The 57,274-nt window shown below is 71.5% G+C and carries 47 protein-coding genes (1 of these 47 only partly in view); 8 read left to right on the forward strand and 39 right to left on the reverse strand.

What is annotated here, in order from left to right:
- Positions 1-52: 52 nt before the first annotated feature.
- The 15 genes from IM697_RS30735 to IM697_RS30805 all read right to left on the reverse strand — a co-directional run bounded on the left by IM697_RS30735 (position 53) and on the right by IM697_RS30805 (position 16,091).
- The gene (locus tag IM697_RS30735) at positions 53-862 is read right to left on the reverse strand and encodes an SAM-dependent methyltransferase (RefSeq protein ID WP_228044240.1); all 810 of its coding nucleotides are present in this window, start codon (positions 860-862) and stop codon (positions 53-55) included.
- Between the two features lie 285 nt (positions 863-1,147).
- Entirely contained in the window at positions 1,148-1,876 is a 729-nt protein-coding gene (gene fabG, locus IM697_RS30740) for a 3-oxoacyl-ACP reductase FabG (protein WP_194039350.1), read from the reverse strand.
- A gap of 1 nt (position 1,877) precedes the next feature.
- Entirely contained in the window at positions 1,878-3,491 is a 1,614-nt protein-coding gene (locus IM697_RS30745; protein WP_194039351.1) for an MFS transporter, read from the reverse strand.
- Positions 3,488-4,942 carry a nitrosuccinate lyase gene (locus tag IM697_RS30750; RefSeq protein WP_194039352.1) on the reverse strand — a complete coding sequence of 485 codons (1,455 nt, stop codon included), beginning with the start codon at positions 4,940-4,942 and terminating at the stop codon, positions 3,488-3,490. The genes IM697_RS30745 and IM697_RS30750 overlap by 4 nt, the downstream gene beginning before the upstream one ends.
- Complete coding sequence (locus tag IM697_RS30755; RefSeq protein WP_194039353.1) at positions 4,939-6,855, reverse strand: FAD/NAD(P)-binding protein; 1,917 nt, start codon at positions 6,853-6,855, stop codon at positions 4,939-4,941. Before IM697_RS30755 ends, IM697_RS30750 begins: the two co-directional genes overlap by 4 nt.
- Positions 6,852-7,766, reverse strand: coding sequence for an NAD-dependent epimerase/dehydratase family protein (locus tag IM697_RS30760; protein ID WP_194039354.1), 915 nt, complete (start codon positions 7,764-7,766; stop codon positions 6,852-6,854). Before IM697_RS30760 ends, IM697_RS30755 begins: the two co-directional genes overlap by 4 nt.
- Before the next feature lie 3 nt (positions 7,767-7,769).
- The gene (locus tag IM697_RS30765) at positions 7,770-8,327 is read right to left on the reverse strand and encodes a hypothetical protein (protein ID WP_194039355.1); all 558 of its coding nucleotides are present in this window, start codon (positions 8,325-8,327) and stop codon (positions 7,770-7,772) included.
- Entirely contained in the window at positions 8,324-9,988 is a 1,665-nt protein-coding gene (locus IM697_RS30770) for a class I adenylate-forming enzyme family protein (protein ID WP_194039356.1), read from the reverse strand. The genes IM697_RS30765 and IM697_RS30770 overlap by 4 nt, the downstream gene beginning before the upstream one ends.
- Entirely contained in the window at positions 9,975-10,769 is a 795-nt protein-coding gene (locus IM697_RS30775; protein ID WP_194049954.1) for a beta-ketoacyl-[acyl-carrier-protein] synthase family protein, read from the reverse strand. Before IM697_RS30775 ends, IM697_RS30770 begins: the two co-directional genes overlap by 14 nt.
- A gap of 5 nt (positions 10,770-10,774) precedes the next feature.
- Complete coding sequence (locus IM697_RS30780; RefSeq protein ID WP_194039357.1) at positions 10,775-11,956, reverse strand: beta-ketoacyl-[acyl-carrier-protein] synthase family protein; 1,182 nt, start codon at positions 11,954-11,956, stop codon at positions 10,775-10,777.
- Positions 11,946-12,209: an acyl carrier protein gene (locus tag IM697_RS30785; RefSeq protein ID WP_194039358.1), complete on the reverse strand. Its 264-nt coding sequence runs from the start codon at positions 12,207-12,209 to the stop codon at positions 11,946-11,948. Before IM697_RS30785 ends, IM697_RS30780 begins: the two co-directional genes overlap by 11 nt.
- On the reverse strand, positions 12,206-12,481 hold the full coding sequence (locus IM697_RS30790) for an acyl carrier protein (RefSeq protein WP_194039359.1): 276 nt from the start codon (positions 12,479-12,481) through the stop codon (positions 12,206-12,208). The genes IM697_RS30785 and IM697_RS30790 overlap by 4 nt, the downstream gene beginning before the upstream one ends.
- 94 nt (positions 12,482-12,575) lie before the next feature.
- On the reverse strand, positions 12,576-14,006 hold the full coding sequence (locus tag IM697_RS30795) for a class I adenylate-forming enzyme family protein (protein WP_194039360.1): 1,431 nt from the start codon (positions 14,004-14,006) through the stop codon (positions 12,576-12,578).
- A 4-nt stretch (positions 14,007-14,010) separates the two neighbouring features.
- Positions 14,011-15,249: a 3-dehydroquinate synthase II family protein gene (locus IM697_RS30800; protein WP_194039361.1), complete on the reverse strand. Its 1,239-nt coding sequence runs from the start codon at positions 15,247-15,249 to the stop codon at positions 14,011-14,013.
- Entirely contained in the window at positions 15,246-16,091 is an 846-nt protein-coding gene (locus tag IM697_RS30805) for a 2-amino-3,7-dideoxy-D-threo-hept-6-ulosonate synthase (RefSeq protein WP_194039362.1), read from the reverse strand. Before IM697_RS30805 ends, IM697_RS30800 begins: the two co-directional genes overlap by 4 nt.
- A 419-nt stretch (positions 16,092-16,510) precedes the next feature.
- Between IM697_RS30805 and IM697_RS30810 the strand changes: the two genes are divergently transcribed.
- Complete coding sequence (locus IM697_RS30810) at positions 16,511-17,878, forward strand: MFS transporter (RefSeq protein WP_194039363.1); 1,368 nt, start codon at positions 16,511-16,513, stop codon at positions 17,876-17,878.
- Between the two features lie 34 nt (positions 17,879-17,912).
- On the opposite strand, the gene IM697_RS30815 is transcribed toward IM697_RS30810, so the two are convergent.
- Positions 17,913-18,305 (reverse strand): nuclear transport factor 2 family protein, encoded by a 393-nt coding sequence (locus tag IM697_RS30815; protein ID WP_194039364.1) that lies wholly within the window; start codon positions 18,303-18,305, stop codon positions 17,913-17,915.
- A 70-nt stretch (positions 18,306-18,375) separates the two neighbouring features.
- On the opposite strand from IM697_RS30815, the gene IM697_RS30820 reads away from it, so the two are divergent.
- On the forward strand, positions 18,376-19,251 hold the full coding sequence (locus IM697_RS30820) for a LysR family transcriptional regulator (RefSeq protein ID WP_194039365.1): 876 nt from the start codon (positions 18,376-18,378) through the stop codon (positions 19,249-19,251).
- A 68-nt stretch (positions 19,252-19,319) separates the two neighbouring features.
- On the opposite strand, the gene IM697_RS30825 is transcribed toward IM697_RS30820, so the two are convergent.
- The 11 genes from IM697_RS30825 to IM697_RS30875 all read right to left on the reverse strand — a co-directional run bounded on the left by IM697_RS30825 (position 19,320) and on the right by IM697_RS30875 (position 31,766).
- A complete protein-coding gene (locus IM697_RS30825; protein ID WP_194039366.1) occupies positions 19,320-19,829 on the reverse strand; it encodes an O-acetyl-ADP-ribose deacetylase in 510 nt (169 codons plus the stop codon).
- A gap of 38 nt (positions 19,830-19,867) precedes the next feature.
- Positions 19,868-21,055 carry a cytochrome P450 gene (locus tag IM697_RS30830; RefSeq protein ID WP_194039367.1) on the reverse strand — a complete coding sequence of 396 codons (1,188 nt, stop codon included), beginning with the start codon at positions 21,053-21,055 and terminating at the stop codon, positions 19,868-19,870.
- Positions 21,056-21,092: 37 nt separating this feature from the next.
- Complete coding sequence (locus IM697_RS30835) at positions 21,093-22,481, reverse strand: alkaline phosphatase family protein (RefSeq protein WP_194039368.1); 1,389 nt, start codon at positions 22,479-22,481, stop codon at positions 21,093-21,095.
- The gene (gene eboE / locus IM697_RS30840) at positions 22,478-23,635 is read right to left on the reverse strand and encodes a metabolite traffic protein EboE (RefSeq protein ID WP_194039369.1); all 1,158 of its coding nucleotides are present in this window, start codon (positions 23,633-23,635) and stop codon (positions 22,478-22,480) included. The genes IM697_RS30835 and eboE overlap by 4 nt, the downstream gene beginning before the upstream one ends.
- A 7-nt stretch (positions 23,636-23,642) precedes the next feature.
- Complete coding sequence (locus IM697_RS30845) at positions 23,643-24,497, reverse strand: TatD family hydrolase (protein WP_194039370.1); 855 nt, start codon at positions 24,495-24,497, stop codon at positions 23,643-23,645.
- Between the two features lie 2 nt (positions 24,498-24,499).
- Entirely contained in the window at positions 24,500-25,183 is a 684-nt protein-coding gene (locus tag IM697_RS30850; protein ID WP_194039371.1) for an EboA domain-containing protein, read from the reverse strand.
- 58 nt (positions 25,184-25,241) lie between these two features.
- Positions 25,242-26,099 carry a sugar phosphate isomerase/epimerase family protein gene (locus tag IM697_RS30855; protein WP_194039372.1) on the reverse strand — a complete coding sequence of 286 codons (858 nt, stop codon included), beginning with the start codon at positions 26,097-26,099 and terminating at the stop codon, positions 25,242-25,244.
- A gap of 117 nt (positions 26,100-26,216) precedes the next feature.
- Complete coding sequence (locus IM697_RS30860) at positions 26,217-27,248, reverse strand: SCO3242 family prenyltransferase (protein ID WP_194039373.1); 1,032 nt, start codon at positions 27,246-27,248, stop codon at positions 26,217-26,219.
- Positions 27,249-27,379: 131 nt separating this feature from the next.
- A complete protein-coding gene (locus IM697_RS30865; RefSeq protein ID WP_194049955.1) occupies positions 27,380-28,792 on the reverse strand; it encodes a phytoene desaturase family protein in 1,413 nt (470 codons plus the stop codon).
- A gap of 193 nt (positions 28,793-28,985) precedes the next feature.
- Positions 28,986-29,834 (reverse strand): inositol monophosphatase family protein, encoded by an 849-nt coding sequence (locus IM697_RS30870; protein WP_194039374.1) that lies wholly within the window; start codon positions 29,832-29,834, stop codon positions 28,986-28,988.
- Between the two features lie 105 nt (positions 29,835-29,939).
- Positions 29,940-31,766, reverse strand: a complete 1,827-nt coding sequence (locus tag IM697_RS30875; RefSeq protein ID WP_194039375.1) for a gamma-glutamyltransferase family protein — start codon at positions 31,764-31,766, stop codon at positions 29,940-29,942.
- Between the two features lie 242 nt (positions 31,767-32,008).
- Here IM697_RS30875 and IM697_RS30880 point away from each other — a divergent pair, with 242 nt between their 5' ends.
- The 4 genes from IM697_RS30880 (at position 32,009) to IM697_RS30895 (ending at position 34,741) form a co-directional block, all read left to right on the forward strand.
- On the forward strand, positions 32,009-32,653 hold the full coding sequence (locus IM697_RS30880) for a TetR/AcrR family transcriptional regulator (protein WP_194039376.1): 645 nt from the start codon (positions 32,009-32,011) through the stop codon (positions 32,651-32,653).
- Positions 32,654-32,662: 9 nt separating this feature from the next.
- The gene (locus IM697_RS30885) at positions 32,663-33,322 is read left to right on the forward strand and encodes an ABC transporter ATP-binding protein (protein WP_194039377.1); all 660 of its coding nucleotides are present in this window, start codon (positions 32,663-32,665) and stop codon (positions 33,320-33,322) included.
- Positions 33,309-34,142 carry a hypothetical protein gene (locus tag IM697_RS30890; protein ID WP_194039378.1) on the forward strand — a complete coding sequence of 278 codons (834 nt, stop codon included), beginning with the start codon at positions 33,309-33,311 and terminating at the stop codon, positions 34,140-34,142. The genes IM697_RS30885 and IM697_RS30890 overlap by 14 nt, the downstream gene beginning before the upstream one ends.
- Positions 34,143-34,234: 92 nt before the next feature.
- Complete coding sequence (locus IM697_RS30895) at positions 34,235-34,741, forward strand: nitroreductase family deazaflavin-dependent oxidoreductase (RefSeq protein WP_194039379.1); 507 nt, start codon at positions 34,235-34,237, stop codon at positions 34,739-34,741.
- Here the strand turns inward: IM697_RS30895 and IM697_RS30900 are convergent.
- The 12 genes from IM697_RS30900 to IM697_RS30955 form a co-directional block, all read right to left on the reverse strand.
- Positions 34,733-35,653, reverse strand: a complete 921-nt coding sequence (locus IM697_RS30900) for a lysophospholipid acyltransferase family protein (protein WP_407699557.1) — start codon at positions 35,651-35,653, stop codon at positions 34,733-34,735. The two genes, IM697_RS30895 and IM697_RS30900, sit on opposite strands and share 9 nt — an antisense overlap.
- A gap of 120 nt (positions 35,654-35,773) precedes the next feature.
- Positions 35,774-36,454 (reverse strand): DUF1295 domain-containing protein, encoded by a 681-nt coding sequence (locus IM697_RS30905; protein ID WP_194039380.1) that lies wholly within the window; start codon positions 36,452-36,454, stop codon positions 35,774-35,776.
- Between the two features lie 65 nt (positions 36,455-36,519).
- Entirely contained in the window at positions 36,520-37,689 is a 1,170-nt protein-coding gene (locus IM697_RS30910) for an aromatic ring-hydroxylating oxygenase subunit alpha (protein WP_194039381.1), read from the reverse strand.
- Between the two features lie 73 nt (positions 37,690-37,762).
- Entirely contained in the window at positions 37,763-40,489 is a 2,727-nt protein-coding gene (gene redH / locus IM697_RS30915) for an undecylprodigiosin ligase RedH (RefSeq protein ID WP_194039382.1), read from the reverse strand.
- A 19-nt stretch (positions 40,490-40,508) separates the two neighbouring features.
- The gene (locus IM697_RS30920; RefSeq protein WP_194039383.1) at positions 40,509-41,600 is read right to left on the reverse strand and encodes an SAM-dependent methyltransferase; all 1,092 of its coding nucleotides are present in this window, start codon (positions 41,598-41,600) and stop codon (positions 40,509-40,511) included.
- Entirely contained in the window at positions 41,588-42,466 is an 879-nt protein-coding gene (locus IM697_RS30925) for a thioesterase II family protein (RefSeq protein WP_194039384.1), read from the reverse strand. Before IM697_RS30925 ends, IM697_RS30920 begins: the two co-directional genes overlap by 13 nt.
- Before the next feature lie 55 nt (positions 42,467-42,521).
- Positions 42,522-50,339, reverse strand: coding sequence for a type I polyketide synthase (locus tag IM697_RS30930; RefSeq protein ID WP_194039385.1), 7,818 nt, complete (start codon positions 50,337-50,339; stop codon positions 42,522-42,524).
- An 11-nt stretch (positions 50,340-50,350) separates the two neighbouring features.
- Positions 50,351-51,982 (reverse strand): D-alanine--poly(phosphoribitol) ligase, encoded by a 1,632-nt coding sequence (locus tag IM697_RS30935; RefSeq protein ID WP_194039386.1) that lies wholly within the window; start codon positions 51,980-51,982, stop codon positions 50,351-50,353.
- A 22-nt stretch (positions 51,983-52,004) separates the two neighbouring features.
- Entirely contained in the window at positions 52,005-53,894 is a 1,890-nt protein-coding gene (locus IM697_RS30940; RefSeq protein WP_194039387.1) for an aminotransferase class I/II-fold pyridoxal phosphate-dependent enzyme, read from the reverse strand.
- Positions 53,891-54,151: an acyl carrier protein gene (locus tag IM697_RS30945; RefSeq protein ID WP_194039388.1), complete on the reverse strand. Its 261-nt coding sequence runs from the start codon at positions 54,149-54,151 to the stop codon at positions 53,891-53,893. The genes IM697_RS30940 and IM697_RS30945 overlap by 4 nt, the downstream gene beginning before the upstream one ends.
- Before the next feature lie 83 nt (positions 54,152-54,234).
- The gene (locus IM697_RS30950) at positions 54,235-54,483 is read right to left on the reverse strand and encodes an acyl carrier protein (protein ID WP_194039389.1); all 249 of its coding nucleotides are present in this window, start codon (positions 54,481-54,483) and stop codon (positions 54,235-54,237) included.
- Between the two features lie 51 nt (positions 54,484-54,534).
- A complete protein-coding gene (locus tag IM697_RS30955) occupies positions 54,535-55,536 on the reverse strand; it encodes a beta-ketoacyl-ACP synthase III (protein WP_228044241.1) in 1,002 nt (333 codons plus the stop codon).
- Between the two features lie 372 nt (positions 55,537-55,908).
- Here IM697_RS30955 and IM697_RS30960 point away from each other — a divergent pair, with 372 nt between their 5' ends.
- A complete protein-coding gene (locus tag IM697_RS30960) occupies positions 55,909-56,157 on the forward strand; it encodes an acyl carrier protein (protein ID WP_194039389.1) in 249 nt (82 codons plus the stop codon).
- Positions 56,154-57,274: the 5' portion of a beta-ketoacyl-[acyl-carrier-protein] synthase family protein gene (locus IM697_RS30965; protein ID WP_194039390.1), read on the forward strand. The gene runs 112 nt beyond the window's last position; the window shows 1,121 of its 1,233 coding nt (coding positions 1-1,121); its start codon is at positions 56,154-56,156; its stop codon lies beyond the right edge, outside the window. Before IM697_RS30960 ends, IM697_RS30965 begins: the two co-directional genes overlap by 4 nt.

Here is a 57,274-nt window from a genome sequence, read left to right on the forward strand (position 1 = left end):
TGCGATCCGGGCGGTGGTGCGGCGGATATGCCTCTGCCGGAGGCGCACGGCGTCAGGGCTTTCGGGCGACACCTCCCAGGGCGATCACCTCTCCAGGAGAACGGCCGGGTTCGGGGCGCCACTCGTTGAGGGGTACGACTCCGGGTTCCAGCAGTTCCAGGCCGTCGAAGAAGCCGGCGAGCTGCTCGGGGCTGCGCAGGTGGTAGGGGGCCGCCCCGCTCTCGTTGTAGAGGCGGGTGGCCTCGGCGTTGGCCTGGTTGGTGTCGACGCTGTCGTTGAACGCGAAGTAGCTGCCGGACGGCAGGGCGCCCATCAGTGAGCCGATGATCGAGCGCGCCTGCTGGTAGTCGGCGATGTGTCCGCTGACCTGCATCATGGTGAGCGCGACCGGCTGGGTGAAGTCCAGCGTCCGGGACGCTTCCCGCAGGACGGTCTCCGGATCGTACAGGTCGGCGTCGACGTAGTCGGTGACCCCCTCGGGCGTGCTGGTCAGCAGCGCGTGGGCGTGGGCCAGGACCAGGGGGTCGTTGTCGATATAGACGATGCGCGCCTCGGGGTTTATTCGCTGGGCGATCTCGTGGGTGTTGTCGGCTGTGGGCAGGCCGGTGCCGATGTCGAGGAACTGGCGTATCCCGGCCTCTTTGGCCAGGTGCCCCACGGCGCGGCCGAGGAAGGCCCGCGAGTCACGGGCAAGATCGGTGATGCCGGGGAAGATCTGACGGAAGGCATCGCCCGCCTCCTCGTCGACGGGGTAGTTGTCCTTACCGCCGAGCCAGTAGTTCCAGATCCGGGCCGAGTGCGGCACCGCAGAATCGATCTTCGAAAACGCTGCGGTGTCGGCCGCGGACGGGTCCTGCGACACGGGCAACCTCCTTAGAACAAACCGTCGTTGACCTTCAACAGCACACCGTAGAACCATCGACCCGGGTTTGGGGAGCGCCTTCGTGCCGCCGGGATGATCCGGACCCCGGCCGCGGCCAACAGGGCCCTACGCCATGATCTGCGTGCCGTTCCGTCTCGAGCCCTCTGCCTGCTCAGCCGCTACGACGGCCGCCGCCTCGGCGAGTATCGCGGCTGCCCGCACACCGAACACCGTCCTCAGCGGAGAGTCGCAATCGTCCGATCGGTTCGGGTGAGGCACCGCGCTTCAGTGGCCCAGTCCGGCGCCGCCGTCGACCGGGATCACGGCGCCGCGCACATAGCCGGCACGGGCCAGGAACTCCACCGCGTCCGCGACTTCGTCGGGGTGGGCAGGGCGGCCCGCCGGGGTGTTGCTGAGCAGGTGCTGCCGCTGTTCCTCGGTGAGGGCTCGGCTCATGTCCGTCTCGGTCAGGCCGGGAGCCACCACGTTGCAGGTGATGTCGCGGGGGCCGAGTTCGTGGGTCAGCGATCGGGCGAACCCGACCAGTCCCGCCTTCGCCGCCGCGTAGTTGGTCTGGCCGGCGGCGCCGTGCAGTGCCGCCGTGGAGGAGACCAGCACGATACGGCCGTGACCCCGCGCGAGCATCCCGCGCACCGCGCGGCGGGCGACCCGGAAGGCCCCCGTGAGGTTGGTGTCGATGACGGAGGTGAAGTCCTCCTCGCTCATCCGCACGAGCAGCCGGTCGTGGGTGACACCGGCGTTCGCGACCAGGACGGTGACCGGACCGTGGGCGGTTTCCGCCTCCTTGAAGGCCTGGTCCACCTGCTGTCCGTCCGTCACGTCGCACCGTACGGCGAGGAGGTTCTCGTCGGTGGGCGGCCTGTCACCGCGAAAGGTCACCGCGACCCGGTCTCCCGCCGCCGCGAAGCGGCGGGCTATGGCCAGCCCGATCCCCCTGTTCCCTCCGGTCACGAAGACCGACCGAGCCTCGTCCCGTTCTCCGGTTCCCGCCATGTCAGTCCTTCCTCCCCAGTCCTGTCCTGCCTTGTTCTCTCTTGCCTTGTTCTCCCAAGCCCTGTTCTCTCTTGCTCTCGGCGCCTTGTGTGCGCAGCCCCACGACGGCTACGACAAACCCGGCGAAGGCCAGTACGGCGGTCCAGAACGTGGCCGCGTACATCGCGTCCAGGAAGGCGCGGTCGGCCGCGGCCGCCAGCTCCGGCAGTCGCAGTGAACCGGCCAGCGAGCGGGCGCTCTCGGCCGAGGTGCGGGCCTGCGCCGCCGTGTCCGCCGACAGTCCCTGCGGACCGACGGGCAGGACGGTGTCCGCCATGCGGTCCCGGTAGACGGCGGAGAGGATCGAGCCCGTCATCGCCACCCCGAGCGTGCCGCCGACCTGCCGCGTGACGCTGTTGACGGCCGACCCGGCGCCCGCGAGCCGCGGCGGCACCCCGCGCATCATCACGGCCGTGACCGGTGTGCCGACCAGACCCATGCCGAAGCCCTGCACCCACAGCAGGGCGGCGACGACGGTGATGGGGGTCCGTCCGTCGAACCACAGATAGCCGGCGTACGTGGCCGCCGTGGCCAGGACGCCGGCCGCGATCGTCCAGCGGGCCGATAACAGTCTGCTCATCGCCGGGGACGCCTGGCTGCCCAGGACGATGCCGACCGCGGCGGCGACCATGACCGTTCCGGCCTCGGCGGGGGAGAGTCCGCGGGGTCCCTGGAGGTAGAAGGCCGCGTAGAACAGATGCCCGGCCAGCGCCATGAACGCGATCAGCAGCACCACGCTCCCGGCCGTGAACCCGGGTTGCCGGAAGAGCCGCAGGTCCAGGCTGGGCGCCGGGGATCTGCGCTGACCGGCGACGAAGGCGGCCAGCAGGGCGCCGCCCAGGAGGAGCGGCAGGAGGACGTGTGCGCCGTACCAGGTTCGGCCGTTGCCGAGTTCGATGACGCCGTAGACCACACCGCCGAGGCCGAGCACCGACAGGGCGAGGCCGGGCAGGTCGAGCACCCTGCGCCCGGGACCCTTCAGCGCGGGCACCACGGCCGCCACCCCGGCCAGACACAGGGCCACGATCGGCACGTTGGCCAGGAACACCGAACCCCACCAGAAGTGGTCGAGCAGCATCCCGCCCACGACCGGACCGACCGCCACCCCGAGGCCGCTGGACGAGCTCCAGATCGCGATGGCCCGGGTGCGTTTCTCCTCCGGGGTGCTCTGCACGATGACCGACAGGGTCGCGGGCATCAGCAGCGCACTGCCCGCGCCCATGAAGGCCCGCGCCACGATCAGCCAGGCCGGGCTCGGGGCGAAGGCGCCGGCGGCGGAGGCGGCGCCGAACAGGGCCAGACCGGCGAGGAGGGTGGCTCGGGGGCCGAAGCGGTCCGCGAGCGCGCCGCCCGCGAAGAGGGCGCCGGCGAAGACCAGGGTGTAGGCGCTCGCCACCCACTCCAGTTCGGCGGGGGTCGCGCCCAGGCCTTCGGCCGGGTCGGCCAGCGTGGAGACCGCGACGTTGAGGATCGAGGTGTCCAGCCAGATCAGCATCTGGGCGCAGACGACGACCAGGAGGACGGGCCAGGAGCGGGTGGGTGACGCCCGTTTCTCGGTCCTGCTTGCGGTGGTCATCGCATGCCTTCCTCGTCAGGGGTGACGCCCGGGTCGCCGTACCTGCGCAGCGCCCGGTCGACGAGCGCGTCGGCCGCGCCCGTGTAGCCGGTCGGGTCGAGGAGTTCCGCCAGGCGGGCGGGGGTGAACCGGGCCGACAGTTCGGGGTGCTCGGACAGCAACTCGGCGAGCGGGCGCCCGGTGTCCGCCGCCTCGGCCGTGGCGGCGGACAGCAGTGTCTTCGCCCGTGCCTTGCCGAGTGCCGGGGCGAGCGCCACCGTCAGCCGCTCGGTGACGAGGGCGCCGCCGGTCAGTTCGAGGTTGGCGAGCATCCGCTCCGGACGGACGACCAGTCCCTCCGCAAGCTCCACGGCGGTGTGCGCGGCGCCGCCCGCGAGCCGTAGCGCCTCCCGGAGCGGCTGCCATTCGGCGTGCCACGCCCCGGCGGGCCGCTCGTCCTCGGCGAGCATGCACTGGGCCAGGACGAGGGCATGCGCGGGGACCTGACGGGCGGCCGACACGATCAGGGTGGCGAGCACGGGGTTGCGCTTCTGCGGCATCGCCGACGAGGCCCCGCGCCCGGCCGCCGCGGGCTCGGACAGCTCGCCGATCTCGGTGCGGGACAGCGTCTGCACATCGAGTGCGAACTTCCCGAGCGCCCCGGTGACCAGCTGGAGCACCGCCCCCAGGTCGGCGACGGGGGTGCGCGCCGTGTGCCACGGGATCACCGGCTCGGCCAGCCCGAGCGCCCGCGCGAACGGCCGGAGCAACTCCGTACCGTCCTCGCCCGTCCCGCTCTCGCCCTGCCCGCCCTTGCCCCGCCCACCGTCCAGTACCGCGTACTCCCCGTACGCGGCGAGCGTGCCGGCCGCGCCGCCGAGCTGGGCCGGGAGCGTGGACGCGACGGCCCGTACCCGCGTCAGGGCGTCGGCGACCAGCTGGAGCCAGCCCGCCGCCTTGAGTCCGAGGGTGGTGGGCACCGCGTGCTGGGCCAGGGTGCGCCCGGCCAGCACGGTGTGGCGATGGGTGTCGGCCAGCGCGGCGAGGGCGGCGCGGACGCGTTCCAGGTCCGCGGCGATCAGGCCGAGCACCCGGCGGGCGACCAGCATGGCCGCCGAGTCGAGGATGTCCTGGCTGGTCGATCCGCGGTGTACGTACTCGGCGGCGGCCGGGTCCTTGGCGGCGACCAGCTCGGTGAACGCGGTGACCAGCGCGACCACCGGGTTGGCTGTGGCCCGGGCCGCGCGGGCGAGGGCGATCAGGTCCAGCCGGTCGGCGCGGGCCGCCGAGGCGATCGCCGCCACCGCGGCGGCGGGCGTGCGCCCGACGGCGTACTGGGCACGGGCCAGCGCCACCTCCGCGTCGAGCATGGCCTGCAGCCAGGCCTCGTCGGTCACCTCGGCAGCCGCCGGAGTGTCCGCCCAGGTGGGGGCGAGCAGGCCGGCGTCGGTGCCCACGGACAGCGCGTTCACGCTCGTCGACTCCCTGTCTCGGATATCTGATGTGACGTCAAAACATCGGAACAAGCTGGGACTTCGGCCTCCGGAAACCCCAGAGCCGCCCGTGCGATCGCGTCCGAGTCCTCCAGCGTCACCGAGCCGACGCCGGGTCTGACACCCACCGCCGTCACCCAGCGCACCCCCTCCGTCGGCACCCCGAAGGCGAACCGGCGCGGATGCGCCCTGCCCGCCGCGTCCACCAGCCGGGGCGGGCCGTCGGTCACGGCCAGCCCGCCCTGCCGGTACGGGACACAGTCACCGGCCGAGAGGAGCGACCGCAGCAGGGGGTTGGCGGTGCGCCGCAGCTCGGTGCCGGGCAGCCGTGCCTCGATCAGCGCGCGGACCGGCACCGGCGGCTCGGACACCGCCTCCGCGTCCACGAGGAACCCGCCCGCGCGCGCCGAGGGCCGTACGCGCATCCCCGGCCCGACGATGTGCAGCACCCCCGCTTCGATCAGCGCGATCAGCTGCTCGATCCGGAAGGCCGGCGGGCCGATCGAGGTGAAGGCGTTCAACGGCGTGTACCAGCCGTCCAGTTCGGCACGGTAGGACGTGTCACGGACGCCGCCGTGGTCGACCACCAGCCGGATCTCGTTGCGCAGGTCCCGCAGGGCGTCCAGCGCGGTCTTCAGCGGCCCGTCCACATTGCCGAGGCGGGCCTCGGCGACATCCCGCCGCAGGTACTCCAGCAGCCAGTGCCGGAAGTCGTCGCGGTCGGCGAAGGCGCGCTCGCCGTACGGGCGCTCGACGCGCCGCCAGTCCCACCGCTCGCCGGCCGGCACCGCGTACCGGTCGAGCAGGGCCGCCTCGGGACACCGGCCGGCGAGAGCGGAGCGTACGAACTCCTCGGCGGCCGGGGCTCCGTGGGCCGCGCGGATCCACGCCTCGTAATAGACCGTCCGGACCTCACGGTCGATCAGCGGCCAGATGTCGCGGCGAAAGCGCACGGGCCGCCGCCGCAGTCCGGCGATCACCTCCGGGGTCAGAAAGCGGGGGTGGTGACGGCCGAGCGCGCCCTTCTGGTTCTCGCCCCGCGAGTGGTACGGCACTCCGCGCCGCGAACCGGCGTACAGCACCGGCTCGTTGCCGCTCGGGAGGTACACCGGACCGTGCTCGCTCTCCTTGAACGTGCCGCCGCGGCCCTCGGTGAGCAGCGCCAGATGGTCGAAGAAGGTCAGCCCCAGGCCGCGCAGGGCGACCGGTGTGCCCGGCGCGATCCCGGTCAGGTCGACGTCGGCCGGGCCGGCGGGCCCCACGTAGGTCAGACCGTGCCGGTCCGCGAAGCCGGCCAGCGTGCGTTCCTCCTGGCCGGGGAGCTGCTCCGCGTGGCCAAGCGCCAGTACCACCGCGTCCATCCCGGCCCGCCGTCCGCCGTTCGCCAGCGTCACCGTCTGCCTTCCGTCGGGGGTGTCGTCCAGCGCGACCGCGGTCGACCGGTGCGTGTGAACCGTCACCTCCTCGGGCGCGGTGTGTAAGAGATGCCGGAACACCCACTCCAGGTAGTGGCCGTGGAACGCCCGGGTCGGATAGGAGTCCGGGCCGAGCCGCCGTGCCTCCTCCAGGACGTGGAGCGGGTGGCCCTCGGTGTCCCGCTCGATCATGCGCGCCCATGCGTACAGGCTGGGCCCGGGCACCGACGGGCCCGCGCAGTCCACGCTGTCGTCGGTGAACAGGGTCACCTGGGAGGCGACCGTGTTCATCAGCAGCTCGCCCGGCTGGCCGGTGCGCCACACCGCGCCCGGACCGGGCGGGTAGGGGTCGACGAGGTGCACCGCGACCGGCCGGGCGGTGCCCGCTGCGTTGGCGCAGATCCGCTCCAGGACGGACAGGCCGCGCGGACCGGCGCCGATCACACAGATGGCGAGGGCGTCGACGGGGCCGCTCACTCCTTGCCCAGCCCGTCCCGCCAACTCGGGTGCAGCGGCTTGAAGCCCAGTGCCGTACGGGCCCGGTCGTTCGCCGCCCCGCGTGCCGTGGTCAGCTGATGGGCCATGAACCAGCCCAGCAGCCGGGGCGCGAGCGCCGCCGGGACGGTGCGCGGGGGCGGGGCGCCGAGCGCGCGGGCGTAGTGCGGGAGCCACTGGGCGGCCGGGGTCGGTTCGTCGTCGGTCGCGTGGAAGACGCCGGTCGCCGTCGACTCGACGGCCGCCACCGCGGCCCCCACGGCGTCGTCCACGTGCAGGAACGACGTGACTCCGGCGCCGCCTTCCGGCAGCGGCAACTTCCCGCCCAGCACCCGCTGTCCGGTCCCGCCGTCCCGGGCGTACGCGGTGCCGGGGCCGTACAGCGTGCCGTACCGCAGCACCACCCCCGCGAGGTCGCTGCCCGTAACGAGCCGCTCCAGCTCGGCGACGGCCCGTACGGTGGCGGCCCAGCCGGGGTCCGAGGCGTCCACGTACAGCCGCGCGTCCTCGTCGAGGACCGGCGGCCCTTCCGGCGCGGCGGCGAAGGCGATGGACTGGGCTATCAGCCGCCGTGCGCCGGCCGCGCGGGCCGCCTCGGCCAGATTGGCGGTGCCCTCCGTGCGCAGCCGCGCGGTCTGCGCGAAGGCCGCCGGAGGGTCGTCGCGCAGCAGCCGCAACGCCGACAGTTGGTGGACGACCACCTCGGGCCGGGCGGCGGACACCGCCGACAGCACGGCCTCGCGGTCGAGGGCGTCGGCGACCACTACCCGGTCCGCCTCGGGCGCCCGCGAGGCGTCCCGCACCAGTGCGCTCACCTCGTGGCCCCGCGCCCGCAACGCGCCCACCAGGGGATGTCCGACCACGCCGGTGGCCCCGGCGACCAGCACGCGCATGCGTCAGCCCTCCCCATCGTCGGAGACCGGCGCGGCGACCCGCATCAGCAGACGGCACGCCTTGTCGCCGTCCCGCAGGCAGCTCTCGGCCCTGTTCTCCGTGAGGGTCACGCCGAGGCCCTCCGACCAGCCCGCGTGGATGTCCGTGCACGGGCAGCGGTAGCCCTCCAGCGAGCCGGCCATCCGCACCATGGTGACGGCGAAGCTCCGCTTCAGCGTGAGCACGATCAGGTCGTCGTCCTCGATCTCGGTGGAGGCGTTGCGCAGCTCCGGCGGGAACATCCGGTCACCGCAGTCGTCGTAGCGGCGGCGCAGTTCCTCCAGGTCCTTGCGGGTGTCACCGGTATCCGGGAGCGGACCGGAGAGGCGGCCGACGCGCTGTGCGACGTGCAGGGCGATCTTGCGCAGCGCCTCGGCGTTGATCTCGTTCGCGACCTCCTGCCCGAACCGCGCGGCCACCCCCTGGTACCAGTTGGCGTCGTGCTGCCACCACAGCCGGTACGCCTCGCCCGCTCGGGCGCGGTGGTTGACGCCGTCGCCGCCGGTCGTGTTCGTGCTCATGCGTGCTGCTCCTTGGCGGCGAACCTGTCGCGCATCACTCGTTTCAGAACCTTGCCGGTGGCGCCCTTGGCCACGTCGTCGGGCTTCATCCGCAGGGCCCGGTGCACCGGGGGGAATCCGGCGGTCGTCAGCACCGCGTTGACGCGCCCGGTCCACACCTCGTCGTCGGCAGCGTCTTGGTCGACGACCTGGAGCAGCGCGTACGCCTCGGCCTCTCCGTCGCCGTCCCAGTCCGCCCGTACGCCGTCCGGGGCGACCCCGACGACCGTGCAGTCGGCCAGCTCGGGCAGCTCGGCGAGCAGGAGTTCCTCGGTGCGGGTGCTGAAGACGATGCCGCCCGGGGTGCGGATGGCGTCCGGCGCCCGGTCAAGGTGGTAGAAGTTGCCGTCCTCGTCCTGGTGGGCGAGGTCTCCGGTGAGCCAGTAGCCGCCGAGCCGCATCCGGTTCCAGGTCAGCGAGTCGTTCCAGTAACCGGGCGTGAGTGTCGGGGACTTGAGGCCGAGGCGGCCGATCTGCCCCGGCGGCAGCGGGATGCCGTCCTCCGAGAGCACGGCGGCCTCGGCGAAGCTGATCGGCTTGCCGATGCAGCGCGAGTAGGCGTCGGTGTCCTTGGTGTGCCGGTTGTGGAAGACGGAGTAGCCGGCCTCCGACGAGCCGAGCCCGTCCACGAAGACCGAACCGTCCACGCGGACGCGGCGCAGGTCCCGGCCGATCTTCAGGTGGCTGCCGTGCTCCACCAGGGCGCGGATGTGCGCCTCGTGCGCCGCGTCCCCGGTGTTGAACCACACCTGCACACTGGACAGGTCACGCCTGGTCAGGTCCTCGGCGGCCATCTCGCCGAACGTCCCGGCGAAGGCCAGCACGGTGGTCGGCCGGAACTCCTCGACCGCGTCGAGCACGTCGGCGCCGCGCTGGCTGGACAGGAGCTTGATGTCGGTGCGCAGCAGCAGGCAGTACAGCAGCGTCGCCACCATGGCGTTGTGCGCGCCCGGCAGCCCCACCAGGGTGCGCTCCATGTCGGTCCCGGTGGAGTAGCGCAGCCGGTGCAGCTGCGCGTACATCAGGGTCCGGTGGGTGTGCGGTACGCCCTTGGGCATGCCGGTGGTGCCGGAGGAGTGCGAGATGAGCACCGGGTCGGTCGGGTCGTGCCGGTACGGGTACGGCGGCGGCAGCGACGCGCGGTGCTCCGGGCGGATGTCGGCGGCGGTGACGTGGAAGGCGAGCCCGGGCCCGGAATCCGCGAGCGCCGCCCGGTGCGCCTCGTCCGTGAACGCGCCGACCGCGCCCTGCCGGAGTACGTACGCGCGTGCCGTCTCCGGGGCGAGATTGCCGTTGACGTACGACGGGATCGCGCCGAGGGACGTCAGCGCCAGGAAGTTCACCGCGAACTCGGCGCTGGAGTAGGAGTGGATGGCGACCGGGTCGCGGGGCCGTACCCCGTGGGCGGCGTACCAGCCGGCGTAGGTCTCGACCGCCTCGTACAGCTCGCCGAGCGTCAGCGTCTCGGGGCGGCTGCCGTCGGGCGCCCGCCAGGTGCCGTCCGTGCGCAGTACGGGTTCGTCGAGCGGGCGGCCGTACGCCTTCAGGCGGTCCAGGACGTTGCCGGCGCCCAGTTCGGTGTCGGAGCAGATCCGTGCCCGCTCCTGCCTACTGATGAGCATGGGTCTCCGTCTCGTCGCTTGCGGTGAGGACAAACGCGGCGGGGCCGGGCAGGAGCAGGTTCCCGCCGTCCCGCAGCAGCCGTCGGTGGGCGGCGACCAGGTCGAACAGGCCCTGGATACCGCCAGGACGGTCAACGGCCCCGGCGTCGGGGCCGGGGGCCTCCGCCGACCGGACCGTCATCGGCGCCCCGGCCCCGGCACGGCCGAGCAGCACCGCGGCCGCCAGGCCTGCGGACGCGGGGAGGTCCGGCACCGGGCGGTCACTGTCGGCGGTCAGTTCCCGGTGCACGGCGGCCAGCCGCTCGCTGCCGCCCAACTCCACACCCAGCACCAGGACACGGTCCAGCTCCGGGTCCTCCAGCAGCAGATCCGCCATGGCCAGCAGCTCGGTCACCGGGTCGTCGAAGGAGGAGATGCTGAACATCTGCCCGGTGATCTGGAACTCCCGGCTGATGTGGCCCAGTACGGAGTTGGGCGTGGCCTGCATGAACAGCAGCGGGTTGTGCACCTTGCCGGAGACCATGCGACTGCTGGCCAGGTCGGCGGTGGTGGTGTCGCCCAGCAGACTGCCCAGCGCCACGGCGGTGCGGGAGCAGTCACCCGGCCGCTCGGTCAGGCACTGTCTGCTCACCTCGTACGCCAGCGGGCTGAACGCCGACTCCACGAAGCCGGGCAGCCTCGGCAGCGGGATGTCGTCGTCCCGGCCGGTGCCATGGGTGGCGGTGGCGGTGGCGAGAATGCCGAGGGGTGCGCGGAGCACGGTCTTCTGGCTCGTCGTCATCTTCGTCACGGCCGCTCCAGCACGAGTGCGGTGTTGGCGCCGCCGAACGCGGCGTTGACGGTGAGAGCCCGGCGCAGATCGGCCTGGCGTGGCCGGTTCGGCACGTAGTCGAGGTCGCACTCCGGGTCCGGCTCGGTGAACCCGGCGGTCGGCGGCAGTACGCCGTCCGTCAGGGCCAGCAGGGTGATCACGAACTCCACGACGCCCGCCGCCTCCAGGAGGTGGCCTGTGGTGCTCTTGGTGGAGCTGACCGGTATCGACTCGGCCCGGTCCGGGAAGGCGGCGCGCAGCCCGCGGGTCTCCGCCCCGTCGTTGTACTTGGTGCCGGTGCCATGGGCGTTGACGTAGTCGAGGACCGCCCCGTCCGGATCGCCCGCGAGCCGCATCGCCTGCAGCGCCGCCCGCGCCAGCCCCGCTCCCTGCGGGTGCGGTTGGGCGATGTGGTGGGCGTCCGTGGCCGCGCCCCAGCCCACCACCGACGCCAGCGGCCGGGCGCCCCGGCGCCGGGTGTGCTCGGCGGACTCCAGCACCACGACCGCCACCCCGTCGCCGAGCAGCAGCCCGCTGCGGTCCGCGCTGAACGGGCGCACCATGCCGTCCCGGGACAGTGCCCGCCCGGAGTCGAACTTCCCGAAGGTCTCCTCCTCCACCAGGTAACCGCCGGCGCAGATCGCCACGTCGGTCCGCCCGGAGGCGATCAGCCGACAGCCGTGGACGATCGCGGCGGCGGAGGCGACGCAGGCGTTGGTGAAGGTCAGCCGTGGTCCGCTCAACCGGAGCTGTGCGGCGAGCAGTTCGGCGAGCTGGGCGGGTACGGCGTCGGCGGCCCGCTCCACGGCCGCGTCCGCGCCGTCGGCCTCGGCGGCGTTGCGCCAGTACCGCGTGACGCTGGTGTGGTCGCCTGCCACGCCGAGCAGGACCGCTGCCTCCGTGCCCGGGCGCAGCCCCGCCATGTCGAGGGCCTGCGTACCGCACTCGGCGAGGGCGTGGCGCAGGGCCCAGTGCTCGACCGCGTCGGGGCCGTCGGGGGCGGCGGCGGCCATCGGCGTACGGTACGGGCCGGTGTCGAACCGGGTGGTGGGCGCGAAGGCGGGGACTCCCGCGAAGACCCCGCGCCGCAGGGCGTCGGCACCGGTGCCGAACGCGGTGCGTACCCCGAATCCGGTCACCGTGACCTCACTGCTCATCGCGCCCGCCCTCCTCGACGGCACGCAGGTACGCGGTGAGCCGCCGCAGTGAGGTGAGCCCGGAGATCTCCTCGTCGCTGGGCTCCACGACCAGGCCGTAGCGTTCCTCGACCACATGCAGGAGCCACACCAGCCCGAGTGAGTCCAGGACCAGTTCGGCGTCCTCGCCGAGATCGTCGGGCAGGCCCGGGAAGATGTTCCGGTCCGACAGCAGCTCCCGGACGGAGTCGGTGGTGAAGGTGGCCGTGCTCATGCCTTCGCACCGCGCCGGATCACCTCGGCAACGAGTCCGCCGAGGGTGAGGGAGGCCAGCGGCTCGATGTCGGTGTCCGGTATCTCCACGCCGAACCGTGACTCCAGCCGCAGCGTCAGTTCGATCAGGCTCAGTGAGTCCACCTCCAGCCCGTCGACGGTCATCGGGCTGTCGTCCGTGATGCCTTCGCGGCTCAGCAGGACGTTCATCTCGTCGATGACCGAGGTCAGGATGAACTCGCGGATCTCGTCTTCCAGGGTCGACGTACTCATGATCGATGTCTCCACGTGAAGGGTCGAAAAGGAGGGAAGGAAGAGAGGGAAGCAGGAGAGGGAAGCAGGGGTGTGGGAGTCAGTGGCGCGTGGGTCAGGAACCGCCGCCGGGCGCAGCCGCCTGCAGCACCGCTGCCTGGCGCAGCAGCTTCCCGTTGGACGTGCGGGGCAGGGACTCCAGCACCCGGATCACCCGCGGCAGCTTGTAGTCGGCCAGCCGCTCCCGGCACCAGCGCAGCAGCTCCTCGGCGGACGGCCGCTCGGCCCCGGCGGCCGGGGCGACGTACGCCTCGGTCACGCCTTCGTGGACCAGGACCGCCTGCTGAACCGCCGGATGCTCGCGGAGCACGTTCTCGACCTCCAGGAGGTCCACCTTGAGGCCGCCGATCACGACGAGGGAGTCCGCGCGGCCGTGCACCAGCACCGTCCCGGAGGCGTCCACCGTGGCGCGGTCGCGGGTGTGCAGCCAGCCGCCCGTGTACTGGGTGCCGCCGGAGTCGAAGAGGTACGGCGACTCGTCGAGGGCCACATCCAGTTCGCCCCGGTGTTCCCGTACGACCACTCCCGGTGCGGCCCGGCCGACCGCCGGCCGCAGGGTGCCGTGAGCGTCCATGGCGACCACACCGGTCTCCGTGGTGCCGTAGGACTCGCCGACGGCAAGCCCGTAGCGTTCCGCGAACCGCGCCGCGACCTGCGGGGGCATCAGCTCGCCGCCCGACACCGCGACCCTCAGCTCGGGCAGCGCGGGGGGATCACCGGCGGTGGCGAGGAGTTCGTAGTGCATCGGCACCCCGAACAGGGTGGTGACCCGGTGCTCCACCGCGGTCCGCAGGATGTCGCGGGCGGAGATCCGGGGGGCGAAGACCACGCAGACCCCGGCCGCGAGCGAGTGCAGCAGACCGGCGATCAGACCGAAGCTGTGCGCCGTCGAGCTGAGCAGCAGCAGCCGGTCGCCCGCGCCCGGCATGCCCGGAATACGGGTGAACCGGTCCACCTCGGCGGCGAGGGAACGGGCGGTTCTGCCGATCACCTTCGGCCGCCCGGTGGAGCCCGAGCTGAACTGGACCAGTCGGTGGCCGGTGCCGGCCGGGCGACCGCCGCCGACGCGCTCGGTGACGACCTCGTACTCGGACCGGAAACCGAACGTCGCCCGCGCGTTGGTGCCCGCGCTGACCATGAACTGCGGCCGGCAGGAGGCGCACAGTGCGCTGACCTCGGCCGGTTTGAGCCGGAAGTCGAAGAGCAGCACCTGGGCGCCGAGCCCCCACAGCGCGAGCAGCACCTCGACCTGAGTGAAGCTGGGCGGCGTCCGCAGGCCGACGGTGCTGCCCGCGCCGATGCCGTATCCGGCGAAGACCGCGGCCTGCTTGGCCACCCGGTCGCGCGACTCCGCTCGGGTGAGCGTCTCCTGGCGGTGGGTCAGGTAGGGCAGTTCGCCGTCGTGCGCGTCGAAGAGACTTCGGACGAGGGACCGCATGCCGTCGTCGTGCCCGTCCGGCGCGAGGCTCGCCGCGCGTTCGCCCATGCGGTCAGACCTCCTTGCAGAACTCGCCGATGGGCAGACCCACATGGCGCTTGTCCGTGGCCAGGTAGCCGAGCAGCTCGTCACCCGTCTGCAGTTCGGTGACGTTGAGGACCTTGCCGCCGGGGCCGAGCACCCGTACGTGCCAGTCGTCCTGCACGGTCAGGCTGACCAGCCGTCCGTCCTCGGCGTGGGTACGGATCTCCAGCAGCGGCCGGGACTCCAGCTTGGCGCGGCCGACCACCACCCGCCGGGTGCGCCCGTCGGCACCGACCGCCAGCAGGGCGGTGCCGGAGCCGACCTCGCTGAGGTAGTTGGTGCGGTTGTCGGGGCCGAGCGTGTACGAGTGCAGGGCGCCGGCGTTGACCCGGAACGGCCGGGTCGGCATGTAGGGCAGCGGGTGGGTCTCGGAGCAGCACAGCACGAACCCGGAGGAGTAGGAACCGACGAGGATGCCCTCGTCCTCCTCGAAGTGCGAGCAGGTGTCCACACAGACCCGGTCGCCGAGCCCGACGTGCCGGATGCTCTCCACGGTCAGCGTGGACAGCTCCAGCTGGGGTGTGGTGGCCTGAAGCAGCCGGGCCAGCGCGAACACGTCGTCGGCGCTGCGGGGCGTGAACAGGATGCCGTCCGAGCCGCGCTCCAGCACGTCGAAGACGATCGCCGCCTCCTCCAGGCCGTCGACGACGGTCACCAGTTTGCCCTCGGCCGACTCGGCCGCGGCGAGCACGATCTCCAGTGGGATCTTGGTCGGGTCGGCGAAGTGGATGACGGTGTACGGCAGCGCCATGGCGCCCGTGCAGGACAGCTGCAGGGTGCGGTCGTCCCGTACGTCGATGAATCCGGCTACGGGTGTGCCGGTACCGGGCGTGCCGGTGCCGACGGCGCGGTTGCTCGCGGCGAGGGCGTCCAGCTCGTCCTGGGTGGTGAACGTCCGCAGCAGGACGTCGGCTCCGGGGCGGGACGCGGGGTTTCCGGTACCGGCCGCGGAACCGGCGGGCTCGGCCGGTGACTTGCCGTCGGCGGCGGGCTTCGCCGTCTTGCCGTCGGGCTTCTTCGCGGCGGCGACGGCAGCCCCGGCCGGGCCCCCGTCGGCCAGGACCCGGGTGACGGTCGGGGGCAGCGTCGCGAGCAACTCGGCGTCGGCGGAGAGCACGCCCGCCATCCGGGCATGGACGGCGGCGTCCACGACCGCCTGGATCTGCTGTCGGGGGACTTCACGGAGGTCGATCCATGCGAATCTCATGCGACACCTGCCACGATCGTCGAGTAGTCGGTGGGGGTTTGTGTGCTCTTGCCGGAGGCGCGGTCGGCGTCCGGGACGCTCCGAGCTCCGCGGTGCACGACGGCGGAGAGCCGAGACACCAGCGCACAGGGGGAGGGGGCCGAGAAGATCCGGCGGCCGATGGCCAGCCCCTGGCAGCCGGCATCCATCACCGCGGTGCCGTACGCGACGAGGTCGGAGCCGTCCGGCGGACCGCCGGCCGCGAGGATCGGGATGGGGCTGGCCGCCACGACCTCGGCCATCCGCTCCAGCGGCAGGGCGACGGAGGTCTTCACCATGTCCGCGCCCAGATCCGCGGCCACATTGGCCAGATGCGCGAGCAGGGCCGGGTCGCGCGGATCCGCGATCCGGGAGCCGCGAGGGTAGACCATCGCGATCAGCGGCATGCCCCACGCGTCGCAGGAACGCGCCACCGCCCCGAGATCGCTGATCTGCTGCGCCTCGGTGTCCGAGCCGATGTTGACGTGCACGCTCACCGCGTCCGCGCCGAGCCGCAGCGCCTCCTCGACATCGGCGACCAGCACCTTGGCGTGCACGTCGGCGGAGTGGGCGGTGCTGGCGCTCAGGTGCACCACCAGCGCGCAGCTCTTGAGGATGTCCGGAGCGAAAGCGCGGGCACGTCCCTTGTGGACGATGATCCCGTCGGCCCCGCCGTCCACCAGTGCGCGCACCAGGCCGTCCCACTGGTCGGCGGGGACGATCGGGCCGTCCGAAACGCTGTGGTCGAGCGGTACGAGGAGATGCCGGCCGTCTCCGGCCAGCGAAAGTCTTCTCAAGCGAAATAGCTTGCCGGTTTTCAGCATGGGTAACGCTCCGCCCCCATCCATAGTCATTGGTGCGCGTTCCTTCAATGTCCGAAAATCGACGGTCGTAGAAGTTTCAAGTTCCTCCGGGGCGTCAGCATTCCGCGCTTGATCAGCCGTTGGCAAGGGTGCGTCGGGAGGCAAATATTCATGCAATTGCGCGTATAAATATTGAAAGGAAGTTGACAGGTGGCGGGGGGTTGACGCCTTGGAGAGGTGCATATTGGGGTGCAGTTCCATGCATTAGGTAGATCTGTCCGAACTCGTAGCCGCATCGGGTGTTTCATTACTGATGACGCGTGCAAATAGCCGATCCCACTGTCCGGCTTTTCGAACGATGCGACTTCCTCGTCAATTTCTTGTCGAAATTGAATTCCCGGGTCTAGGGTGCCCTCCGTCCCCATCTGAATGGATTCCCCATGCCCGAATTGCCATCTGAGGCAGCACCCGTGATCGTTACGTCCCCAGGGCCGATCCCGGGGACCGCCGCCCGGCCCCAGGCATCGCGTGCCGCCGCCGCGAGCCTGGTCGGCACCACGATCGAGTACTACGACTTCGCCGTGTACGGCACAGCCAGCGCACTCGTCCTCGGCCCCGCCTTCTTCCCCTCCGGCAACGCCGCCGTCTCCTCCCTGGCCGCGTTCCTCACGTTCGCCGCGGCTTTCGTCGCCCGTCCCCTCGGCGTCGTGCTGTTCGGGACGATCGGCGACCGCCTGGGCCGCCGGCGCGCCCTGGTCGCCTCGCTCCTGCTGATGGGCGTCGCAACGGTCGGCGTAGGACTGCTCCCCACCTACGAGACCGCCGGACTCCTCGCCCCCGTCCTCCTGGTGACGCTCCGTCTGCTGCAGGGTGTGAGCATGGGTGGCGAGTGGGGCGGGGCGGTGCTGCTCGCCGCGGAGCACGCGCCGCCCGGACGCCGCGCGCTGTACGCGTCCATCCCGAACGTCGGCCCCTCGCTCGGCTTCCTGCTGTCCAGCGCGGTCATCCTGCCCACCCTGAACATCGCGGGCCGGGACGGCTTCACCGACTGGGCCTGGCGGATCCCGTTCCTGCTCAGCACCGTGCTCGTCGTGGCCGGCCTGTGGGTGCGTACGACGGTCTCCGAGTCACCGGTGTTCACGCCGCGGGCCGAGGCGCAGGCGCGGGCCCCGGAGAGGGCACCCGCACCGACGTCCCGCTTCCCGCTCGGTACGCTGCTCACCCGGCACCCCGGACGACTGCTGCTCGGCATCGGCGCCGCGCTGGGCGGCTCGGCCGTCTACTACCTGACGATCGTCTACAGCCTCTCGTACGGGCCGAAGGAACTCGGCATCCCGCAGAACACGATGCTGACCGCCGCGAGCGTCGGCGCGGCGGCCGGAATCGCCGTCACCCTCCCGGCCGCCAGGCTGGCCGACCGGATCGGCCGACGCCCGGTGATGCTGACCGGAGCCGTGGGCTGCGTCCTGTGGGCGGTGCCCATGTACGCCTCGCTGAGTTCCCGGGACCCCTGGGTGATCACCGGCGCCTACACGGTCGGACTCATGCTGCTCGCGCTGATGTTCTCCCCGGTCGCGGCCTTCCTCCCCGAACTCTTCCCGGCGCGGCTGCGCTACACCGGCGCCTCCGCGGCCTTCATCCTCGCCAACACCCTCGGCGGCGGCTTCGCCCCGCTGGTCGCCACCTGGCTGAACAGCCACTGGGACTCACCGCTCGTCCTCGGCTTCTACACCGGCGGACTCTGCCTGCTGAGCCTCCTGTGCCTGCTGGCCCTGCCGGAGACCCGGGACCAGGAGTTCGACGCCTGACGACCGAGTGCCAGCCAGCCAGCGTCGCTGGTGCTCATACCTCTGCGGACAACGAGCCCGCCGCGTTCTGCGCCTCGAATCCCGCCAGGAGTGCCCGGGGGTCGAAGGTCACCCGGATCCGGGTGACCTTCCCGTCTTCCACATGCATCCAGTTCGCCGTCGGGGTAGGTGGCGCAACGCTTGTGCACAGGTCGAACCAGGTGATCACTTCACCACCTTCCGCCACCCGCACCTTCACGTCGATCTTCTCCAGTACCCGGCCAAGCCCCTTCAGCCCAGCGAGCGCCTCGTCCACCCCCGACGCCGTTCCCAGCGCTCCGACGAAGTCGACATTCTCGGCCAGCACCCCCCGCAAGGCATCGAAGTCGCCCGCCTCCCAGGCGGTGAAGTAGGTCTCGGCAACCTCTCGCGCGGTCCTCGTCGTCATGCCTCCATCCTTGAATCTTCTGTTCCATCCGTCCAACAGATGGATCAGATGGCATCTATCATCACTGGATATGGAGATCCACCAGCTGCGCTACTTCGCCGCGATCGTGGACGAGGGCACCTTCACCGCTGCCGCCCATCGCCTGCACGTCAGCCAGTCCGGCATCAGCACCCAAGTGGCCAAGCTGGAGCTGGAGCTGGGCCAACAACTGCTCGACCGCTCCGGTCGCCAAATCCGCCTCACCCCGGCTGGCGAGGCCGTTCTCCCCCTTGCGAAAAGCGCCCTCGCCACGCTCGAGGCCATCAAGCACACCGCCGCCGAGTTCGCCGATGCCGTCCGCGGTCGGGTCCGTCTCGGCATGATCATGGGCTGCTCGATCCCGGCCTTCCTCGACACCATCGCCGTCCTCGGCCACACTCACCCCGGCATCGAGGTCAGCCTTCACGAGGGCTACTCCGATGATCTCCAGGCCCAGGTCCTCGCCGGCTCTCTCGACCTCGCCCTGATCGGCTACGCGAACGGCGTCACCCCTGGCCTGGAGGCGAGCATCGTCACCGACGAGCCGATCACCGCAGCCGTCCCTGCCGGGCACCCCCTCGACCGGCCGGAACTGCGCCTCGGCGACCTACGGGGCGAGAAGATTCTCTGCCTTTCCCCAGGCAGCGGCATCCGCGCCGCCTATGAGGACTCCTGCCGCAGGATCGGTCTCGGCCCACGCGTGGACATCGACGCCAGTTCTCCGGTCACCCTGCTCCGCCTCGCTGAGCGCGGCGCGGGCGTTGCCGTGCTCAGCGCCTCCTCCACGCAAGGCACCAGCCTGCAGACCATCCCGCTCACCGACGCCACCACGCACGCCCGGCTCGGACTCATCATCCGCCGAGGTCAGCACTCCCCAGCCGTGCAACTCCTGCGAACCAGGCTCCTCGCCGCGCTGCAAGCCGGCTAGGCACGCCTCGGCGTGCAGAGAGATCGGGGAACCGCCCGGCACCTGGCCACCGACAGCCACCGTGTCCGTCAGCCGAGTCGCCGGGCGAACGCCTCGTACGCCCGGTCGTCGAAGAGAACGAAGCGCACCTCTTCGACGGCGGTCGGCGTGTTCCGTACCGTCTCCAGCGCGATACGTGCCGCATCCTCCATCGGCCACCGGTAGACGCCGGTGGAGATCGCCGGGAACGCCACCGTACGGGCACCCAGCTCATCGGCCACACGGAGCGACTCCCGGTAGCAGGAGGCCAGCAGGTCCGAGCGGTCCTCGGAGGCCGACCAGACCGGGCCCACCGTATGGATCACCCACCGCGCGTCCAGTTCTCCGGCCGTCGTGGCGACCGCCTGTCCCGTCGGCAGGCCCTTGCCGTACCGAGAGGCGCGCAGTTCGCGGCATTCGGCGAGGATCGCGGGGCCGCCTCGGCGGTGGATGGCACCGTCGACTCCTCCCCCGCCGAGGAGGGAGGAGTTCGCGGCGTTGACGATCGCGTCGGCGGACTCTCGCGTGATGTCGCCCTGGACGAGCCTGATGGTGGTCATGACTGCCTCTATAACAGGGCAGTGCGACCACCGCAGGTTCACCGCCAGGCGACCGGCAGCGAGCGCACCCCGTGGACGGTGCTGGCCGACAGGGCGAGCGAGTCGGGCGAGGCCGTCATCCGCAGGGCCGGGAGCCGGCGGAACAGGGTGGACAGGCCCAGACGGAGTTCGGCGCGGGCCAGCGACTGGCCGAGGCACTGGTGCAGGCCGTGGCCGAAGGCCAGATGGCCGGACGCGTCGCGGTGGACGTCGAGCGAGTCGGGGCCGGAGTACGTCGACGGGTCCCGGTTGGCGGCCTGGAGTGCCACGACCACGCCCTCGCCGGCGCGGATGCGGACGCCGGACAGGTCGACGTCCTCCGTGGCGACCCGCCGTATCCCGGAGTGGATGACGGTCAGGTGGCGCAGGAGTTCCTCCACCGCCCCGGGCCACAGGGAGTCGTCGGCGCGCAGGGCGTCCAGCTGGGACGGGTTGTGCAGCAGGGCGATCACGGCCAGCGGGAACATGTTCGCCGTCGTCTCGTGGCCGGCCAGCAGGAGCAGGGAGACCATGCCCGTGGCCTCGTCGAGGGTGGCCTCGCCGGTCGCCACGCGCTCCGTGGCCAGCCGGGAGATCAGGTCGTCGGCGGGGTCCTGCGCGCGCCGCTCGATGAGGGCGCGCAGATAGCCGTAGAGCGCCATGCGGGCGGCCATGGCCTCCGCCGGGTCGCCCGCGACGCTGGTCAGGGCGTTGGACTTCTCGCGGAAGAAGCCGTGGTCCTCGTAGGGGACGCCGAGCAGTTCGCAGATGGCCAGGGTGGGCAGCGGCAGGGCGTAGGACGGCACCAGGTCCGCTTCCGTGGTGCCGTCCGCCGTCATCGTGTCCAGCAGGTCGTCGCAGATCCGCTGGATCGCGCCCTCCATCTGCTCGATGCGCCGGAAGGTGAAGTCGGGGATCAGCATGCGGCGCAGCCGGGTGTGGTCCGGCGGGTCCATCTGGTGGAAGAGGCCGGGGGCCTGTGGGGGCGCGCCGGGGCGGGTGTGCGGGAAGGCCGGGTGGTTGGCGTCGGCGCTGAAGCGGGGGTCGGCGAGGACGGTGCGGGCGTCCTCGTACCCGGTGATCAGCCAGGGGCTGTTGTCGCCCCAGATCGTCACCCGGCGGACGGGCTCCTCGGACCGCCACTTGGCGTATTCGGGGGCCGGGTCGAGCAGGGGGCGAATGGTGGGCAGGGGCGGGTGCGTCGTCATTTCCACGGTCCTTGTTTCTGCGTTATGTCCACGGTCCCTATTTCCGCGTTCCTTCGGTGTGCAGGCCCGCGAGGCCCAGGAGCAGGGACTTGACCTCGGTGGCGGCGTATGCCTGCCTCGCCCGGTCCGGCTCCGAGCACAGGAGTACGGGGCCGTGGTCGGGGTCGGCGGGCAGCCGGCCGTGGCTGCCGCGGATGCCGGACGGGTCGAGGGGGACCGTCTTGAGGCGGTAGCGGAAGCCGAGTTTCTTGCGGGCGACCTGGCCGACGGCGCGCAGTTTCACCGCGGGGACCGTGTCGTCGTAGAGCAGCTCGGCGGGGTCGTAGCCGGGCTTGCGGTGGATCTCGACCTGGCGGGCGAAGTCGGGGGCGCGGTCGTCGTCCAGCCAGTAGTAGTACGTGAACCAGGCGTCGGGGTCGGCGAGTGCGACGAGTTCGCCGGAGCGCTCGTGGTCCAGGCCGTGGGCCGCCTTGCCGTCGGCGTCCAGCACACGCTCCACGCCGTCGAGTTCGGCGACGGTCTTCGCGACCGCCTCGGTGTCGGCCGGGTCGCGGACGTAGACGTGGGCGATCTGGTGGTCGGCGACCGCGAAGGCGCGCGAGGTCCACGGGTCGAGGTACTCCATGCCGTCCTGCGTGTACACCTCCAGCAGGCCCGCCCGGCGCAGGGCGCGGTTGATGTCGACGGGGCGGGAGGCGGGGGCGATGCCGTACTCGCTGAGCGCCACGACCGTCGCGCCCTCGCGCAGGAAGTGGTCGATCAACGGGCGCAGGGCGTCGTCGAGTTGGCGGGCGGCGCGGATGGTCTCGGGTGAGTCGGGCCCGGTGCGCTGGGGCTCGTAGTCCATCTGCGGGATGTAGACGAGCGTGAGGTCGGGCTGCTTCTCGTCGAAGACCTGGCGGGCCGCGCCCAGGATCCACTGGGTGGAGGGCATGCCGGCGTTCGGGCCCCAGTAGGTGAAGAGGGGGAAGGGGCCCAGGCGGTCGGTGAGTTCGTCGTGCAGGGACGGCGGCCAGGTGTAGCAGTCGGGTTCCTTGCGGCCGTCGGAGTAGTAGACGGGGCGCGGGGTGACGGTCCAGTCGACGTCGGCGCCCATCGCGTACCACCAGCAGATGTTGGCGACCTTGTAGTCGGGGTTCGCCTTGCGGGCCGTCGACCAGATCTTCTCGCCGCCGACGAGGGCGTTGTGCTGACGCCAGAGGAAGACTTCGCCGAGGTCGCGGAAGTACCAGCCGTTGGCCACCGCGCCGTGTGTGGAGGGGGGTTCGCCGGTGAGGAGGGTGGACTGGACGGTGCAGGTGACGGCGGGGAGCACGGTGTCGAGCCGGGCTTTGAAGCCGCGGTCGCCGAGGGCGGCGACGGCCGGCATGTGCTTCAGGAGCTTCGGGGTCAGGCCGACGATGTCGAGTACGACCACGCGGGTCATGAGGGGTCCTCCTTGAGGCCGAGGCCGGTCAGCCGGTCGCGGGCCCAGGCGAGTTCGGCGGCGATGCCGCCGGGCAGGTCGGTGGGGGGTTCGGGGAGGACGGACCAGGTGTAGGTCTCGACCTCGATGTGGTCGCAGTGGGCCGCCGGGCCGCCCAGCAGCCCGGCGAGGACCTGGTCGAGCTGGTCGGCGGTGGTCCGCAGCGGGGGCTCGGGCTCGGTGTGCAGCGGGGCGTGGAAGTGGACGCGCCAGGGCCCGGTGTCGTCGGGCAGGTCGCCGTCCAGGGCCTGCGGGAGGTCGTCGACACCGACTACGTCACCGTCGGTCACGGTGCGGGTCTGGTGCAGGAACCGGGGTTCGGCGAGCCGTCGCAGGGCCGCGCGGGCGGCGGGGTCGGCCGGGCGGGCGGCCTCCACGGCGCAGGACGCCTGGAGCTTGACCACGGGCAGCCCGGCCTCGCCGAGCCGGCGCAGCGCCTCGGCCGGGTTCTCGAACTGGACCGCCAGATGGCAGGCGTCGAGGCAGATGCCGAGCCGGTCGGGGTCCAGTCCGCCCAGCTCCCGTACCGCCTGAGTGGTGTTCTCGACGACGCACCCGGGTTCCGGTTCGAAGCCGACGCGGATACGGCGGCCCGTCCACGACTCCAGCGCGGCGAGCCCGTTGGTGAGCCGGTCCAGGGCGTGGCGGGCCTCCTCGGAGCAGGCGCGGTGCCACGGGGTGCGCCAGGCGAGCGGCAGGGTGGACACGCTGCCGTGGGCGACGTCGTCCGGGAGGAGGGCGGCGAGGACGCGGGCGCAGTCCAGGGTGTACTTCAGCCGGGCCTCGTCGGCCCAGTCGGGCTCGTAGACGTCCTTCTTGACGACCTCGCGGTGGAATCCGGCGTACGGGAAGGCGTTGAGGGTGACGGTCTCCAGAGCACGCGCCCGCAACTCGCTCTTCAGTCGCGCCAACGCCGCGGCGTCCTCGGCGAGTTCGGTGACGACGGGGCGGGCCAGCCACAGCCCGATGCCGAGCCGGTCGGCACCGAGCCGCTCGCGCACGGGCTCCGCGTACTCGGCGAGCTGGGCGATCACGCCCGCCAGGTCCTCCGCCTGGTGGACGTTGCTGCAGTAGCCGAGGTGGACGGTGCTGCCGTCCGGGTGCTGAAAGCGCATGGGATGCTCACGCTCCCCCGCGACGTATGGAGTTGCCCTGGAAGGTGGCCTCCTCGTCCGGCTTGGGTTCCTCCAGCTCCAGCCGTCCGCTCTGGCCGTAGAAGGCGACGGGGTTGCGCCACAGCACCTTGTCGACGTCGTCCTCGTCGAACCCGGCGGCGAGCATGGCGTCAGCGGTCCTACGGGTCTTGAGCGGATCCGAACGCCCCCAGTCGGCGGCCGAGTTGACCAGCACCCGCTCGGTCCCGTGCTCCTTGAGGATCTCGACCATCCGGTCCTCGCTCATCTTGGTCTTCGGGTAGATCGAGAACCCGGCCCAGCAGCCGCTGTCGAGGACCAAGCCGACGGTGAGCTCGTTGAGGTGGTCGAGGACGACGAGTTCGGGGGCGATGCCCGATTCCCGCACCACCTCCAGGGTGCGGCGGGTGCCGGCCGCCTTGTCGCGGTGCGGGGTGTGCACCAGGGCGGGCAGTTCGTGCTGGACGGCGAGCTGGAGCTGGCGGGCGAGCGCCTCGTCCTCCTGAGGGGTCATCGAGTCGTAGCCGATCTCACCGACGGCGACGACCCGGTCCTTGGCGAGGTAGCGGTCCAGTTCGTCGAGGACCGGGAGGCACCGCGGGTCGTTCGCCTCCTTGGGGTTGAGGGCGATGGTGCAGAAGTGCTGGATGCCGAACTGGGCGGCGCGGTACGGCTCCCAGCCCAGCAGCCCGTCGAAGTAGTCGTAGAAGCTCTCCGGCGAGGTGCGGGGCTGGCCCAGCCAGAAGGCGGGCTCGACGACGGCGCGCACCCCGGCCGCGTACATCGCCTCGTAGTCGTCGGTCGTCCGGGAGGTCATGTGGATGTGGGGGTCGAAGATGCGCACGGTCAGCCCTCTTCCTTGAGTACGTCCGTGAGTGCGGGCTCGATTTCGGCGGCGATGGCGTCCGGGAAGGCGCGGACGAGGGGGCGGATGTCCCGGGGTACGTCCCGTCCGGCGACGATCCGCTCGTGGGCGAAGTCGGCGAGCATCCGGGCCAGTTCACGGTCGGCGCGGGTGTCGAGGCCGGCCACGCGGTCGAGCGGGATCTCGCAGAAGACGCACTTCAGTACGGCCTGCCGGTACTCGGCGTCCGGCAGGTGTGCGGCGGCGTAGGGGCCGAGGGCGGCCTCGATCAGGGTGGTGTCGTTGCCGCGCAGGGTCTCCCGGACCAGGGGCAGGGCGAGGTCGCCGAGGTCGAGCAGCGGCAGGGTGCGCAGGACGGCGCGCTGTTCGGCCGGGTCGCCGTGCCGGTGGAGGCGGGCGACCTCGTCGGCGAGGGCCCGGCCGCGCAGGGGCAGGGCGGTGAGCAGGACGGCGCGGGCGGCCTCGTCGACGCTCCAGTGCTCGGTGAGCCGGTCGTGTCCGCAGCGCCTTCGGGCGGCGGGGAAGAGCCGTCGTACGGTGGACGGTTCGGCGGCGACCTCGGCGGCGCTCTCGTCCAGCCAGGCGCGGGCCGTGGGGTCCAGTGCGGCGTTCAGGGCGGGTCGGGGGTCCGGTGGGGCGGAGGGGGAGGCGCTCGTGACAGCCATGGGGGGGAACAACTTCCGAAGAGGCGGAGAGGGGGGAGGAGCTGAGCTGGACGGTGTCCTACGCGGCGGCGGTCCGTTCGGCCGCGCGCAGGAATTCGATGGAGCGGCGGGCGACCTCGGGGGCGTCGAGTGAGCCGCCCTGGATCTCCACGGAGACCAGGCCGCGGTGCCCGAGGTCGCGCAGGGCGGCCAGCACGGGCGGGAAGTCGATCTCGCCGGCGCCGAATTCGAGGTGCTGGTGGACGCCGCGCCGCATGTCCTCGATCTGCACGTTGCGCAGCAGCCCAGCCGCCTGCCGCACACAGTCGAGGACGGACCGTTCTTCCACGCAGTGCGCGTGGCCGACGTCCAGGGTGACCCCGAACAGCTCGTGCCCGTCGACCAGTCGGGCGAGCCGCAGGCACCGCTCCACGGTGTCGACGAACATGTACGGCTCGGGCTCGAAGGCCAGCGCGACCCCGTGCTCCCCGGCGGTCTCCAACACGGCCTCGACACCTGCCGCGAGCCGCTTCCACGCGTCCTGCTCCGGCAGCCCGTCCGGCGCCGGACCGCTGCACAGATGGACGGTCGGCGAGCCGAGGTCGGCCGCGATGCGCAGGGCGCGGCGCAGCAGGTCCACCCTGCGCTCGAAGCCGTCCGACATCAGCGTGGGCAGATGCTTGCCCCAAGGGTCGAGGAAGTAGGGCGCGCCGGTCTCCACCGTGACGTCCAGCCCGTGCCGGGCGAGCTGCCGGGCCAGGGCGGTGACACGACGGGGCAGGTCGTCGGCGTACGGGTCGAGATGGTTGTGGTCGAGCGTGAGGGCGACGCCGTCGTAGCCGAGGTCGGCGAGGACGGCGAGGACGTCGCTCAGCCGGTGGTGGGCGAACCCGTTGGTGCCGTAGCCGAGTTTCAACGGGGTGGGGGGAGGTCTCATGATGCCGGTTCCTCACACGGAGGTGGGTGGTCAGGGCGTGTGTCGAATGTCCCGTCGTCCGCGCGCAACGCGGGCGCACCGGACGCCGGGGCGCAGGCGGGACATTCGACACACGCCCTAGGTGGGGGATATGCGCCGGGCCAGCCGTCGCGCGAGGGGGTGCACGACGCCGAGCGCCGCGGCGACGGTCGGTGCCCCGCCGCGCGCGGTGAGCGCCGCCTGAAGAGGCATCAGCCCGAGAATCCCGGCCCCGACGGCCCGCCGGAGGTTCTCCCCCGAGGGCTTGCGGACGGCACGGACTTGGGCGGTGCCGTAGGTTCCGAGGTAGGCGAGAGCACCGGCGGCGGCCAACGGTTTCCTGGAACGAACGGCGCCCGCAACGCCCTTAAGGGGCGCGGGGAACTGCGCGACCAGCCCGGACGGCGCAGCAGACGACCAACGACCCTTCGCGGCACTTCCTACGTCGTCTCGCCCCACCGGAACAGCCGTGGCGACTGCCGTAGCCACCGACACGGCCAAAGTCGCCGCAGGCACCCGCACCGCCGCCCCGGAGATCTCATGCCTGCTGAGCGCCATCAACGTACCGGTATGCACACCGACCAGCCCCGCGGGCACAGCGGCCCGACGAAGCGCGGCACCGACCGATCCGGCGCCGGTCCCGGCCACCACCGCTCCGGCCACGACGTCCAGAACCCGCGCCCCCGCCATGGCGAAACCACCCGCCGGCGTGGACTTGAGCTTCAGGTCATACGCCCAGACCAGCCCGGCCAGGGGAACCGCCACCGACACACTGCGGCGCCCACCCGACACAGCGGCAAGACCGAGCCCCGCCGCGGTCAGCCCCCCGGCCACGGCAAGCGCGGTGCGGCGCGGGACTCGCCCCGACGGCACCGGCCGGTCCGGTCTCTCGACGGCGTCGACCGTGGCGTCGGCGTAGTCGTTGAGGGCCATACCGGCCCAGTAGAGGCAGACGGAGGAACCGATCACTCCGAGGGTACGGGCGTTCAGCGGACGTCCGGCGGTGGCCGCTCCCGCGATCACGTCACCGGGGACACTCAGCGCGGCCGGTGCTCTGACGAGCAGGGCGAGGTCGGAGAGGCGCACGGCAGACCGGGATCCGAAGCGGGCAACCGCTTTCCGATCTTTCATGGCCGCACCTTACTCGCGGCCGTTGACCATTCAGGTACCTACCCCCCGGTAAGACGAGTGACAAAGTAGACACGGTCTTCTTCTTACCGAGCGAGCCGAACTGACGGTAAACGTGGGTCGTTTGGGCAGCCTCACTGCTCCTGTCGCAGTCGCCGCCACACCGCCTTGGCCGCGTTGTGCCCCGACATGCCGTGCACGCCCGGTCCGGGCGGGGTCGCCGACGAGCAGATGTAGACGGCCGGGTGCGGGGTGGTGTACGGGAACAGCGAGAGCTTGGGGCGCAGCAGGAGTTGGAGCCCGGATACGGCCCCGGAGGCGATGTCCCCGCCGACGTAGTTGGCGTTGCGCACGGCGAGTTCGGCCGGCCCGGCCGTCGCGCGGGCGAGGACGCGGTCGCGGAACCCCGGGGCGAAGCGCTCCAGTTGGCGCTCGATGGCGTCCGTGAGGTCCCCGGTCCAGCCGTTGGGCACATGGCCGTAGGCCCAGAAGACGTGCTTGCCCTCGGGGGCCCGCCCCGGGTCGGCGACACTGGGCTGCACCGTGATCATGAACGGCTTGTCGGGTGCCCGGCCCTCCCGGGACGCGGCACGCAGTGCGGCGCCGATCTCGGCGCTGTCCCCGCCGATCTGCACGGTGCCGGCCCGCCGGGCCTCGGGCGCGGTCCACGGCACCGGGCCGTCCAGCGCGTAGTCGATCTTGAAGACGCCGGGGCCGTAGCGATAGCCCTCGTAGTAGTTGCCGAGGCCGGCGATACGGGCCAGGGCGGTGGGTGAGGTGTCGAAGACGTACGCGCGCGCGGGCGGCAGGTCGTCGAGGCGCTTGACCTCGTAGTCGGTGTGGACCGTGCCGCCGAGGTCCTTCAGATACGCGGTGAGGGCGTCCGAGACGGACTGGGAGCCGCCGCGGGCCACGGGCCAGCCGCGGGCGTGTGCGGCGAGGGCGAAGACCAGGCCGATGGCGCCGGTGGCGAAGCCGCCGAGCGGGGCCATGACGTGCGCGACGAGGCCGGAGAACAGGGTCCTGGCCCGCTCGTCCCGGAACCGCCGCATCAGCCAGGTGGCCGGGGGCAGCCCGACCAGGCCGAACCGGGCGAGGGTGACCGGGTCCCGGGGAAGCGCGGTCAGGGGCAGGGACATGAAGTCCCGGGCGAGGGTGTCCCACCTGGCCAGGAACGGCTCGACCAGCTTGCGGTACGGACCCGCGTCGCGCGGGCCGAAGGAGGCGGCGGTCTCGGCGATGGAGCGGGCCAGCACGGCGGCGGTGCCGTCGGTGAACGGGTGCGCCATCGGCAGCTCGGCGTGCAGCCACTCCAGGCCGTAGCGGTCCAGGGGCATGGCCCGGAATGCGGGTGAGTTGATGCCGAGGGGGTGGGCGGCGGAGCACGGGTCGTGCCGGAAGCCGGGGAGGGTCAGCTCCTCCGTGCGGGCGCCCCCGCCGATGGTGCTCTGTGCCTCGAACACGGCCACGGAGAAGCCGCGGCGGGCCAGCTCCACGGCGGCCGTCAGTCCGTTCGGCCCCGCTCCCACCACGACCGCATCGAGCATCGACGGCACGTTCGGACTCCTTCGTCAGCCGATGGCCACTGAAGGATCAGGATATGCCGGGGCACTGACAGCCGGTCGTTCGCCCAAGGGCTCGATCCGGTCCGTTGTGTCGCGGCTGCGGGAGCGTGGGGGCTCGTCGCGCCCGCGCGGCGGTAGCCGCACATGCAACACAGCCCCGCGCCCCTTTAGGGCGTCAGCCGACCCCTTGCTGCAAGAGTCCCGCCACCTGCCTGACCGTCGCTACGTCCCGCGCCGCCGTGAACGGCAGAGCGTTACCCCCGGTGATCCGGAACGGCTCCCCCGCACGAGTCAGGTGCGCACCCCCCGCCTCCTCGACCAGCAGGATGCCCGCCGCATGATCCCACGCGGCCTCCCAGCTGAACGCGGTCGCGTCCAGCTCCCCCCGCGCGACGGCCAGATACTCCAGCCCCGCCGAGCCGCACGAGCGCGGCGCGATGCCGTCGGTCCACAGGCCGAGCAGCCCGCGCTTCTGCTCGTCGGTCGTGTAGTCCGGATGCGACGTGGCGACCTCGAGGTCGCGGCCGGGCTCGGGTGCGCCCGAGCGCAGGCGCTCGCCGTCGAGGAAGGCGCCCCGGCCCCGGACCGCCGTGGCCAGTTGGTCGCGGGCGGGGGCGTAGGTCCAGGAGGCGAGCAGGACGCCGCGCCGCGCGAGCGCGACCAGCGTGCAGAAGCCGTCGTCGCCGTGCACGAACTGGCGGGTGCCGTCGACGGGGTCGACGATCCACACCGGGGCGTCGCCCTGCAGCGCGTCGTACGACGCCGGATCCGCGTGCACCGCCTCCTCGCCGACCACGACCGAGCCGGGCAGCAGGGCGCCCAGTGCCTCGGTGAGGTACTGCTCGGCGAGCCGGTCGGCGTCCGTCACCAGATCGTGCGGTCCCGCCTTCTGGTCGACCTCGTGCTCGGCGAGCTGCCGGAAGCGGGGCATGATCTCGGCCGCGGCCGCCTTGCGGACCGCTTCCTCCACGTCGACCGAGTGCTGTGCGAGAAACTCTTCGATGGTTTCGTTGTTTTCGATCACGTGTCAATAAGAACACGGCCCACTGACAATCCCCGCCCGCTCGGTGGCCGCCGGATGGCGTCGACGTGAATACGCGGGGCACGTATCAGCAGGTCGGAGACGCGTTCAGCGTCCGACCGCGTATCCCTGCATCCCCCGCGGGTTCGCCGCGGCCGACAGGATTCCGGTCTCCGGGTCCCGCGCGACCGCGCACAGCCGCCCCTCCGACCAGGCGTCACCGACGGTGACGTCGTGACCGCGCCGCCGCAGCTCCTCCACCACCCCGGCGTCCGTGCGGGACTCCACCGTCACGCTGCCCGGCCGCATGCCGCGCGGAAAGAAGGAACCGGGGAAGCTGTCGTTGTGCCAGTTCGGGGCGTCGATCGCGCCCTGGAGGTCGAGGCCGCCGCGGACCGGGCCACGCAGGGCGACCGCGAGGAAGAAGTGCGTCTGCCACTGGTCCTGCTGGTCCCCGCCTGGCGTGCCGAAGGCCATGACGGGCACGCCGTCGCGCAGCGCGATGGAGGGCGTGAGGGTGGTGCGGGGGCGGCGGCCCGGTGTCAGGGAGTTCGGCAGGCCCTCCTCCAGCCAGCTCATCTGCAGCCGGGTGCCGAGCGGGAAGCCCAGCTCCGGCACCACGGGGTTGGACTGGAGCCAGCCGCCGCTGGGCGTGGCCGCGACCATGTTGCCCCAGCGGTCGACGATGTCGAGGTGGCAGGTGTCGCCCCGGGTGCCGCCGTCGGCGGACACGTCGGGCTCGCCCGGCACCGGTGAGGTCGGTCGCTTGGCGACGGTCGGCTCGCCGACGCCCAGCACGTCGAAGCCGGGTTCGCCGGAGGCCACCAGGCCCGCGTGCGCGCACAGCCGTGGGGTGCGGCCGCCCGGGCTGCCGGGCCGCAGCTCGTGGGAGGCCTTGTCGCCGACCAGCTGACGCCGGGCGGCGTTGTACTCGTCCGACAGCAGCTCGGCCAGCGGCACCTCGGCCGCGTCGCCGTACCAGGCCTCCCGGTCGGCCATGGCCAGCTTGCAGCCCTCGATCAGCAGATGGACGTACTCGGCGGAGCCGTACCGCGGCAGCTCGGGCGGGAGCAGCGCGAGCTGCTGGAGGAGGACGGGGCCCTGGCTCCAGGGGCCGGCCTTGCACAGGGTCCAGCCGTTCCAGTCGTACGTGGCAGGAGCCTCGTAGGTCGCGGACCAGCCGGCGAGGTCGGCGGCCGTGAGGGTGCCGGAGTGCCGCTCGCCGCTGGTGTCCATGGTGGGGCGCCGGGCCTGCCGCACGAGGGCCTCGGCGATGAATCCGGAGCGCCACACCTCCCGCGCGGTCTCGATCTGCGCGACCCGGTCCCCGGCTCCGGCGACCTCGGCGAGCAGTCGCTTCCAGGTGGCGGCGAGGGCGGGGTTGCGGAACGGCTCCCCGGGCCGGGGCGGCTTCCCGTCCGGCAGATAGACCTCGGCCGACGAGGTCCACTCCGTCTCGAACAGCTCCCGCACGGTCTCGACGGTCTCGCCGACCCGCTCCACGGGGGCGTGGCCGTGTTCGGCGTACCCGATGGCGTACTCCAGCACCTCGGCGAGCGTCCGGGTCCCGTGGTCCCGCAGGAGCAGCATCCAGGCGTCGAAGGCGCCGGGCACGGCGGCGGCGAGCGGGCCCGTCCCGGGCACCAGCTCCAGGCCGAGGCCCCGGTAGTGCGCGACGGTCGCCCCCGCCGGCGCCACGCCCTGCCCGCACAGCACCCGCACCTCGCCGCCGGCCGGGGCGATGAGGATCGGCACCTCGCCGGCCGGACCGTTGAGGTGCGGCTCGACGACATGCAGCACGAACGCGCCCGCCACCGCGGCGTCGTAGGCATTGCCGCCGCGCTCCAGCACGGCCATCGCGGACTGCGAGGCCAGCCAGTGGGTGGAGGACACCATGCCGAAGGTGCCCTGAAGGGTGGGGCGGGTGGTGAACATAAGGCCTCTCACCTCACTGTTCGCGCACATCGGCCAGACTGATGGGCGCTCGGACCGGTCCTGCGGGGGATCCGGGGAACCCGGGATGTCCGGACCGGGGCTCTCCTCCCGCCGCTCCCCAGCAGGCTACCGATCACCCCGCGCCCCTTCTTCCTCGGCGTCGCCGACCGCACCGGCGCCGTCACCTTGGCTCTGGTGCCTGCCCTGGACGCGGCATTGAACGATTGTTTAGTATGCTGTACATGCGTTCAATCCTGGATGACCGGACCACTCGCGCGGTGATCCGCGACGAGGCTCTGCGGCTGTTCGCCGACCGTGGACCCGAGTCGGTGACCATGCGTCAGATCGCCGAGGCCGCAGGCGTGTCGGCGGGACTCGTGGTGCACCACTTCGGTTCGAAGGACGGTCTGCGCCAGGAGGTCGACGAGTACGTCCTGGCCGTGTTCGAGGCGATGCTGGGCGAACTGACCGGCGAGAGCGGGGCTCAGCTCCTCGATCCCCGCACCGGGGCGAGTTCCCTCAGCGAGGCGTTCGCCCGCCATCTCCCGGCCGGTTCTCCGCTGCCCGGCTACCTGCGCCGGCTGCTGCTGTCCGACACCGACGTCGGCAGGCGGCTCTTCCAGCGCCTGTTCGACCTCAGCAAGGCCGCACTGGGCGGCCTGGCGGCGGCCGGCCTGGCCGCACCCGGCCGGGACACGGCGGTCCGCGCGGCCTTCCTGCTCGCCAACGACCTGGCCGTCTTCCTCCTGCGCGACCGGCTCGCGGAAGTCCTGGGCGCCGACCCGCTGTCGGCCGACGGGGTGGCCCGCTGGGCGCCGGAGATGCTCAGCATCTACGCGGGCGGACTGAACGCATCACCGCAAGGAGACACAATCGAGAAAGGCTAGGAACCCTCCATGCCGGCCGGATCCACAGTCGTACCCTCACCGGTGCTCCAGGCCCACGACGTCCACAAGTCCTACGGCAGGCACCACGTCCTGCGCGGCGCCGACCTCACCGTCACCACCGGGCAACTCGTCGCCGTCGTCGGGGAGAACGGCGCCGGAAAGTCCACCCTGCTCAGGATTCTGGCGGGCACACTTCCCGTGGATCGCGGCGAGGTGTCCCTGTCCGGGACGCTCGGCTACTGTCCGCAGGAGCCCGTGCTCAACGCCGCCCTGACCGTCGAGCAGCATCTGCGCTACTTCGCCGCCGCCCACCGCCTGCCCGACCTGCACCGCGGCCATGAACTCGTGCGCCTCCTCGGCTACGAGCGCTACGCGCAGACCGCCGCCGGCGAACTCTCCGGCGGCACCCGGCAGAAGCTCAACCTCACGCTCGCCCTTCTGCACGACCCGGACGTCCTGCTCCTCGACGAGCCCTACCAGGGCTTCGACTGGGAGACCTACCTGCGCTTCTGGACCCTGGTGGATGATCTGCGCACCCGCGGCAAGGCCGTCGTGATCATCACCCACCTCGTGTTCGAACAGGACCGCTTCGACCTGCTCGCCGATCTCGCCGACGGCCGGGTCACGCCCCGCACGACGGTCGAGGAGGACCACCATGTCGGCGCCTGACACGACCGAACCGCGGGCCCTGTACGGGCAGTTCCCCACCGCACTGCGCTTCTCGGTGCGCGACCAGACCCGCAACCGGCTCGCCGGACTGCTGCTCGTGCTGTTCGTGCCCGCCTGGTACCTGCTCATGGACGCCCTCGCCTCGGGCGAGGTACTGGACTTCAAGCTGTACGCGACCGGCCGGGTCCTGCATGTCGACGGCGGCCATCTCACCCTGATCTCGGCGGGCCTCAACTCCGTCACGATGATCGCCGGGTTCGTCGTCTTCGACGCCGTGCGCAAGGCGCTCGCCTTCGACCGGCGGCTCGTCTTCGCCGGATACCGGCAGTCCACCCTCCTCGGCGCCAAGACCCTGGCCATCGCCGTGATCGCCGGCGCGATCGCCCTCTACACCGCGCTCGCGATCCTGTTCTTCTGGCGCCCGACGGTGGGCGGCTGGTTCGCCGTGCTCACCGGGTACACCGTCATCGCCCTCACCTACGGAGCCCTCGGCCTGCTCCTCGGCGTACTGGTCAAGCGCGACCTGGAGGGCTTCTTCCTCATCATCATGGGCGGGCTGATGGACACCTTCCTGCAGAACCCGCTGGGCAACCCGCTCGCCAACAAGCCCGTCCTGCAGTGGTTCCCGTCCTTCGGCCCCATGCAGTTCGCCGCCGGCGGCTCCTTCGGCCACACCGCACTGTGGGGCCACCTCGCCCTGGGACTGGTGTGGGCGGCCTCGTTCAGCGCCGTGGGGCTGGTGATCTTCCATATCAGGACCCGCAACCGCAACCGCCGCGCCGCGCGCGACTCCGCGAACGGCCTTGCCCGAGACCTTTAGACTATGCAAAGCTTTCCATGGACACAGAACTTCCGTTGTTTCGCTGCCAGTTGGCACAAGGGCCGCACCTCCGCGAGGCCAGGAAGGCGACAATGACGCAACACCGGAGCACGTCCCAGCGCCCCCAACCCCCCACCGGATGGCGGCGTCTGGCGTTCCGACTTCCCATCCGCCTGTATCGCGCCGGACTGGGACCACTGCTCGGCAAACGCTTCCTCCTCCTGCACCACACTGGTCGCAAGTCCGGCCGCGAACGCCAGGTGGTGCTCGAGGTGGTCTCCTACGACCGGGACACGCACACCTGGACCGTCGCCTCAGGCTTCGGTCCGAAATCCGACTGGTACCAGAACCTGCGTCATCGGCCGCAGGCCGCCATCCAGTTCGGCAGGCGACGCTTCTCCGTCAGGGCTCACTTCCTGTCACCCGAGGAAGGCGCCGACGTCATGGCCGAATACGCCCGTCGACACCCACGAGCCGCCCGCCGCCTGTCCTCGCTCATGGGCTTCCCCGTGGACGGCAGCGAGGCCGCCTACCGGCGCATCGGAGAGGCCACCCCGTTCGTGCGGCTCGAGGGCACGCCCCTGCCTTCCTCACCCTGACCAGAGCGAACCCCGTTCGCGCACCATCGCGGTCAGCGTTTCCTGGATGGTGTCGCGGACCTCGTCCGAGACCTTGTGGACGAACATCGGGTCCTCCAGGGCCTGAGGGGAATAGTGGTCGGTCCGGACCGGCTCGCCGAACCGGATCGTCCACTTGGTCGGCAGGGGTAGCGCGCCCAACGGGCCGAGCAGGGGGAACGTGGGCGTGATCGGGAAGTAGGGGAGGCCGAGGCGCCGGGCCAGGGGGCGGGCGTCCGCGATCATCGGGTAGATCTCCTCGGCGCCCACGATGGAGCAGGGCACGAGAGGGCTCCCGGTGCGCAGCGCGACGGCCGCGAAGCCGCCCCGGCCGAAGCGGCGCAGCCGGTACCTCTCGGCGAACGGCTTGCCGAGCCCCTTGTAGCCCTCGGGCATGACGCCGACCAGTTCGCCGCGTTCCAACAGCCGTAGTGCGCTGTCCATACAGGCGATCGTGTGGCCGGCCTTGCGGGCCAGTGTGCGCAGTACCGGCAGTTCGAAGACCAGGTCGGCGGCGAGCAGCCGCAGTGCCCGGTGCGCGGGGTGATGGTCGCGCACGGCGATCTGCAGCATGAGCGCGTCCAGCGGCAGGGTTCCGGAGTGGTTGGCCACGATGAGGGCGCCGCCCTCGGCCGGTATGTTGTCCAGGCCCTCCACATCGACGCGGAAGTACTTGCCGTACAGCTGCCGGAGAGGCGCCAGCAGGACGTCGTCGGTGAGTTCGGGGTCGTAGCCGAAGTCGTCCACGCCCTGCTCGTCGGTGAGACAGCGGTCGAGGAGGTCGCGTCCCCGGGCCAGGGCGAGCATGCCCTGGGCCACCGTCTCCATGAGCAGGTCCCGGGGGCTCACCCGGTCCTGCGGAGGCTGACCTTCTCTTTGGCCTGCCTCGTCCATAGGCCTCTCCTCCCGCTTGCGATGTGCGTGTGCAGACAGCCGGTGGCGTGTTTCGCCGTGCCTCGAACGCGGCGTTCGCGGCGCGGTCCCCGGCTCCGGAGAACCGCGCCGCGAACGCTCTCAGTAGACGAACGGCACCAGCTTGGCCGTCTTCTTGGAGTACTCCTGGAAGGCGTCGCCATATCGCTCGGCCAGGTACTTGTCGAGCATGGGGATGTTCAGGAAGGCGAACATGCACGCCATGATCGCCGGGATGACGAAGGCCCACGGACTGCCCGTCACCAGCGCGAACCCGGTGAAGAGCACGACATCACCGAAGTAGTTGATGTGCATGGAGTACTTGAACAAGCCCTCTGTGTAGAGCTTTCCCTTGTGCTCCGGCACCTGCTTCCACAGCTTGCGCTGGTACTCCGAGCCGGTGTTGAGGTACGACCCGACGAGGTAGAGCACGACGCCGAGCCAGGCGAACGCTCCCACGGAGGCGGCGTTGGTGCCGCCCAGGTAGGCCATCGTGCCGTGGATGATGACGACCCAGACGCCCACGGTCGCCGCCTCGGACCACTCCATGCTGCGCTTGAGCATGACGAAGGTCGTGGCGATGAACCGCAGCAGGTAGATCGCCGACAGGGCGAGAAGGAGTCCACGGCGGAGCAGCTCGGCGTGGTCGAGGTGGATGCCGAACCAGTCGGCCACGGTGTCCGTGCCGCCGAAGAGGAACCAGGCGGCTATCACCACGGCCGCGGTGTTGCACGTGGTCACCAGCGTCTTCGGGCCGATCGACGTGTCGTACCCGCCGTACATCTCTCACGCTCGCTTTCTGTTGGGGTGGGGGGTGGGAACCGAGGGGCGGGCAGGCGGATCCGCCCCTATGACCGGGCCTTGGCCAGGTTGCCGGTCCGGCTCCGGGATTCGGCGGTGCGCCTTCCGCGGGTGCCGTTCGTCCCCTTGGAACCGTTGCCGCCGGCCGCCCCCTGGCCGTCGTCCGGTTCGCTCACCGGGGCGTTCGAATGGGCCGCGGCCTCCGCCTTGAGCCGGTCGCGCATCTGCAGGAACTTGGCGTTCATCTCGTCGACCGCGATGAGCTTGTTCACACCGCGCTCGCTCACCTTGGGCTCCTGACGGAGCATGATGCCCACGTCCTGCGGGTCCTGGACGAGCCTCTCCATGAGCAGCGACGCCCGCAGCACCCAGGGCCGCAGCTGCTTGACCGGCACCATGGTCCGCAGCATCGGGTACTCGTACAGCCGCATGATCGCCAGGGTGTTCTCGTCGTCGATGGGGGTGAGCCAGGTGGTGATCTCCAGGAGCCCGGTCTTGACGTGCGTCAGTCCCGGTGCCTGGTAGATGAGGTTGAAGTGGGAGCTGTTCTCCGGATTGGCCTCCTCGCACTGGTCGAAGGTGGAGCGGATGATGGTCCCGTCGACCTCGACCTTGTGATTGACGATCTTGTTGGCGGCGAGGTAGCGGTCCCGGCCGTCCATCCAGAGGTTGCGCGCGGTGCCGTACATGAAGGTGTAGTCGATGTTGTTCGTCCAGTGATCCCGGTGCACGAAGGTCACGTGGTAGAACTCGAGCAGGCTCTCGATGTAGCGCGTGTAGTGGATGGGCCGGGTCCACGAAATCGTCTCGTAGGGCCGGGGATTGCTCACGAGTTCGGTCGGCAGTTCGATCGCCGGAAGGTCCTCCCGCTGGTCTCCCCACCACAGCCAGACCAGGCCGTGCTCCTCACGCACCGGGTAGGTCCGCAGCTTCAGGGAGGCGGGAATGCGCGCGTCGGTGCCCAGGGCGGGCACCACCTTGCAGGTGCCCTCGGCGTTGAAACGGAAGCCGTGGTAGGGGCATTCGACGGTGTTGCCCTTGAGCCGGCCGTCGGCGATGTTGGCGCCTTTGTGGGGACAGCGCGCCGTCTGGCACACGAGGTTGCCGTCGAGGTCGCGCCACAGGACGAGTTCCTCGCCCATGCGGCGCACCCCGGTGGGCTTGTCGCGCTTGATGTCACCGGTCTGCAGGATCGGGTACCACTGGTTGGGGATCATCCGGCTGTGTTCCTCTCGTCACCCGCACCGTGGTGAACCGGGCGCGGTGTACTGGCGGATGGGCGGCACCGGCTCAGCCTTCGACGACCTCGGCGACACCGGTGTCGCCGTCGACCATGACCATGTCGCCCGTGTTGATGCGCTGTGTGGCGTACTTGGTGTTGACCACCGACGGCACGTTGAACTCCCGCGACACGATCGAACTGTGGGAGAGCATCGATCCGACGTCGGTGACCACGCCGCCGGCGATGGCGAAGAGCGGTGTCCAGGAGGCGTCGGTGTAGCGGGTGACCAGGATCTCTCCCGGCTGGAACTCGTCCGCCTGCCAGACCAGGTCCTCCACGATGCGGGCCCGTCCGACGATCCGTCCCGGACTGGAGCCCAGTCCTTCCAGGCGCGTCCCGCCGGCCGCGGGTCGCACCGACCGGGTCGGGTCGTGCTCGCCGATGAACGTCAGGGGCGGCTCGGGCAGTCGGTTGTGGTAGTCGTGCGCGCGCCGACGCTCGTCCAGTTCCGCGCGGGAGAACGCCTCGCGGCCCGTGCGGGTACCGGCGAGGTAGGTCCGGACGTCGTCGAAGTCGAGGTACGCGACCTCGTCCAGGGAGTGCAGGACGCCTTCCGCGTGCAGCCTGCGCCCGACCTCGTACACCACGTTCCTGACCAGCCAGATCGACGTGATCATCGACATGCGCGTGGTCTCGCGCAGCTCGCTGCACAGGGAGTACATGGCGATGACCGTCTCCAGCGTCTTGCGCTGGGGCAGCGGCAGCTTCTCCAGCGCCGACCGGGCGTCGCCCTCCACCCGGGCCCGGCTGCGCCCCATGATGTCGTCGACGGAGAATCCGTCGGCGGCGTAGCGGCGGATCATCTGGAAGATGTACGAGGGGTCGTCGATCCAGCGCGGATGGGTGAGCTCCATCTCCTGCCGGCCGCGTGTGCCGTTGGCCCGCAGGAACGGTTCCATCTCGGCGTTCCAGAAGGCGCGGCCCTCGTCGTCGTCGCGCAGCCGCCGCGCGATCTGCTCCAGCGGCGCCTCGTCGATGATCTTCATGACCCGCGGCCGGGCCCTGGCGGCCTGGGCGACCTTCCAGATCTCCTGCGCGGATGCCACGGTCCGCAGGCTGGACATGTCGGTCTTGAGACGGTTCTGCAGGTTGTCGCCGTCGGCCCCGAGCCACTTCCGGCAGAGCTCCGTCAGGACTCCGTAGAAGCCGAACGCGTTGATGTAGTAGGGCATGTAGCCCACGTGTGCGTCGTGGAAGAAGTCGAGGTAGCGGATGAGCTCGGCGTTGAGCTCGCGGCGGCTCATCCGGGTGAGGTCCAGTCGCCGGGCACGGTCGAACTCGTACAGCCGGGTGGCGACCATCTCTTCGGCGCGGTGCTTCATGGTCAGCATCTCGGTGGCCGTCGACTGCGCCCAGTGGAGGGTGGACAGGAGGTCGTCGATGCCGCCGGGGAAGGTGCCGAAGGGGTTCTCGTAGCTGGAGAGGTCGGCCTCCTCGCTGACGAAACGGCTGGTGAAGTGGCGCTGGTCGCGCGTGGGCAGGCACTGGCCCAGCAGATAGGCGGTGTAGGAGATGTTCAGATAGACGTGGCCCTGGAGATAGCCCATGTGCAGGTCGACGTCGCCGGTGTCGCGGACGCCGAGGGCGGCGGCGCAGTCGCGGTGCACGTGCTCCTGGTAGTAGCGGGCGAAGCTCAGGCCCAGCGGTGACATCAGGCCAACGAAGATCTCGCCGATGTCCATCCTGGACCAGAGCGTGCCCTGCCGCACCGCGTCCGGCTGCGGTGCGACGTAGGGGCTGCGCTTCGCCTCGGCCGCGTTCTCCCGGGGCAGGGTGGTGATCGGCCTGGTCTGCAGCAGATACAGCGTGCCGTCCCGCAGGGCCCACTCGATGTCCTGCTCGGCGTCGTAGTGGGCGCGGACGTCGAGGGCGAGCCGGGCGAGCGCCGTGAGCTGTTCGCGTGTCAGGCACGGGGTGTTGCGGTCGGCGGCATCGACCTTGGTCATGCCGATGGTGCCCGGGGTCACGGAGGCGCACTTGGTCACCTTGTAGCGGACGCGCTCCTCGACCACCTCCAGCGTGCGGTCGTCGACGGCGAAGAAGTCGCTGGAGACCCGCCCGGACACCAGGCCCTCCCCCAGGCCGCAACAGGCCTCCACGACAAGCCGGTTGGGCTGTCCGCCGACCGGATCGACGGTGAACAGCACACCGCTGACGTCGGCATGGACCATCTCCTGCACGACCACGGCGATCGAGCCCGCGGAGCCGCTGTCCCGGTAGGCCGCGGCGCGGTCCGACCAGAGCGAGGCCCAGCAGGTCTTGACCGCCTCCAGCAGTGACTGGTCGCCTGAGACGTCCAGGACGGTGTCGTGCTGTCCGGCGAACGACTGGGCGGCGGAGTCCTCCCGGCAGGCGGACGACCGGACGGCGACCCGCGGGCGGCCCAGGTCCTCGTAGGCGGCGAGGACGGTCCGGGCGATGGACTCGGGCATCTCCCGGTCGACGATCAGTTCACGGATGGTCCGGCTGTCCGCGCCGCGCGCCTCGGCGGCGCGGATCTCGGCCGCCAGACCGGTCTCGCGCAGGAAGAGGTCGAACAGACCGGTGCTCAGACAGAAGGCGGGCGGGACCGGAAGGCCGGCTTCGATCATCTCGCCCAGCCGGGCGGCCTTGCCCCCGGCTGTCTCGACGGTGGCACCGGTGCGGCCGAGGGCGATCACCAGGTCCGCGTGCGGCGCCTGCGAGACCGTCGTGGCCGGGGCGGGGGCCGGGATGCTGTCGGTTCGGGTTTCCATGATGAGGTCTCCTGGCCTGTCAGGCGCTGTGGACGGGAGAGTTGGTGCCGACGAAGGCGCGGAACGGCTGACCGGGGATGATCCGCGTGGCCCGCACGTCGGTGAAGCCCGCCTTCTCCATCTGGGAGACCAGTTCGTCGGCCTGGGGCAAGGGGCCGCCGAAGTCGGCGTACGTGAACCAGAGGTTGAGCACGTCGAGGCCGAGGTTGCCGCCGCCCTGACACGACGTGGTGAGCAGCATCCGGCCACCGGGGGCGAGGAGGGACCGAGCCCGTTCGAGCGCCTCGACGCGCTCGGTCTCGGGGAAGTAGTAGATGTTGTTGTGGAGGGTGACCAGGTCGAACTGGGGCTGCAGGTCCAGCGTGCGCAGGTCTCCCTGGCGGGTCTCCACACGCTCGGTGAGGCCCCATGCGGCCATGTTGTCGGCGGCACGCGCGGCGACTTCCTGCTGAAGGTCGACGGCGACCGCGGTCAGCCGGGGGTTCGACTCGGCCGCGTATCGCACGTAGGCGCCCGTCCCGCAGCCGATCTCCAGCAGTCGGACCGGGCCCTCGCGGTCGAGCGTCCGGTCGATGGCCGCCTGGACCATTGAGCGCAGCGCCAGGGACGAGCGTGCGATGACGGTTCCGTCCTGGTCCTGAAGGGAGAAGCGGCGGCCGGCGGAGAGCATGCGGGGCGCGTCCAGCAGCACCGGCACATGGAAGCGCAGGATCTCCTCGAGGGCTGCGGCGACGGCGTCGTTCCCGGGCTGGGCCAGGAGCCTGGCCGTGGGGCTCTTGAGCCGGTAGCAGCCCTCGCGCCGACCCAACTCGCCCAGCCGGACGCCGGTTTCGAGCCAGGCCCTCAGCCGGGGACGGTCGTCCTCGGGGATGTCCAGGTACTCGGCGAGGCTCTCGAGGTCGCACGGGCGCACCGCCAGGCACCGCAGCACGCCCGAGCCCGCGGCGGAGGCCAGGAACGCCGCCCGGTACAGCGGGTTGACCAGTGCGGTCGACAGCGTCAGCAGCACCGGGTTGCGCGGGTCCGTGACGATCTTCGCCACGGTCAGCGCGTCCGTGAGCGGTTCCTCCACCCGGTGCTTGACGTTCCTGGCCAGGCTCAGCAGATCCATGAGGGTTCCCTCTTCGCAGTGGGGAGTCGGTCTGGCGCGTCCGGGGCCGGCCTGCCCGGCTCGTCGGTGAGCCGGGCGAGTTCGCTCCGTATCTCGCGCAGGAGTGACGGCCGCGAGAGGCCGCTGAGGAAGAAGTGGTCGCCCTCCAGGTGGTGGTGGAGGAGGGAGCCGCTGGTGTACGACCGCCACGCCTCCACGGAGGGTCGCGGCGCGATGGGGTCGCGGGTGGCCGAGAACGCGGTCATGGGACAGTCCAGCGGGGCCCGCGGTACCCAGCGGTACTCCTCGCACACCGTCAGGTCGGCGCGCAGCACCGGCAGTCGACGGTCCAGGTAGGCGCTGCCGATGGTGTGGTCGTCGCCGAGGCCGCCGAGGGCGGCCACCAACTGCCGCAGGTCCGCGTCGGACAGCGTCCGGTCGTCGCGGTCGCCGTAGAGGTGGGGCGCCCTGCTCCCGGACACGAACAGGTGCCGAGGGGCGCTGTGTCCTCGATCGCGCAGCTCGCAGGCGACCTCGTAGGCGAGAAGCGCGCCCATGCTGTGGCCGAACAGGGCGTAGTCATGGGCGAGTTCACCCTGAACCAGCGCTTCCGCGATATCGCGGACCAGTGGTCCCATGGCGGAGTAGGGCCTCTCGCGCATCCGCAGACCGCGACCGGGCAGCAGGACGGGGACGACCTGCACGCCCGCACCCAGCGGGGCGTCCCAGCCGCGGTACACGGAGGGAGTGCCGCCCGCGTACGGGAAGCAGATCAGTCGTAGCGGCGCGGCATGAGCTCCACTCGCGGGCGTGAGCCCCGGGAACCAGCCGACGGCGGGTGGCCGCGGGGCCGTGGCGGGCCCCGGCGGCCGCTCGGTGATGGGCACGTGGATCCTCGCAGTCCTCGGTCGTCGCTGTTCGTGGGTGTTGGGGGTGCCGGTTTCAGCGGGGGACGTGCTTGCGGCCCTCGGGCGAGTTCAGCCAGGCCAGGGTGAGGTCCATGCCTTCCTGGAAGCCGACCTCGCTCTTGAAGCCGAAGTCGTCCCGGGCGCGGTCGATGGCGTAGGACTGGTCCCGGTCGAAGAGATGGACGGCGTGCCGGGTGAGGACCGGGCGGGCCTTGACCCCCAGGGCGCCGTAGATCTTCTCGGACGCCGTGGCCACGCCGCGCGCCAGCGGCGTCGGCAGGCTGAAGGCCGGCGGCCGGACGCCCAGGCCGTGCGCCAGTGCCTCCACGTACTCGCGCCAGGTCGTCAGATCGGGGTCGCGCAGGTTGTACGCCCGGCCGGCAGCGGTCTCGGAGGTGCAGGCGGCGATCATGCCGTCGACGAGGTTGCCCACGTAGACGAGTCCGGCCGGAACGTCACCCCGGCGGATGTAGACCATCTGCCTGGTCAGCAGGAGGGTCGCGATCTCGATCACGAAGTCCTTGCTGCGCGGCCCGTAGACCGAGACCGGCCGCACGACGGTCAGTGGCAGTCCGGCTCGCTCGGCCGCCTCCCGCACGGCGCGCTCGCCCAGCACCTTGCTGCGGTTGTACGGCAGCCCGATGTCCCGCGGTTGGGCGGACTCGTCGCAGGGCCTGGCCGGGTAGCCGTAGACGTCGGTGGTACTGACATGCAGGAAGCGTTCGACGGTTCCCGCGTGGTGCGCGGCCTCGACGAGGCGGCGGCTGCCGTCGACGTTGATGCTCCGGAACTCCTCCCAGGGGCCCCAGTCGGCGGACATCCCGGTGCAGTTGTAGACGTGCCGTACGCCGGCCGTGGCACGGCGCAGGCTGTCGGGGTCGCCGAGGTCACCGGTGGCGATCTCGACGTCGACGCCGTCGAAGGCGGAGCGGTCGCTGCCGTCGCGGACCAGCACCCGTACGCGGTGGCCGTGTTCGGCCAGCCGCCGGGCCAGGTGCCCTCCGATGAAGCCGCTCGCGCCCGCGACCAGCACGTCCGCGCCGGAGTCGGGCACAGGGACATGCGGGTGTTGCGCAGCGGCCTCCGGCAGGGCTTCGGACGCGGTCACGCCGAGTGCGGTCCGCTCCGCCGCCTCGGAGGCCGTGGGGGGCTTCTCGGTCGCGTGGTCTGCCATGGCACGCCCCAGGATGTCGAGGGAATGTTCCAGGTCTTCTTCGCTGTGGTCGGCGTTGATGAAGAAGCGCAGGCGGCACTCGTCGCGAGCGACGGCGGGGTAGCCGATGGGCATCACGTTCACGCCCCGCTCCAGCAGGGTGTTGGACAGCGCCATCGTCTTCTCCCAGTCGCCGATGATGACGGGGATCACCGCGGACGCGCGGGAGACGCCGATGTCGAGGCCGCGGGCCCGGGCCTCGTCGCGGAAGTGCTCGGCCAGGCGCCGTACCCGGGCCACCCGCTGCGGATCGTCCTTGACGACCCGGATCGCCTCCAGGGCCGCGGCCGTGTTCGCCGGCGAGATTCCCGTGCTGAAGATGTGCAGGGGCGCGGTGAACCTGAGGTACTCGATGAGCGGGCCGCGGGCGGCGATGTAGCCGCCGAGGCTGCCGAGGGCCTTGCTGAGCGTGCCCATCCACAGGTCGACGTCGCGGCGGTCGATGCCGAAGTACTCGCCGATGCCCCGGCCCGTGCGGCCCAGTACACCGATGGAGTGGGCCTCGTCGATCATCAGCATCGCGCCGTGGCGCCGCTTGACCTCGATGAACCGGAGCAGGTCGGGGATGTCGCCGTCCTGGCTGTAGGCGCCCTCGATGAGCACCAGTGCCCGGCGGTGCTGCGCGCGCAGTGAACCCAGCATCGAGTCCAGGGCCCGCCAGTCGTTGTGCGGGAACGGCCTGCGCCGCGCTCCGGACAGGATGGAGCCGCGTACGGCGCTGTCGTGGATCCACTCGTCGTGCAGAACCAGGTCCTCGGGGCCGAGGATGTGGCCGATCGTCGCCACGTTGGTGGCATGGCCCCCGGCGAAGACGATCGCGTCCTCCGTGCCGAGGAAGGAGGCGATCTCGGCATCCAGTTCGTGGTGCAGCGGCGTCTCGCCGAACAGCAGCGGCGTCGCCGAACTGGACGTGCCGTAGCGGTCGATGGCCTCCTGCGCCGCCTGGCGCACGCGCGGGTGATGGGACAGCGCGAGGTAGTTGAAGGACGCGAAGTTCAGCACGGTACGGCCGTCGACGGTGGCGCGCCCCGCGTTGTGCCCCTCGTGGATACGGCCGTACGGGTTGGCGCCGCTCGACCTGGCCTGGCGCAGCCTGCCCTGCAGCTCCGCGAACTCGGGCCACTCCTCGAACTCCCGCTCCTGCCGGACCGTGCGTTCTCGGCGGGGTTCAGGCACGGGTTCACCGCTCGCGACGTCCGGTGCCGCCTCCGGGCCGAGCAGGTCCGCCAGCTCCCGGACGCTGGGGTCGTCGGACAGCGACTCCCGGTGCCTCTCCAGGCATCCGGGGTACTGGCGGGCCAGCGCCCGCTCCAGTTCGGTACGCATCAGGGAGTCGAAACCGAGGTCCCTGCCCAGGTGCGCGTCGAGCGAGATCTGGTCGACGGAGAAGGAGCACACCCGTGCGACGTGGTCGAGGATCACCTGGCGAACGTCCGGCGCGGTGGTGGCGGCCGGACGCGTCGCCGTCCGCTCTGCGGCGTCACGGCGCTCGTCCCGCACGATCGCGTCGGTCGCTTCAGTCGCTTCAGTCGCTTCAGTCGCTTCAGTCGCTTCAGTCGCGGGATTCTGCATCTCCGGGGCCTCCTGCGTGGGCGACGTGAACCAGTACGGCTGTCGCTCGAAGACCGTGTGCGGTACGGACACACGGGCTCGCCGGTGCCCCTCGTCGAGCGCCGCCCAGTCCACCTCGCCGCCGGCGCAGTGGAGGCGGCCGAGCGACTGCAGGAGGGTCTCCCAGTCGGAGCTGCCCACCGGACCGCCCCTGCGCAGCGAGGGAAGCCACAGCATCGGGTTCTCGCTGTCCGGGGACGTCGTCGTGCGTGCCAGATTGAGCAGGGTGGGGTGTGGGCCGATCTCGATGAACGTGTCACAGCCCAGGCGCCGCAGCGTCGCGAATCCGTCGGCGAAGCGGACCGTGCCGAGCATGTGCTCCGCCAGGTCGTCGGCGCCGATGCGTCCGGTGATCTGCTCGCCGGTGCCGTCGAAGACCCACGGGATGCGCGGCTCCGCGAACCTCACGGCACGGGCCGCCTCCCGCAGCGGCCCCGCAGCGCCGGCCATCAGCGCGGAGTGGAAGGCGTGCGAGACCGCCAGTGGCCGCACCACGACGGTCCGGTTCTGGAGCAGGGACCCGGCTTCGTCGATCTCCTCCCGGGCCCCGGAGAGGACCAGGTGGCCGGGAGCGTTGACGGCGGCCACCGAGATGGAGGCGAACGCGTCGGCCACAGAGTGGATCACGTCCGCGGCTCCGACGCACGCGATCATCGCGCCGTCGCCCGGCTGTTCGTCCATGTGCCGACCGCGTACGGCCGCCAGCGTCAGCGCGTCCTCCAGCGACATCACTCCGGCCACACACGCGGCGCCGTACGCCCCGATGCTGTGGCCGAGCAGCGCGGCCGGCCGCACGCCCAGCGACATCCACACCTCGGCGAGGGCCACCTCCAGCGCCACCAGGGCGGGTTGGCAGTAGCGGGTGCTGCCCAGCCGGGCTCCGCCGCCCTCGGCGAAGAGCAGGTCCGGCAGCGGCACACCGAGGTAGGGACGCAGCACGCCGTCCGCGCGGTCGATGGTGCGGGCGAAGCCGCCGTGGGTGTCGTAGAAGCCCTTGCCCATGCCGGTGTACTGGGTGCCCTGGCCGCTGAAGAGGAAGGCCGTCTTCGGTGCCGGGCCGGAGCGGGGCCGGTCGCGGACCACGGCGGTCGACGCCTCGCCGCGGACCAGGGCGTCGAGTGCGGTGTCCAGTGCTTCGGCGGAGCCGCCGGTGACGACTGCCCGGTGGCCGAGGCGGGGGCGGCCCGTGTTCGCCGTGTGGCACAGGTCGGCGATGGCCGCGTCCGGACGGGCGGCCAGGTGGGTGCGCCACTTCTGGGCCAGGGCGGTGAGGGCGGTCGGGGTGTGGGCCGAGAGGCACAACGCGTGCACCGGGCGCTTGGGTGGAACCGTCTCGCCCCGGGTCGGCTCGGGGGCCGCCTCGAGGATCAGGTGCGCGTTGGCGCCGCCGAACCCGAAGGAGCTGACGGCGGCCCGTGCGACGGTTCCTTCCGGAAGGCTCGTGAGTCGCGTCGGCACGTCGAGCGCCGCGTCGCGCACCAGACGGCGGTTCACGGTGCGCAGGTGCAGGGTCGGTGGTACCTGGCGGTGGCGCACGACGTGGGCCGCCTTGATCAGGCCGGCGATGCCCGCGGCCGCTTCCAGGTGACCGATGTTGGTCTTGACGGATCCGACGAGGCAGGGCTCGCCCTCCGTACGGTCCCGGCCGTAGACGGCGGCCAGTGCCTCCCACTCGACGGGGTCACCGAGCGCGGTCCCGGTGCCGTGGGCCTCGACGTAGTGGATCTCACCGGGGGCCAGGCCGGCCTGGTCCAGGGCCCGTTCGCAGACGGCACGCTGCGCCGAACCCTTCGGAGCCGTCAGACCGTTGCTCCGGCCGCCGTGTCCCGTCGCCGAGCCCCGGATCACGGCGTGGATCCGGTCGCCGTCGGCGAGTGCGGCGGAGAGGGGCTTCAGCAGGACGAGGCCCGCGCCCTCACCGCGCGCATAGCCGTTGGCGGAGTCGTCGAAGGTGCGGCAACGGCCCTGTGGCGACAGCATGTTGCCCGCGGCGAAGGCCACGGAGAGACCCGGCGTGACCATGAGGTTCACACCGCCTACGAGCGCCGCCGTGCACTCCTTGCGGCGCAGGCTGTCACAGGCGAGGTGGACGGCCAGCAGGGACGACGAGCACGCCGTGTCGACGGCGAGGCTCGGCCCGTGCAGGTCGAGCGTGTACGACAGCCTGTTCGCGGCCATGGAGTGGGCGTTGCCGGTGGCGCCGTGGACGTCGATGGCCTCCAGTCGGCCCATCTGCAGTTCGGAGTAGTCGTGGCTGCTGATGCCGACGAAGACTCCGGTGGCGCTGCCGGCGAGCCGGCCCGGATCGAGGCCGGCGTCGTCCAGGGTCTGCCAGGCGACTTCGAGGAGCAGCCGCTGCTGCGGGTCCGTGCGGATGGCCTCCCTCGCCGACATGCCGAAGAAGAGGGCGTCGAACTCGTCGACGCGGTCGAGGAAGCCGCCGTATGCCGGGGCGTTGACCCGATCGGCGTCCCAGCGGCCGCGGGGCACCTCGGTGATCGCGTCGCGGCCGTCCACGAGGAGCCGCCAGAAGCTGTCCGCGTCGGGCGCCCCGGGGAAGCGGCAGCCGACACCGACGATCGCGATGGGCTCGTCCGCGCCGCCGCCCACGGCCGCGGGCGTGGCCGGTTCCCGGGCCTCGTCGAGGGACGCGTCCCCGACCGGGGCGTCCGCGCGGTGCCCCTCGGCAAAGTGCGCGTCATCTGCCGCCGCGGGCGCGTGGTCGGCGCCGAGGTGATGGGCGATGGCGCGCACCGTCGGGTGGTCGAAGGCCGCGCCGGTGGTGACCTCACGCCCCGTCACCGAGCCGAGTTCGGTCACGATCTCCACGGCCTGCTTCGAATCCAGTCCCAAGGACGCCAGCGGCTTGGTGGGGTCGACCGCCGCCCTCGGCAGTCCCAGACGGTCCGCGATCCGCTGGATGAGCCAGCCCTCGAGGGCCTCGGGCCCGTGCGGCGCCGTGCCCGCCCCGGGCCGTTCGCCGAGGAAGAGGGCGATCAGCGTGTCGACCCGTGGCCGCACGAGCAGTTCGCCGAACGGGATCGCGGTGCCGAGCCGCCGCTCCAGCTCGCGCACGGTCGTCAGGAGCGTCGGGTGGTCGAGATCCAGCTCGGCGAACGTCCAGTCGGTGATGTCCGGGGCGTCGTCCGCCGGGGCGACTCCGGTCAGTGCCTCGGTCACCGAGTCGATCACCAGTCGCCTGCGCCGGTCGGCGGGCAACCCGGTGAGCGGCCCGCCGGAAGCGGGCACCTCGGTGTCCCGTGTGACACTGGCCGCGATCGGGGTGAGCCTGAGATCGAGGAAGTCCCGCTTGGACGCCTGGCGCTGGATCTTGCCGCTGGTCGTCTTGTGCAAGGTCGACCGCTTGAGCAGGAGGACGGCGTGCGGTGTGACGTCGTGCGCCTCGGCGATGGCGGTGCGCAGCCGGGCCAGCAGCGCAGGCGCGTTCGCGACGCGCCGGCCCTCGACCTCGTAGGCGACGACCATCTCCTCGGCGCCGTCCACCTCCACCGAGAACACGGCACCACTGCCCGTACGGAGACACTCGTCGGTCTGCTCCGCGGTCAGCTCGATGTCGTGCGGGTAGTGATTGCGGCCCTGCACGATGACGACGTCCTTGGTGCGGCCGACGACATACAGGTCGCCGTCGCGCAGGAAGCCCAGGTCGCCGGTGCGCAGATGGGGTGTGTCGCCCTCGCCCTCGATACGGGCCCGGAAGGCCTCGTCGGTGGCCTCGGGCCGACGCCAGTAGCCGTGGGCGACGTTGCCCCCGGCGATCCAGATCTCCCCGATCCGGTCCCGCGTCGTGATCCGTCGCCGCGTGCTCGGGTCGACGATCGCGACGTCCACGCCGTCGACAGCCGGGCCGCATCCGACGACCTCGGTCACCCGAACGTCATCCGTCCCGGCCACGGGCTGGACGGTGCCGTCCCCCAGGGCCCGGGACGCGAAGGTGCCGACGGTGGGCGCCACGTCGGCCGGCACGCCGGTCACCATCAGCGTCGCCTCTGCGAGGCCGTAGCAGGGCAGGAGGGCGCTTTCCCGGAAGCCGCGGGACGCGAAGCGGTCGGTGAAGCGCCGCAGTGTGTCGGCGCGCACCGGCTCGGCGCCGTTCAGCGCCAGCCGCCAGTGGCTCAGGTCCAGGCCCTCGCACTGCTCGTCCGTGATCCTCCGGACGCTGTGCTCGAAGCCGAAGTTGGGCGCGACGCTGGTGGAGGCCCGGGTGCGGGACAGTGTCTCCAGCCACAGCAGCGGCTGCCGTACGAAGGACATGGGCGCCATCAGGTGTGCGGGGAACCCCCCGTACAGCGGGGTCAGGATGCCGCCGATGAGGCCCATGTCGTGGTACGGCGGCAGCCAGGAGACCATGGCCGAGTCGGCGTCGTGCCGCAGTCGCCGGTGGATCGCGCGGAGGTTGTGCATCAGGTTGTCGTCGCCGACCATGACGCCTTTGGGGGACGACGTCGAGCCCGAGGTGTACTGGAGGAAGGCCGTCGCCTGCCCCTCGGGCCCCGGGGCGCGCCAGTCGTCGGCGTCGGTGGTGTCGGGTCCGCCGCTCACCAGCCAGCGCAGGCCGCCCAGGCCGAGCGCGGCGAGTTCGTCGTGCCGGTCGGCCACGAAGCGGGAGATCTCCCCGGTCGTCAGCGCGTGGGTGGCCCTTGCGTCCCGGGCGATCGCGGCGAGACGGGGCATGGTGTGGCCGAACCGCCGGGTGTCCGGTGGGTATGCCGGTACGGCGATGGCTCCCGCGTACAGGCAGCCGAGGAATCCGGCGATGTAGTCGAGCCCCGGCGGGTGGAGCAGCAGGACCGGCTTGCCAGCCAGGTTCTCGCGCTGCAGGAGGGCGGCCACCGTCCTGACGCGCAGATCGAGTTCACGGTAGGTGAGCGACTCGCCGTCGCCGCCGGCGCCGGTGAGAAAGCGGTACGCGAGGGCGTCCGGGCGCTGTTCGCAGTGGTGTCGCAGGAGCCCGGCAACTGTCCTCGGTTCCTCACCCCGGCGGGGAGTGCCACTCGGGCCTTGGTTCATGAGCGTCTCCGTCACTTTCCGGGCAGGGCCCGCGCAGGCCGGGCCGCGCCGGCGGTTTCGCACAGCCGGCGGTAGTCCGTCTTGCCGTTGGCGTTGCGCGGCAGCGCGTCCAGGCGGGTCGCCGTGTGCGGGAGCATGTAGCGGGGCAGGTACCGCGCGCAGTGCCGCTTGATCTCGATGAGGCCCGGTCCCCGGCCGGCGGTCCGCAGCGTGTAGTAGAGGGCGATGCGCCGGTCGGCGCTCTGCGTGTCGACGACCACGGCGGCGGAGGAGATGTCGGGGTGCCGGAGCACGGCGGCTTCGATCTCCCCCAGTTCGACGCGGTAGCCGGAGAGTTTGACCATGCGGTCCTTGCGGCCCCGGTAGACGAGTTCGCCCTGTTCGTAGCTGACGAGGTCACCGGTGGCATGGCGGCCCTGCCAGTGGTCCGCCGCCGCGGGCTCCGTCTCCCGGCGCCAGTATCCGGGCGTGACGCAGTCGCCTTCCACGACCAGCTCACCGAAGGCGTTCGGCCCGTCGAGCACCCGCCCGTCCTCGTCGACGACGGACACCCGGGCGCCGGTGACCGGTCGGCCGATCGGCACGGGTTCGACACGTGTCAGGTCCTCGGGGCTGACGCGGTGGTAGGTGCAGACGTTGGTCTCCGTGGGGCCGTACAGGTTGTACAGCTCCGTTCCGGCCGGCAACAGCTCGGTCAGCGCCCGCAGTTGCCGGATCGGGAAGACTTCGCCGGCGAACAGGACGTAGCGCAGGCTGCGGGCGGTCTCGGGCGTGAGCGCTCCGGACGCGGTGAGCAGGTGCAGCACCGACGGCACGGAGTACCACACGGTGACGCCGTGCTCGCGGATGCCCGCGGCGAGCGCGGCGGCATCGCGCGTCCGGTCGTCGGCGACGATCCAGACGCGAGCGCCGGCCGACAGCGCGGTGAACAGGTCGAAGGTGGACAGGTCGAAGTTGAACGAGGCGTGGTTGGCGAAGACGTCGTCCGGGCCCACGCGCAGCTCGGCACGCGCCCACCGGATGAAGTTCGCCAGGTTGCGGTAGCTGATACGGACGCCCTTGGGCGTGCCTGTCGATCCGGAGGTGTAGAGGATCGAGGCGAGGTCGTCGCGGTCCACGGCGGGCAGGAACACGATGTGCCGCGCGGCGCCGGCGGCGAAGCCCGCCCAGTTCTCCACCAGGGCCCGGGCGCCGCCCGCCGTGGGCAGGGTGTGCGCTGGCTCGTCGGCCGGGCCCTCCGACACGACGATCGTCCTGATCGAGCCCGGCAGTTCGAGGCCGGCCAGCAGCTCCCAGTGGTGGCGGTCGGTGAAGAGGGCGACCGGTTCGCAGTCGGCGAGGATGGTGCGGACCCGGCTCGCCGGCTGGCCGCCGTCGAGGGGAACGTAGGCGCATCCCGCCTGCAGGGTGCCGAGGATCGCCTCGGCGTAGCGGGGCTGCTTGTCCATCCAGATCGCCACGCGGTCGCCGACCAGGGCACCGACGCCGAGGAGCCCCGAGGCCACAGCGGCGACGCCCGCCTGCAGCTCGCCGTAGGTCACCGTCCGCTCCCCCACGAGGGCGGGGCGGGCCGACTGCTCCGGTGAGAGGGACCGTGGCAAACGGATCAACGCTGTGTCGGACTCGCTCGTCGTGTGCGTCATGTCTGCTCCCGTCACCGTTGCCTCACGCCGCCGAGGGCAGCACACCGACCTCGCGGGCCGCCTCGACGAAGATCCCCGCGGCGTTCTCCAGGTCCTCCCGCGTGTGCTCGGAGGTGACGCTGACCCGCAGTCGGGCGTCGCCGAGCGGCACTCCCGGGAAGACCACCGTCTGGCAGTACAGTCCGCGGGCCCGCACCGCGCGTCCCATCTCCATGGCCTTGCGCTCGTCGCCGATGACGATGGGCAGGATGGCGCTGCGCGTGTTCTCCAGGTCGAAGCCCGCGTCGGCCAACTGGCCGTGCAGCAGGCGGATGTTGGACCACAGGCGGGTGATCCGCTCGGGCTCCGACTCGATGACGTCGATCGACGCGATCAGTCCCGCGGCCACTCCGGCCGGGATGTTGGCGGCGAACACGTACGAGTTCGAGTAGAAGCGCAGGTACTCGACGACCTCCTCCTCGCCGACGACGAAGCCGCCCATGCCCGCCAGCGTCTTGCTCATCGTGCCGAGTTCGAGGTCGACCTCGCCCTTGAGGCCGAAGTGCTCGGTCGTGCCGGAGCCCCGCTCGCCCAGAACGCCGGTGGCGTGGGCGTCGTCGATCATGACCCTGGCGTCGTACTCCTTGGCCAGGCGGACGATCTCGGGCAGGTCGCAGATGTCACCGTGCATGCTGAACACGCCGTCGGCCACGATCAGCCGGCCCCCGGACCGGTCGTCGGCACGCTTGAGGATCCGCTCCAGGTCCGCCATGTCGTTGTGCTGGTAGATCTTGCGGATGCCGCCCGAGAGCCGGGCGCCGTCGACGATGCTCATGTGATTGAGCCGGTCGACCACGAGGGTGTCGTAGCTCTTGACGAGCGCGGAGATCGCACCCAGGTTCGCGGCGTAGCCGCCGGGATAGACGATGCAGGCCGGGCGCTGCTTGAAGGCCGCGAGCCGGCGTTCCAGCTCCTTGTGGAGAACGTTGGTGCCGCCGATGAAGCGTGAGCCCGTGTGGGTCGCGCCATAGGTGCGGGTGGCGTCGCAGACCGCCTCGATCACCTTGGGGTGGTTGGCGAGGCCGAGGTAGTTGTTGGAGGCGAACATGAGGAACTCGCGTTCACGACCGGCGAGTTCGTCGAAGATGACAGCCCGGTTGCCGCACCGGGACCGCAGCGGCATCCCGTACCAGTAGAGCTGGTCGGCCTCGCGCCGCCGCAGGTACGTGCCGAAGCTGCGGGCCTTGGCGAACAGGTCCCGGCTGCGCTCCTCCACGAAGTCCTTCATGGAGCGGCCGTCCCACTCGGGGTCGTCCTCGGCGGGTGCGTCGCCCTCCTCCGGCAGGGCGGGCACGTCGGGATCGACGGACGGCGCCCGGTCCGCGGCACCGGTGCTCTCACGCGCGGAGCGCAGCCCGGCCGCGAGTGCGCGCAGGGACGTCACACCGGCCGGGTCCACCAGGCCGTCACCGAGGCCGAGTTCGCGTGCGGCGTCGGCGACGATCGAGGCGAGGACGACGGAGTCGATGCCGAGCTCGCTCTCGAAGTCGGCGTCGACGGGCAGCTGGTGACGCTGGTACTGGGTGTGCCGCTGTGCCGCGGCGACGACCGTCTCCAGCACCGCGTCGCCGTTCTCGCCCGCGTCGGCAGGGTGTCCGACGGGTCCGACATCGCCGCCCAGCGCCTGTTCGACGGCGTCGACGAGCTCTCGGATCGTCGCGGGACCCGCGGCCAGCGGTGGGCTCAGGGTGAAGTGCTCGTTGACCGACGCCAGGATGGATTCGAGGATCACCGAGTCGATCCCGAGATCCGCCTCGAAATGGCTGTCGGGCAGGAGGTAGGACTCGTCGTACAGCGTGCGGGAGGCGACGATGTCCACGATCTGCCGGTGGACGACTTCCCCGTGCCGGGTGTCCCCCGTGGCGTTCGTCATCGGACGACCTCCCCCTCACGCCGGAGCCGTTCGACGAGCGACGCGATCGCGTCGACGGTCCGGAAGTTCGCCGCGGAGACCTCCCGCAGCGGAACGGTGATCCGGAAGCGGTCCTGCAGGTAGTGCACGAGATCGAAGATCTCCGCCGAGTCGATGATGTTGAGTTCGGCGAGCGGGACCTGCGCGTCGAGCCCGTCGGCGTCGCCGTCGAGCCAGACCTCGGCGATGTGGTCGATGATTGACTGCTGGGTGCTCATGGTCGTCCTCGGCTGTGTGTCCGGCAGCCCTTGGCCGGGTTGCCACGGTTCGACGGCGGCGGTGGCGGGTGGGGTGCGTGCGGTCATGACGAGGCCGGGGAGGTGGTGTGCCGTTCCAGCAGATCGGCGACCTGGCTGATCGTGTCGCCGGGCGAGGCGGCGTCGTCGTCGATGTGCACGCCGAACTCCGACTGGATCACCAGGAGCAGTTCCACCAGGAACAGGGAGTCCATGTCGAGGTCCTCGAACGTGGTGTCCGGGCCGATCTCGGCGCGGTTCACCTCGAAACGGTCGACGAGAAGGCCGACCAGCCTGCCGTACATCGCACTCATGGCTGAGCTCCTGCTCTCTCTCGTTCTCGGTCGTCGGCCGGATGCCGTCGGTCAGGACCGGTCCAGCTGCGGCCAGGTCAACACCGTCGACCCCCAGGTCAGCCCGCCGCCGAACGCGGTGAGCAGCACCCGCTGCGCCGGCCGCAGCACCCCCCGGGTGTGCGCCTGGTCGAGCGCGAGGGGGATGGACGCGGCCGCCGTGTTCCCCACCTCGGCGATGTTGTTGAAGCACCGTTCCCTGGGCAGCCCGATCCCCTCCGCGACGTGGTGGGTGATCCGGAGGTTGGCCTGATGGCTCACCAGGTGGTCGACGTCCCCGGCGTTCCAGCCCGCTCGGTCGAGCACGGCCTTCGCCGACCCGGTCATACGTCGTACCGCGTGACGGAACACGTCCTTGCCCGACATGGCGAAGTACGCCTCGCCCGGGCGCGGTGCCACCCCGGAGAGGCGCTGCCGCGAGCCGCCCGCGGGCACGGTGATGAGGGCCTCGCCCTCTCCGTCGCTCCCCAGGTCGAACGGTCCGAGCGCGCCGGGCTCGGTGCCGGTGCCGGAGCGCAGGACCACGGCGCCGGCTCCGTCGCCGAAGATCACGGAGGTGGACCGGTCGTCCGGGTCGAGAAGGGTCGAGAAGGTCTCCGCCCCGATCACCAGGACCCGGTCGGCCACCTCCGCGAGGATCAGGCCCGCCGCGGTCGCCAGCCCGTACACGAAGCCCGTGCACACGGCGGACACGTCGTAGGCGGCCGTCCCCGTCATGCCCAGGCGGGCGGCCACGACCGGAGCGGTCGCCGGACAGGGGCGGTCCGGCGTGGTCGTGGCCACGATGACGGCGTCCACGGTGGGCTCGCCCGAGCTCTTGAGGGCCTTCGCGCCCGCACCGACGGCGAGGTCCGAGGTCGCCGTGCCCGGCGCCGCGAAGTGGCGCTGTTCGATGCCGGTCCGCGACCGTATCCACGCGTCGGAGGTGTCCAGCCGGGTGGCCAGCTCGTCGTTGGACACGACCCGGCTCGGCAGACAGCTGCCGACGCCGGCCATCACCGCAGCCCGGTTCACCGGAATCCGCCACGAGGGTCTAAGACGATGCCCGGCTTCGGCCTGCCCGCACGACGTGCCACCACGTGAGCTCCTCGTCTTCCGGATCCCCAGCTGCTGTCCGAGCCGAGTCTTGTCCGGTGGCCTGACCGATGGCTTACCGCGCACTGACGGATGACTGACGCGGCGTGACGCCGCTGTTCCGGCGCGGTCCGTGCGGCCCCGGTCCCGGACGGCGGCACCGGGCGGTCAGCGAGCCGTAAGCCATCCGTCAGCGGTCGGTCAGCCCCGAAGCCCAGACTCGGTACGGCGAACACCCGGCACGCGAATGCGCGTTCGCCTCTGCTCCCCGCGGAGCGTGAGACGGGCCTCCGGAAAGGTAGGGCGCATCCCATGAGTGCGATGTACGGCAGGCTGGTCGGCCTTCTCGTCGACCGTTTCGAGGTGAACCGCGCCGAGATCGGCCCGGACACCACGTTCGAGGACCTCGACATGGACTCCCTGTTCCTGGTGGAACTGCTCCTGGTGATCCAGTCGGAGTTCGGCGTGCACATCGACGACGACGCCGCCTCGCCCGGCGACACGATCAGCCAGGTCGCCGATCTGCTGGAACGGCACACCACCTCCCCGGCCTCGTCATGACCGCACGCACCCCACCCGCCACCGCCGTCACGGGGATCGGTCTGGTCACCGCCGCCGGCATCGGTACCGACGCCACCTGGCAGGGTGTGTGCGCGGGCAGGTCGGCCGCCGCCCGGAACCCGCTGCTGGCCGGCCTTTCCGTGGACATCTCCTGCACGGTCCCGGGTTTCTCCCCGCGCGAGCACGTGGGGCGGCGCAGTTCTCTGACTCAGGACCGGTTCATCCAGCTCTCCATCGCCGCGGCGCGCGAGGCCGTCGCCGACTCCGGCCTGGACCCGACGACGTGGGACGGCGCGCGCGTCGGCGTGGTCGTGGGCTGTGGTCTGGGCGGTGTGGCGACGTGGGAGACCCAGCACCGGCGCATGCTGGAACAGGGGCCGCAGGCGGTGTCCGCGCTGCTGATCCCGATGCTGGTGCCCAACATGGTCGCCGGCCACCTGGCCATGGACCTGCGCGCCACCGGCCCCAACCTCGTCACGGCGACGGCCTGCGCGTCCGGGGCCACCGCGATCGGAGCCGCACTGCAGCTACTGCGCGACGGCAGCTGCGACATCGTGATCGCGGGTGGCGGCGAAGCCGGCGTGAGTCCCCTCATGGTGACCGGCTTCGCCCAGATGGGGGCGCTGTCGAGGCGGCTCGACGAACCCTCCGCCGCCTCCCGGCCGTTCGACGCGGACCGCGACGGGTTCGTCATCGGCGAGGGCAGCGGCATGCTGGTCCTGGAGCGGGAGGCGGACGCACGGGCGCGTGGAGCACATGTCCGCGCGAAACTGGCCGGATACGGAGCCTCGGCCGACGCCCACCACATGACCGCCCCGGACCCCGAGGGCGCCGGCGTCATCCAGGCCCTGCGCACGGCGCTGGCCGCGGCGGACGTCATGCCCGACGAGGTGGATCACGTCAACGCCCACGGCACGTCCACGCCGCTCAACGACGCGGCGGAGGCGCGGGCACTGCGCAAGGTCCTCGGCGAGGGAGCCGCCGTCACGTCGACGAAGGGAGTCCTCGGCCACACCCTGGGAGCGGCCGGTGCGATCGAGGCCGCACTGACCGTGCTCACCGTCGAGCACGGGACCGTTCCCCCGACGGCCAACCTTCAACGGCTGGATCCCGGCGT

It is taken from the genome of Streptomyces ferrugineus (genome assembly GCF_015160855.1).
Taxonomy (GTDB): domain Bacteria; phylum Actinomycetota; class Actinomycetes; order Streptomycetales; family Streptomycetaceae; genus Streptomyces; species Streptomyces ferrugineus.

What these genes read in the sequence shown, in the direction of transcription:
- eboE (WP_194039369.1), bottom strand. Translation starts at nt 23,635, where the DNA reads ATGCGCTTTCAGCACCCGGACGGCAGCACCGTCCACCTCGGCTACTGC.
- IM697_RS30825 (WP_194039366.1), bottom strand. Translation starts at nt 19,829, where the DNA reads ATGACCACCATCAGGCTCGTCCAGGGCGACATCACGCGAGAGTCCGCC.
- IM697_RS30765 (WP_194039355.1), bottom strand. Translation starts at nt 8,327, where the DNA reads ATGAGCACGAACACGACCGGCGGCGACGGCGTCAACCACCGCGCCCGA.
- IM697_RS30770 (WP_194039356.1), bottom strand. Translation starts at nt 9,988, where the DNA reads ATGCTCATCAGTAGGCAGGAGCGGGCACGGATCTGCTCCGACACCGAA.
- IM697_RS30920 (WP_194039383.1), bottom strand. Translation starts at nt 41,600, where the DNA reads ATGGATCTGCTGAGCCTGGCCAGGAACGTCAAGCACCGGGTGGAGGAA.
- IM697_RS30910 (WP_194039381.1), bottom strand. Translation starts at nt 37,689, where the DNA reads ATGATCCCCAACCAGTGGTACCCGATCCTGCAGACCGGTGACATCAAG.
- IM697_RS30790 (WP_194039359.1), bottom strand. Translation starts at nt 12,481, where the DNA reads ATGAGTACGTCGACCCTGGAAGACGAGATCCGCGAGTTCATCCTGACC.
- IM697_RS30900 (WP_407699557.1), bottom strand. Translation starts at nt 35,653, where the DNA reads ATGGACGAGGCAGGCCAAAGAGAAGGTCAGCCTCCGCAGGACCGGGTG.
- IM697_RS30960 (WP_194039389.1), top strand. Translation starts at nt 55,909, where the DNA reads ATGAGTGCGATGTACGGCAGGCTGGTCGGCCTTCTCGTCGACCGTTTC.
- IM697_RS30835 (WP_194039368.1), bottom strand. Translation starts at nt 22,481, where the DNA reads ATGACCCGCGTGGTCGTACTCGACATCGTCGGCCTGACCCCGAAGCTC.
- IM697_RS30855 (WP_194039372.1), bottom strand. Translation starts at nt 26,099, where the DNA reads ATGAGACCTCCCCCCACCCCGTTGAAACTCGGCTACGGCACCAACGGG.
- IM697_RS30865 (WP_194049955.1), bottom strand. Translation starts at nt 28,792, where the DNA reads ATGCTCGATGCGGTCGTGGTGGGAGCGGGGCCGAACGGACTGACGGCC.
- fabG (WP_194039350.1), bottom strand. Translation starts at nt 1,876, where the DNA reads ATGGCGGGAACCGGAGAACGGGACGAGGCTCGGTCGGTCTTCGTGACC.
- IM697_RS30810 (WP_194039363.1), top strand. Translation starts at nt 16,511, where the DNA reads ATGCCCGAATTGCCATCTGAGGCAGCACCCGTGATCGTTACGTCCCCA.
- IM697_RS30850 (WP_194039371.1), bottom strand. Translation starts at nt 25,183, where the DNA reads ATGGCTGTCACGAGCGCCTCCCCCTCCGCCCCACCGGACCCCCGACCC.
- IM697_RS30785 (WP_194039358.1), bottom strand. Translation starts at nt 12,209, where the DNA reads ATGAGCACGGCCACCTTCACCACCGACTCCGTCCGGGAGCTGCTGTCG.
- IM697_RS30945 (WP_194039388.1), bottom strand. Translation starts at nt 54,151, where the DNA reads ATGAGCACCCAGCAGTCAATCATCGACCACATCGCCGAGGTCTGGCTC.
- IM697_RS30830 (WP_194039367.1), bottom strand. Translation starts at nt 21,055, where the DNA reads ATGACGACGCACCCGCCCCTGCCCACCATTCGCCCCCTGCTCGACCCG.
- IM697_RS30760 (WP_194039354.1), bottom strand. Translation starts at nt 7,766, where the DNA reads ATGCGCGTGCTGGTCGCCGGGGCCACCGGCGTGGTCGGACATCCCCTG.
- IM697_RS30950 (WP_194039389.1), bottom strand. Translation starts at nt 54,483, where the DNA reads ATGAGTGCGATGTACGGCAGGCTGGTCGGCCTTCTCGTCGACCGTTTC.
- IM697_RS30780 (WP_194039357.1), bottom strand. Translation starts at nt 11,956, where the DNA reads ATGAGCAGTGAGGTCACGGTGACCGGATTCGGGGTACGCACCGCGTTC.
- IM697_RS30820 (WP_194039365.1), top strand. Translation starts at nt 18,376, where the DNA reads ATGGAGATCCACCAGCTGCGCTACTTCGCCGCGATCGTGGACGAGGGC.
- IM697_RS30930 (WP_194039385.1), bottom strand. Translation starts at nt 50,339, where the DNA reads ATGAACCAAGGCCCGAGTGGCACTCCCCGCCGGGGTGAGGAACCGAGG.
- IM697_RS30815 (WP_194039364.1), bottom strand. Translation starts at nt 18,305, where the DNA reads ATGACGACGAGGACCGCGCGAGAGGTTGCCGAGACCTACTTCACCGCC.
- IM697_RS30805 (WP_194039362.1), bottom strand. Translation starts at nt 16,091, where the DNA reads ATGCTGAAAACCGGCAAGCTATTTCGCTTGAGAAGACTTTCGCTGGCC.
- IM697_RS30775 (WP_194049954.1), bottom strand. Translation starts at nt 10,769, where the DNA reads ATGACGACGAGCCAGAAGACCGTGCTCCGCGCACCCCTCGGCATTCTC.
- IM697_RS30800 (WP_194039361.1), bottom strand. Translation starts at nt 15,249, where the DNA reads ATGAGATTCGCATGGATCGACCTCCGTGAAGTCCCCCGACAGCAGATC.
- IM697_RS30860 (WP_194039373.1), bottom strand. Translation starts at nt 27,248, where the DNA reads ATGAAAGATCGGAAAGCGGTTGCCCGCTTCGGATCCCGGTCTGCCGTG.
- IM697_RS30890 (WP_194039378.1), top strand. Translation starts at nt 33,309, where the DNA reads ATGTCGGCGCCTGACACGACCGAACCGCGGGCCCTGTACGGGCAGTTC.
- IM697_RS30940 (WP_194039387.1), bottom strand. Translation starts at nt 53,894, where the DNA reads ATGACGAACGCCACGGGGGACACCCGGCACGGGGAAGTCGTCCACCGG.
- IM697_RS30935 (WP_194039386.1), bottom strand. Translation starts at nt 51,982, where the DNA reads ATGACGCACACGACGAGCGAGTCCGACACAGCGTTGATCCGTTTGCCA.
- IM697_RS30880 (WP_194039376.1), top strand. Translation starts at nt 32,009, where the DNA reads ATGCGTTCAATCCTGGATGACCGGACCACTCGCGCGGTGATCCGCGAC.
- IM697_RS30905 (WP_194039380.1), bottom strand. Translation starts at nt 36,454, where the DNA reads ATGTACGGCGGGTACGACACGTCGATCGGCCCGAAGACGCTGGTGACC.
- redH (WP_194039382.1), bottom strand. Translation starts at nt 40,489, where the DNA reads ATGGAAACCCGAACCGACAGCATCCCGGCCCCCGCCCCGGCCACGACG.
- IM697_RS30895 (WP_194039379.1), top strand. Translation starts at nt 34,235, where the DNA reads ATGACGCAACACCGGAGCACGTCCCAGCGCCCCCAACCCCCCACCGGA.
- IM697_RS30795 (WP_194039360.1), bottom strand. Translation starts at nt 14,006, where the DNA reads ATGGGCGAACGCGCGGCGAGCCTCGCGCCGGACGGGCACGACGACGGC.
- IM697_RS30875 (WP_194039375.1), bottom strand. Translation starts at nt 31,766, where the DNA reads ATGTTCACCACCCGCCCCACCCTTCAGGGCACCTTCGGCATGGTGTCC.
- IM697_RS30745 (WP_194039351.1), bottom strand. Translation starts at nt 3,491, where the DNA reads ATGACCACCGCAAGCAGGACCGAGAAACGGGCGTCACCCACCCGCTCC.
- IM697_RS30885 (WP_194039377.1), top strand. Translation starts at nt 32,663, where the DNA reads ATGCCGGCCGGATCCACAGTCGTACCCTCACCGGTGCTCCAGGCCCAC.